Consider the following 57,671-nt stretch of genomic DNA (forward strand, 5'->3'; position numbering starts at 1 on the left):
ATCAACAATACTTGAATTTGTTACAGGATATTGTATGGAGAAAATGTTCGGCGTAAGATACTGGGATTACAGTAATCAGCCATTAAATTTAATGGGACATATATGTCTGTTCGTATCATTAGGCTGGGGTGTGTTCTCTGTTCTTCTTGTAAGAATTGTACACAGACCTATAGAGGGCATTGTATATATGCTTCCAGATACAATTACGGACATAATAGCATTTGTCTTGACAATAGCTATGGCAGTTGACTTTACACAGTCATTCAATGAAGCTATGGATTTGAAGGCTGCAATTGAAAAGCTTGCTAATAGTAATGAACAGATAAGAATTCTTGCCAAAAGACTTGAGGTTGCCTCAGCATTTGTTGAAGATGATTATAATAAAATGAAAGAAAAATTCGCTGAAGGTAAAGCAAGTGTTATGAATAAGGCAGGTTCAGTGAGTAAGCTTAAGGGTAGAATTTCATTCGAGAATGATATGAATGAAAGAAAAGGTGTTAAGCTTGCAACCTTACAGAGAATGACAGAGGCTGTTAAAGAGAGTCTTAAGAATAAGATTATGGACGAGAAGGCGGCTAACCAGCTTTTAGAAACACTTGAAAATGAAAAGGTAAATCTTAAGGCTGATACTGGAAGAAACTACAAGAGCGTATTCAGAATTATGAAACGTAATCCGGGTGCTATTTCAAGAAAGCACGAGGAAGAACTGAATGAAATTAAGAGAATGATTAAGTGATTTTAATGTGAGTTCCGGGCTGCTGGTGATTTTAGGAATTGTATTAATTAAATAAAATGTTTGGATAATGAGGATTGTATATGGAAAAGATTATAATATATAATGTAGCTGATGCCAGAAAGATTATAACAATGGCTGCTAATATGCGAATAAAAAGCATAGTTATTGACAATACTAAGCTTTCAGATACATTAGAAAATGTACTGGCATATAGTCAGGATTACAGAACTGATGATATTATGCCATTTATTAATAAAGATAAAAGCATAGTTATATTCTGTGATGTTACACAGAAACATCTGGACAAGCTTTTATTTGTTATCAGAAACAACAATCTTAATGTCGATTACAAGGCTGTTATGACTAAGACTAACAAGTTGTGGACATTGAATAAAATATTATATCATATGGAGATTGAAAAGAAAAACGAAAGGAGATAATTATGGAGATTATTCACGTTACAGAAGCAACATTTAAACAGGAGGTACTTGAGTCGGATAAGCCAGTGCTTGTAGATTTCTGGGCAACATGGTGTGGACCTTGCCAGATGCTTGCACCAGTCCTTGAGGAAGTAGCGGCAAAGCAGGACGATGTAAAGATATGTAAGATTGATACAGATAAGGAACTTAATCTTGCATTACAGTATAAGGTAGCTTCAATACCAACCCTTCTTTTATTTAAGAACGGAGAAGTTGCTGCAACTAATATAGGCTTTATAGGTGAAGAACAGGTTATGGAATTCATAGGCCAGTAAATAAATGTTAACTATTTGCGCAGCTTTTCAGCGCATCTGAAGTTTCGAAGAAACTTCTAAGTGACTACGAAGTAGTCATATTATATCATAATTTCTGCGTTGTTCTTCAACGCATACGAAGTTTCGAAGAAACTTCTAAGTGACTACGAAGTAGTCATATTATATCATAATTTCTGCGTTGTTTTTCAACGCATACGAAGTTTCGAAGAAACTTCTAAGTGACTACGAAGTAGTCATATTATATCGTAAACAAGGAAAGGGCAGGCACAGCATCAGATTTATTATCTAGATGAATGAAGCTTGCCTTTTTACTACATTTGCTAAGAAATGAGGTTATACATATATGAGAGAATTATATCTTGAATGTTATTCAGGAATAAGCGGAGATATGTCTGTTGCGGCACTTCTTGATGCCGGAGCGGATAAAGAATATTTGTTAAAAACACTTGCAACTATGCCTCTGACAGGTTATGAGGTTAAGATAACAAGAGTTAAAAAGAATGGTATAGATTCGTGTGATTTTAATGTAGTGCTGGACAGCGGACACGAAAACCACGACCACGATATGGAATATCTGTATGGACATCTTAATGGCGAAGGGCATACACACAATTTTGAAAATGTACATTCGCATACTCATTCAGCACATCACAGCCACAGGGGGCTGAAAGAAATATATTCTATTATAGAGCAGACACAGCTTACTGGGAATGCAGAAAAGCTTGCTAAGAAAATATTCAGAATATTAGCAGAAGCAGAAGCCAAGGCACACGCTACAGATATTGAAAATGTTCATTTTCACGAGGTTGGGGCAGTAGACTCGATTGTGGATATAGTGGCGTTTGCTGTATGCTTCGATAACCTGCATATAGACAGGGTGTATGTTCCAGGTATCAGCGAGGGAACTGGAACAATAAGGTGCCAGCACGGAATAATTCCAGTACCAGTGCCAGCGGTTCTTAATATAACATCAGCTTATAATATAGAATTAAGCAATACCAATATTAAAGGCGAACTTGTAACGCCAACGGGAGCGGCGATTGTAGCGGCTGTAAGAACAGATACAGCACTTCCACAGCATTTTACAATAAAGAAGACTGGATATGGTGCAGGCAAGAGAGAGTATGAGCTTCCGGGAGTATTAAGGGCAATGCTTATTGAGAGTAATAGTGAAAGCTTAGACGAAAATGCTGACTTAATATATAAGCTGGAAACGGATATTGATGACTGTTCGTCAGAGATATTAGGATACACTATGGAGCGCCTGTATAAGGCGGGTGCAAGAGAAGTGCATTTTCTTCCTATATATATGAAAAAGAACAGACCTGCATATGAGCTTGTTGTAATATGCTGCAAGGAAGATATTACGACTATGGAAAATATCATATTTGAGGAAACAACGACAATAGGAATAAGACGTTGTGCAATGAAGAGAACAATTCTTCCAAGAAAAATTGAAAAAGTCAGTACACCATATGGTGAAATTGACGTAAAGGTGTGTACGCTTCCTAATGGCAAAGTTAAGAGATATCCTGAATATGAAACTATTAAGAGCATATGTGAGGCAGAAAATGTGCCATTGAGGGATATAATTGGGAATATAGGAGAATAAAAAATAATTAAAGACTGTTACAAGAAATTATATGCTGGCATTATATAGAACATAGAAATATAAAAGTCCTGAGTAATGTCAGCATATTAAAATATAAGTTTCGTGTGACAATCTTATATTATAAACCTGGAAAAGCATTTCGATATTATACATTTGCAGAGGCAGAGTTATGGTTAATATATTTTATTGATATGGGAAAATGATATAGCCGTCACCTGTATTTTTATAGTTGTACTATATCACTAAGCATTACAGAAAAATCAATTAACACGGTTGCCATCAGTACCAATAGTTACAACTCTTACAGGAATTGTCTTGCCGCTGTCAGCTACAGCCTTTTCAACTGCATACTGCAATCCACCACAGCAAGGTACAGTCATACGTGTTACAGTTATGCTCTTTATGTTATTATTCTTGAATATCTCGGTTAATTTCTCAGAATAGTCAATCATATCAAGCTTTGGACATCCGATAAGTGTTATGTGGTTACGCATAAAATCGTGGTGGAATGTACTGTAGGCATAAGCTGTACAATCTGCTGCAATAAGAAGGTCAGCTCCATTAAAGCATGGTGCAAAAGGAGATACAAGCTTAATCTGTACAGGCCAGTTGTTAATCTGGTTTCCACTTGCCGCTTTGTTAGCAAGTACTTCAGCTTCATTATATTCAGGAGCTTCACGCTCAATAAAACGAATTGCATTCATAGGGCAGGCTGGCAGACAGTCGCCAAAACCGTCACAATAATCATCTCTTAAAAGCTTAGCCTTTCCGTCAACAATTCCAATAGCTCCCTCGTGACAGGCGTGTGCACATAAGCCACAGCCGTTGCAGAGTTCTTCATTAATTTCTATAATCTTTCTTATCATAATCAAATAAATCCTCCTATTTATAGTAGTATTTTTATTTAATAGAAAATTCTGATAAAAATTCCTGTTAAATAAAAAGCCCTCTGGGCAGATTCACCATACGGCGGTAATGTAGATGCCACTAAAGTGTTCCGCCATAGGTGGAGAATCCTGTGAAACAGGATTCTATCCTGCAGACCCGCTAAAATGTCTTAATAAGTATATGTTGTGGTTATTTTCAGCCATATTTTCATAGCTGGCTGATTAGTTTGAATTATATCTTAACTACCTGGTAAGTATAATATTAAATATTAATAAAGTATGTTGTAAATACAACAAAAATAAGATTATAATGTAATGAGTGCAAAAGAAAAGGAAGCGGCTGCGAAGCAGACATTTACTTTTCTTGCACCATTAACGAACGAATATCCTGTGAAACAGGATAAAGAGTGCGGAAGCACGAATTCGTGAGTGTAGGATATGCTAGGTTATAGTACAGGTGTGTAGTATATTAAGTTAATAGTGCGAAAAGATAGAGATTGGCAAATGAGTGCAAAAGAAAAGGAAGCGGCTGCGAATAGACACCGTAGATTTTATAGATTATTTTATGAATAATATAGAGAAGAATAGGATTGAAGAATATGGGCAGAATATTATATGACATTTCACAGGATTATATGGGAGTTATACAAAAGAGCAGGCTGTTTAGCGGTATAGAACCAGACGAGGCTAATGGAATGAGCAAATGCCTTGAGATAACATTTCGCGAGTATGACAAAGAAGAAGTTATATTTAATGAAGGCGATAAAATATCCAAAATAGGTATGGTGATTCAGGGCAATGTGAGCATAGAAAAGGCTGATTACTGGGGCAACAGGCATATTATGACATATGTGTCAGCGGGTGAAATATTCGGAGAGGCATATGCATGCAGTAACGACAAGACATCCAATGTAGAGGTTGTTGCGGCAGATAAATGTATAGTTGCATTTCTTGACACATACAAGGTTATGACGGTATGCAGTTCATCGTGCCAGTTCCACAGTAAGCTTATTCATAATCTTATATATATGCTTGCTGACAGGTGTGTGGTTATGAACGAGAAGATTACACATTTATCCAAACGAAGCACTAAGGAGAAAGTATTGTCATATTTATCAGCAAGAGCCGCCAAATGTGGGAGTGATGAGTTCGATATACCATTTAACAGGCAGCAGTTGGCTGATTATCTTTCAGTTGACAGGAGTGCAATGTCAGCAGAATTAAGCCGTATGAAGAAAAATGGAGAAATTGATTTTATGAAAAATCATTTTATTATAAAATGTCGTGATAAACAATAATCTGCCGCTGTAAAGACACATAATTTGGAAGAAAATGTTAATTTAAGCCGTCATTGTATAAAACTAAAAACAACTAAAAAATGTATTGAAATTAATTGACAAGGGTGTTAATATACCCTTGCGAGAGATAGTTAAGAAATTAACATTTCGCTTTATATTTTTGAGAGTTTTGTATACAATATACAAACTATTATACAAATTAACAGTTATTTTATTAAGGAGGAACCAATAATGGTAAATTTTGATCAGTGGAATGGTTTCAAAGGCAGACTTTGGAAAGAAGAGATCAATGTAAGAGATTTCGTTCAGAACAATTACAAGCCATATGATGGAGATGAAAGTTTCCTTGAAGGACCTACAGAAGCTACTAACAAGCTTTGGGGAAGACTTCAGGAATTACAGAAGGAAGAAAGAGCTAAGGGCGGCGTACTTGATATGGAAACAAAAGTTGTTGCTGGTCTTACAGCTTATGGTCCTGGATATATAGATGAATCTATGAAGGAGCTTGAACAGGTAGTTGGTCTTCAGACAGATAAGCCACTTAAGAGAGCATTTATGCCTTATGGTGGTATCAAGATGGCAGAAGAATCATGCAAGAACTATGGTTATGAACCAGATCCAGAACTTCATAAGATCTTCACAGAATATCATAAGACACATAACCAGGGTGTATTCGATGCTTATACACCAGAGATGAGAAAGGCTCGTCACAGCCATATCATCACAGGTCTTCCAGATACTTATGGACGTGGACGTATCGTAGGTGACTACAGAAGAGTTGCCCTTTACGGTATCGACTTCCTTATGGAAGAAAAGAAGAAGGATCACGCTAACTGTGGTTGTGGAACAATGACTGATGACGTTATCCGTTTAAGAGAAGAAATATCTGATCAGTACAAGGCACTTGCAGGTATGAAGAAGATGGCTGAAAGCTATGGTTATGATATCAGCAAGCCAGCTACTAACGCTAAGGAAGCTGTTCAGTGGTTATACTTTGGATATCTTGCAGCTATCAAGACACAGAATGGTGCTGCTATGTCTGTAGGTCGTGTATCTACATTCCTTGATATCTATATTCAGAGAGATCTTGAAGCTGGTACTCTTACAGAGAAGGAAGCTCAGGAACTTATTGATCATTTCGTTATGAAGTGTAGAATGGTTAAGTTCGCAAGAATTACATCATACAACGAATTATTCTCAGGAGATCCTACATGGGCTACTCTTGAAGTTGGTGGTACAGGTATCGATGGACGTTCAATGGTTACAAAGAACGACTTCAGATTCCTTCATACACTTGAGAATATGGGACCTTCACCAGAACCAAACCTTACAGTACTTTATTCTTCAAGACTTCCAGAAAGCTTCAAGAAGTATGCTGCTAAGATTTCTGTTGATACATCTTCAATCCAGTATGAGAACGATGATGTTATGAAGGTAACATGGGGCGATGATTATTCAATCTGCTGCTGTGTATCTGCTACACAGACAGGTAAGGAAATGCAGTTCTTCGGAGCTAGAGCAAACCTTGCTAAGTGCTTACTTTACGCTATCAATGGTGGTGTAGATGTTAAGAACAGAGAACAGGTTGGTCCTGCTTATAAGCCAGTTACTTCAGAATATCTTGATTATGATGAAGTTGTTGATAAGTTCGATGCTATGATGGATTGGTTAGCTGATCTTTATGTTAATACACTTAACCTTATCCAGTATATGCATGATAAGTATTACTATGAAGCTGCTGAGATGGCTCTTATTGATACAGATGTTAAGAGAACATTTGCTACTGGTATCGCTGGATTCTCACATGTTGTAGATTCACTTTCAGCTATTAAGTATGCAAAGGTTAAGACAGTACGTGATGAGACAGGTATCGTTGTAGATTACGAAATCGAAGGCGACTTCCCTAAGTATGGTAACGATGATGACAGAGCTGATGATATCGCTGTATGGTTACTTAAGACATTCCTTGAGAAGATTAAGAAGAGACATACTTACAGAAATTCAGAGCCAACAACATCTATCCTTACAATTACTTCTAACGTAGTATATGGTAAGTACACAGGTGCTATGCCTGATGGACGTAAGGCTGGTACTCCACTTGCTCCTGGTGCTAACCCAAGTTATGGTGCAGAGCAGAATGGTCTTCTTGCTTCACTTAACTCACTTACAAAGCTTCCTTACGAGTGGGCATTAGATGGTATTTCTAATACACAGACAATGAACCCAGACGCTTTAGGACATAACGAAGAAGAAAGAATTAACAACCTTGTTAACGTTATGGATGGATACTTCGATCAGGGCGCTCATCACCTCAATGTTAACGTATTCGGTAAGGATAAGTTACTTGATGCTATGGAACACCCAGAAAAGCCAGAATATGCTAACTTCACAATCCGTGTATCTGGTTACGCTGTTAAGTTCATCGACCTTACAAAGGAACAGCAGATGGATGTTATTTCTAGAACATTCCACGACAGAATGTAATCATACGAATAGTATAATTGCTTGAAAATTAAATGGGATAAAAGTGGCTTTAAGTTGTATGTTTACTGGTGATAAGTTACATTAAGTTATAACAAAAAATGAAAAAGCCACCTGTATTCAAAAAATGCAGTACAATCTGAGATGATTGTACTGCATTTTTGAGTTTATGTGAGCAATGAGCCAAAATCCGTGCTTGTATGAGAATTTGGTGACTGCTGTAATGATTAAATGAGGGGGAAAATCTGTCGAAGAATGGAAGTCCAGTTACTTTTCTGATAGAGAAAACGAACGATGATTACAGTCTGTTTTTCTTCATCAATCGTATAAAAGGCAAGGTAATTATTGATTATCACAAAACGAATGCCCTGACTTAATTCAAAACGAAACTCCTGTACGATATTTTTTATGAAAAAGTTGTAAAGTGGTGTTATACAGGAATGAGGCAGTAATCGCAAACACAATCCACAATACAAAATGATATTCTTTTTTTCTGGATGTTTCTGTGATATACTTATACGCAGTCGTATCAGACCGGAAAGGAAATATTATGTTACAAAAATTATATGTTTTTTTCAGGAAAGAAACCGTTTTGTCAATTGCAGTGATCCTGGCGCTTCTTTCTATGTTCTGGGTCAGACCGGATAAGGCTTATTTTACTTATATCGATTTCGGGACTCTCGGGCTCCTCTTCTGTTTGATGGCAATTGTAGCTGGTTTGAAGGCTGTTGGTGTTTTTGATATACTTGCCCAAAAATTGCTGATGGGAACATCGGGAACTGTGGGTGTGATCAGGCTGTTGGTACTCTTATGTTTCTTCCTGTCAATGGTGATCACCAATGATGTGGCATTGATTACTTTTGTTCCTCTTGCACTGATCATTGTGCATAAACTGCCAAAGGAACCTGGCAATTACTGGCTTCTTAAAATAGTAGCCATGCAGACAATCGCTGCTAATCTCGGAAGCATGCTCACACCCATCGGAAATCCGCAGAACCTTTATCTATATGCCAGAGCAGGGATGTCCGCGGTAGAATTAATAACCCTGATGCTTCCCTATTCCGCCACAGCACTTATCCTTCTTCTGATATGGATACAGGTAGCCGCTGCCAAAGCACCTCACGTATGCGGTTTAGAAAAAGATAAAACTCTTTTGGGATTCTCTGACAGAAAAGAACTTAACATGGAATACCTGGCCGCTTACCTGATCTTATTTACAATCTGCCTGCTCACTGTTGCACGTATCATTCCATACCAGATTCCTCTTGTATTGGTTCTTATATATATGCTGCTAAGAAACAGGGAAAATATAAGCAGGGTGGATTACTCCCTGCTTGCCACCTTTATCGCATTATTTATTTTTATCGGCAACCTTGGAAGGATTCCGCAATTCAGCAGTTTTCTGGAAAGAATCATGGCAGGAAGGGAAACACTTACTGCAGTTCTTGCCAGTCAGATTATGAGCAATGTTCCCGTTGCGCTTCTTTTATCCGGCTTTACAGATAATTACCGGGCTTTAATTGTCGGAACCAATATTGGAGGTCTCGGCACTCTGATTGCATCCATGGCAAGCCTGATAAGTTTCAAATATATTGCAGAAGAAAACAGGAATCTGAGAGGGAAGTATTTGGGAATATTCACAGCCTCCAATATTATATTCATGATATTCATGTTGATATTGTATTTTTTTCTTAGATAAAGGTTTTCTCGGAATTACAAAAGCTATAACAATTCTTTCTTCGCAAAAAATTCTCCGCGGCACTCTCCCATCCTGGAAGAAAAGCCGCGGAGAAATAAATATATTTTCGGTGCCAATACAAAGATCATTAATCTTTACACCACTTTACAACTTTTTCATAAAAAAATATCGTACAGGGCTTTCTGATGTATGATGAGTTTGCTCCAAAACATTTTATTTTGAAACTTTTTCTGCTCCAACAGCAGATACTTTGTTTTTACTCGTTTTATCAATACTAACATTGGAATCTGTACATTCCATTCGATTTTTATATCAGCACTTTTCGTCTGGGATTACCACAAAATCCCTCAATACCTTTTACCACGCATGTTCCTATGCAAAAGTTGATTATTCCCACTTTATGAATATCACAGCTAAAGTTGCTTTGAGAATGATACTGGATTCTTAACAACTGAAATATTTAAGTTGTTTGATTAGTTAGCTTGGCTATAAAGATGAAATTATATTAAATTAATGAATATAATTTAAGTTTCTTGTATATAATAGTTGACTCTGAAACAGGAAAATGTAAAGACCGTACAGATTATCCAATTATAGCTATTAGAGAAGCTATCCTTAATGCATTAGTGCATCGTGATTATAGTATTCATACAGAAGGCATGCCTATACAGATTATTATGTTTGAAAATAGAATAGAGATTAGAAATCCAGGTGGAATATATGGAAGAATAAGAATAGACCAATTGGGAAAAGTACAACCAGACACGAGAAATCCAATAATTGCATCAGAACTAGAGGTGTTGAAAATTACAGAAAATAGATATTCAGGTATTCCTACTATAAGAAGGGCAATGCGTGAATATAATTTACCTGAACCAGAATTCTTGGACGAAAGGGGCTGCTTTATAGTTAAATTATATAAATACAAAGAAAATGAATATAATAAAATGATTGAAAGCAGCGAAGAGAAAAATTTAATTATATTCTGTAAGACACCTAGAACAAGAAATGAAATTTGTCATTATTTAGGTATAAATTCAGTGTCATATGTTATGAAAAAATATGTTATGCCATTAGTTGAAAGAGGAATATTAAAAATGAGTATTCCTGATAAACCTAAGAGTACGAAACAGTTATTTTATTGTGAATAGGATTTATTGATGATATATGTTTGGATATGTGATGGGGATTGAGTAGATGGAAATAGGAGTTATTGGTCTGAGCAAATTTAGTTATAATTAGAGTGGTATTAAATTATATATGTGATATGATTTAGGTGATGGATAACAAAAATTATCCATTAAGAAGATCACGAAAAAAATAATTAAAAATTATATAGAAATAGAAACAGCAAAAATATTTATCTGCTGTTTCCATATAATCAAAAAAATTAAAATTTAAAATCCTTCCGCGGATGCTTATTTATCAATAGGTTCTTAGATTATATGAATGTTGAAATTATAGATATAAATTCAAAGGAATTAAAGGTGTAAAGCTGTACATAAAAATGTAGAGCTTTATTTCACGAAATACATTGACATTCATCTATGTATATGCTAATTTTATACATAGATAATTATCAATACGAGGTGAATGAAATGAGATTAGCGGATGTTTCTTTAATATGCAAGGCACTTGGAGATTCAAACAGGCTGGAAATAGTGCAGATGTTGTCAAATGGAGAAAAATGCGGATGCAGGCTTTTGGAAAGATTTAGTATTACTCAGCCTACATTATCTCATCATATGAAAATACTGGTGGAGTGTGGGTTGGTTAATGACCGGAAAGAAGGCAAATGGCACCATTATTCCTTGAATTGTGAAACTTTAATAGAATTCAAAGATTCTATTGGCAGTTTGACGTGTGAGTCATGCTGTGACAAAAAAGATAGCTGTTGTTAGAGGGGGAATCCTGTTAATACTTGTAAAGATTGTAAATAAGACGAAAGGAAGTTTTCTATGACAGTAAGAGAAAAAGCAGAACTGATTGTAAAAGATATAAAGAAAGAACAGGGAACAAATCCGGTTGTCATTTTTAAACAGATAGCAAAGAAGGAATATGTCAGTATTCATGGACCGGAACACCATATATTAGATGGTGCAAGTTTGCTTGTAGCCTACAAAAACGCAGGAGGAGAGATAGACTTAGAACAGGCATTGGACAGGCTGATGGCAGAGGGACTTCGGATGCCGGGGGCAATGTGCGGTTTATGGGGAATATGCGGAGCAATCACATCTATAGGTGCTGCACTTGCAATCATCGACGGAACAGGTCCGCTTTCAATGGATGGAACATGGGGAAATCATATGCAGTTTACCTCGAAAGCAATTGGAGAATTAGGAACCATAAACGGACCAAGATGCTGCAAGAGAGATGCAATGATAGCATTTAAGAATGGTATTGATTATGTGAATACTCATTATGGAGTAACATTGCAATACGAACAAATGCAATGTGGATTCACAGATTTTAATGAGCAATGTATAAAGGAGAGGTGTCCATTTTATGAGTAATGTAAAAGTAGCTTTTATTTGTGTTCATAATTCATGTAGAAGTCAGATTGCTGAGGCTTTTGGAAGACATCTGGCATCAGATGTGTTTCAAAGTTATTCGGCGGGTACAGAAACAAAACTACAGATTAATCAGGATGCTGTCCGTATTATGAAGGAATTATATAATATAGATATGGAAGCAGAAGGACAGTTCAGTAAGCTGGTTAGTGATATTCCAGATCCGGATATTGCAATATCAATGGGATGTAATGTAGGTTGTCCATTTACAGGCAGACCATTTGATGATAATTGGGGACTTGAAGATCCAACTGGAAAAAGCGATGAGGAATTTAAGATAGTCATTGAACAAATAAAGCATGATATTTTGGAGTTAAAAAGTAGACTGAACCATAATGAGATTAATATAAGTTATTTTAAAAGTATCATAGATCAGGATAGAGCCGCAGTCGTTATATGCAATCTTAATCATGAAATAATATATATGAATCCTGCTGCGGTTGTTAATTATGGAAAGCGTGGCGGAGACAAGCTGATTGGCAGAAGCTTGCTGGAATGTCATAATAAGGAATCACAGGAAAAGATAAGACAGGTGACAGAATGGTTTGCACAGGACGAAAGCCATAATATTGTGTATACATTTCATAATGAGAAGCAGAATAAAGATGTATATATGGTGGCACTTAGAGATAGTGGCAAGCTGATTGGATACTATGAGAAGCATGAATATCGAGATAGAGAAACAATGAAAATGTATGATTTATGGTGAGTTCCACCTAATGAGGAAGTAATAAAAAATATTGTAGACTGCTTTCTGTGCAAAACCAATGTTCATGTCAGATATCAGAGATACCTTGATGACTGCTATTGGCCAGATTCAGGCAGATACGCGCTCTGAATGATCCGGTACTGGCTGGAATCAACATTTTTGCCATGACTGCAAATGCATTTGATGAGGACAGAAAAAAGCACTGGAATACGGTATGGATGGATTCTTAACCAAACCAATTGTTATTGAGGAATTGATCAGTACATTACAGAAAAAACTGGATTAGTTAAGAAAAAATAAAGTGATGCTAAGAAAACGTACGGTGATAATTGGCAGAATAATGCGGGTGAGGCAGATCATATTGATCCGTTAGCTAATTTTGTTAAATGTCATAAGCGTAATCTATTTATATCAAAAGAAGATTTAAAAGATATAGGAAATAGAGATGATAATATTCAGATATTTTCAATTATATGCGTTATTGTGTTAAAAATATATCGACCTATATTGCAAAATATACAATAAATTGTACAAAATTACTAAAAATATTCAAAATGATTATATAAAAATAGCAATTGTACCCAATAAAATAATGTGATACAATCAAGGAAACTAAAACAGAAGAAATAGTTTCCTTGATTTTTTGTTTTATAAGCGTCACTGATACACAACATTAAAAGGAGCATTATGAATAATAAAGAGAAGATTTTACAGGCAACGATACAGGCATTTAATCAAAAAGGCCTTAAATTTACAATGGACGATATTGCATCTATTCTTGCAATGAGTAAGAAGACAATATATACAATTTTTAAAGATAAGAACACTCTGTTTATGGAGATGGTAGATTATCTGTTTGACACGATTAAAGAGAGCGAATCAGAGATAATTGAAGATAATACATTATCAACAATTGAGAAGATAAGACGTATTCTTGGAGTTATGCCTGAGAGTTATAAAGATATTGATTTAAGACAATTATATATGTTAAAGGACAAATTCCCGGAGATATACAGACACGTTGAAGAACGTCTGGAGAATGGATGGGAGACAACGATTAAGCTTTTGGAACAGGGGATTGAGGAAGAAGTGATAAGACCAGTTAATGTATTGATGTTTAAGATGATGATGGAGGCATCAATAGAACAATTTTTCCAAAGAGACATTCTTATAAGGGCAGGAATGACATATACACAGGGACTTGATGAGATTGTGGGAATATTATTAGATGGCGTGGCAGTTAAGGAAAGTCATTGAAAATAAAAAGGAGGAATATATAATGCAGGACAAATCAAAGGTTATATTTAACAATGAAATTGATAGAAAGGCATATAGAAAAGCTATTAATTCCAAAAAAAAATACGCAAGAAAATATGGTGATGACAGCAATGCCGACTATAAGGTGACAATAAAGAAGAACAAATACATAGGTGATATGCTTGGCGTGTATGATGTGAGGGTTGCAGATAAGCCTGCAAGCGTATCTAACGGTAATAAAGAAGAATTTGATACTGATAAAGGTATTATAGTTGGCAATATAAGAATGGGTTTTGGACATTACAGAATATCAATGGCGATTGCTTCAGCGGCTAATGCACTTGGATATGTTCCTTACTGGATGGATCTTAATTCTTACGATAATACAACCTGTACTAAAGTTATAAGGGCACAGAACGATCTGTATTCGCTTGGTTCAAGGTTATCACAAAAGAGCAGGCTGTTTAACAGACTGGTGTGGGAACCAATGAATTACGAGGGCTTCAGGAAGCTTCCCTATAACGCTTCAGACCAGAAGAATGCAGAGCTTATGGCACCTGTATATAAGAATGTTCCTAAGAATATTCCGGTTATTGCAACTCATGTATGGCCGGCACAGGCGGCAGTACACGCAGGTATGAAAAATGTTGTTAATGCAATACCGGATAACTGGCCAATGGCATTGCATTTGTCAGAAGGAAGTATTCATACAGTCCAGACACATTATGCTTATCAGGGTTACAGGATACTTAATGGAATGTCCGGCATTAAGGTGTTAAATGAAATGCCAGCAGATAGTCTTGTATACACAGGACATTATATCGACCACGAGCTTGTAACTAATATTGAGGCTGACTGCAATGCAAGAATAGCAAGAAAACAGAACGGAAAGCCTATGAGATTTCTGCTTACAATTGGTGGTGCAGGTGCACAGAAAGAGATATTTGCCCATATAATTAAATACCTTATTCCTTATATTAAGAAGAATAAGGCAGTGTTATACGTTAATGTTGGTGATTATAAAAATGTATGGGACGAACTTATAAGAGATATCCCACAGATGAGAGAACTGGCAACTGAGCATTTTGACAACTGGAAAGATACGAAGGCATTTGCCACGAAGGCATTATCAGCCAGCCAGATAAACAATTCTGATGTAGTGACAGATAACAATAGAGATGATAATTCTAAGAATATTACAGCAGATAATTCAAGTGAAGACACATCTGATAATATAACAGGTATCCACGGCTTTTATCACAAGAATATATTCGAGGCAGTGTATTGTACTAACCTTTTGATGAGAAGTGCAGATGTGCTTGTTACCAAACCAAGTGAATTAGCATTCTATCCAGTGCCAAAGTTATTTATAAAGCGAGTTGGTGGACACGAACAGTGGGGTGCAGTCCATTCAGCAGAGATAGGTGACGGAACACTTGAGTGCAGGGATATACCTCATACTTTACAGATGATAAAGCTGTTTATGGAAGATGATACATACATTATAGATATGTGTAAGAACATAAAGAAGAATAAACAGATGGGTATATATAATGGTGCATATGAGGCTGTCAAATTAGCAGTGAATATGAAGAAATCAGACATTTAATACGGCGTGCAGTAATCAGACACTTAAAAAATATGAAGAAATCAGACATATAGAAAGAAAAGAGGTAGCGTATGGGGCTTAATAAGAAAGAAATGGCATCTTATGGCATAGGTGCAGTTGGCAAAGATATGGTTTATATGTTTTGTGCAAGTTATATTCTGTATTATTATCAGGATATACTTGGGGTTAGTGCGATAGCAATGGGGATTATACTTCTTGCGGCACGAGTATTTGACGCATTTAACGACCCTATAATGGGTGTAGTTGTTGCAAAGACAAGAACCAGATGGGGAAAGTTCAGACCATGGCTGTTTATTGGAACATTGCTTAATGCTGTTGTATTGTTTCTGATGTTCTCTGCACCACCAACACTTGATGGCGGCGGACTTGTTGCTTATGCCGCAGTAACTTACGTTTTGTGGGGCGTTACTTATACAATGATGGATATTCCTTATTGGTCAATGATACCTGCATTTACAGAGGGCGGCAAGGAAAGAGAGAATATGTCAACAATGGCACGTTCCTGTGCAGGTGTAGGTTCAGCACTTGTTACAATTATTACAATGCAGTGTGTATATATGCTTGGAAAGGGCAATGAATATGCAGGTTTTAAATGGTTTGCACTTATAATATCAATACTGTTCTTTGCTGCAATACTTATTACCTGCTTTAATATTAGGGAAAAATCAACAGTTGATGTTGAAACAGTATCAGTAAAGCAGATGTTCAAGGCACTTTTTCAGAATGATCAGGCTGTTACAGTAGTTATAACAATTGTTCTTATTAATACATCTGTGTACATAACTTCTAACCTTGTCATATATTTCTTTAAATATGATTTTGGCGGTGCAGACTGGTACAACGGCTATACACTATTTAATACATTTGGTGGTGCAATACAGATATTATCAATGATGGTATTGTTTCCGCTTCTTAGAAAGTTTTTGAACACAATAAAGATATTTTATGTAAGCTTTGTTATGGCTATTGCTGGTTATATAGTTTTATTTATTCTTATATTCACATCAATGTCGAGTGTGTTTATTTTGTTTATTCCAGCATTTTTCATATTTGCAGCAAATGGAATGTTATTAGTCTTAACGACTATATTTCTGGCGAATACGGTTGACTATGGCGAATTTAAGAATAAGCGAAGAGATGAGAGCGTTATATTTTCAATGCAGACATTTGTTGTAAAGCTTGCTTCAGGTATAGCCGCATTAGTTGTGTCAATATGCCTTTCAGTATGCAGGTTAAGCAGTAATACAGATGTGGTGACAGATGCTGTGGCTGGTGGTTCGGTAGTAGGACTTAGAATGACAATGACAGTAATTCCGGTAATAGGTCTGCTTATTGCAGTATTTTACTTCCACAGAAAGTACATTTTAACAGAGCAGAAAATGGAAGAGATATCGGAAAGAATTAAGGAGAGCCATTAATGATAACGATTAATAATAATATGTATGTGCTTGATACTGACAATACATCTTATGCGTTTGCCGTGCTTGGAAGCGGGCAGTTAGAGCATTTGTATTATGGAAGAAAGTTACACGCCAATGAGGCTGTGATGACAGAGAAGCATACATTTATTCCGGGTAATACTAATGTATACAATAAAGATTATTCGTCTTATTCGCTGGAAGATGTGTGCCTTGAAATGTCATCATTGGGAAAAGGCGATATAAGAGAGCCTTTTATCGAAGTCACATATCCTAATGGAAGCAGTACAACGGATATGGTGTTTGACAGGGCAGAGATTATACAGGGCAAGGAAGAATACGATACGCTTCCGGGGTCTTATGATGATAATGGAGAGGTTGAACAGCTCGTCATCTATCTTAAGGACAGGAATTATAATCTCACATTGGAGCTTCATTATTATGTATATGAAAAATGTGACATTATAACAAGAAGTGCCAAGCTTGTTAATTCAGGAAATGAGAGCGTAAGGCTTGAAAGATTAATGAGTATGCAGCTTGATTTAAACGAGAGTGATTATGAATTGTCTTTTTTTAATGGTGCGTGGGCAAGGGAGATGAATAGAAGCAGAATACCCATTCGTGCCGGTAAGTATGTAAATGAGTCGGTCACAGGAACATCATCAAACAGAGCTAATCCTTTTTTTATGATAGGAAGAAGTTCAACGACAGAAGATTATGGTGAATGTTATGGATTTAATCTTATATACAGCGGCAATCATTATGAAGCGGCACAGGTTAATTCATATGGTAAATTAAGGCTTGTATCGGGAATTAATCCAGCTACATTTTCTTATATTATTGAAGCAGGAAAATGCTTTGAAGCTCCAGAGGCAGTGCTTACCTATTCATACAAAGGCTATAACAGGATGAGTCATAATATGCACGAGTTTGTAAGAAAGCATATTGTGCGTGGAATCTGGCGCGACAAGGAAAGACCAGTTCTTATTAATAGCTGGGAAGCGGCATATTTTAATATTAATGAAAGAAAGCTTGTGAAGCTTGCAAAGGCGGCTAAGGATACAGGTGTTGAACTGTTCGTTATGGATGATGGCTGGTTTGGTGAGAGAAATGACGACACAAGTTCATTAGGTGACTGGACACCGAATAGCAGAAAGCTTCCAAATGGAATAGCTGGCATTGCGGATAAGATAAAAGAATCCGGGCTTAAATTTGGAATATGGGTTGAGCCTGAGATGGTGAGTGTGAACAGCAGATTATATGAGGCACACCCTGAATGGGTAATTGAAATACCAGATGTAGAACATTCAGAGGGACGGAACCAGAGAATTCTTGATTTAACCTATGAAGCTGTTCAGGACTATATAATTGAGGAGATGAGTGAGGTGTTCTCATCAGCAGATATATCTTATGTAAAATGGGATATGAACAGAATATTCAGTGATTATTATTCTAAAAATCTGCCACCTGAAAGGCAGAAGGAAGTATCGCATAGATATGTGTGCGGCTTGTACAGATGTATGAAGGAGCTTACTAATAGATTTCCTGACATATTATTTGAGGGCTGTGCGGCAGGCGGCAACAGGTTTGATCTGGGAATGTTATGCTATTTTCCGCAGATATGGGCAAGTGATAATACAGATGCACTTTGCAGGGCACAGATTCAGTATAATTACAGCTATGGTTATCCGTTATCGTGTATTTCAGCCCATGTATCGGCAAGCCCTAATCATCAGACATTAAGAAATATGCCGTTAGAGAGCAGATTTGCAGTTGCGGCATTTGGGCTTCTTGGATATGAATGTAATATGTGTGATATGAATAAAGAGGAATTAAATGCTGTGAAATGTCAGATTGAACTGTACAAGAAGTTAAGAAATGTATTCTTTACTGGTACATTTTACAGGACAGAAAGCTTTGAAGAAGAAAATGCAGGTAATGCCAGTGTATTAAATAATGGTAAAGGCAACAGGGCAGAATGGACAGTAGTATCAACGGATAAGAAGAAAGCTGTCGGATTAATTATGCAAAAACACGTTATACCTAACACACAGTATGCCTGTTACAGGGCTAAAGGTCTTGATGAAGCTAAGAAATACCATTTTTACAACAGAAAGCTTCAATATGATATTAAAGAATTCGGTGAGCTTGTTAATATGGTATCGCCAATACATATTAAGCAGGGTTCTATGTTACAGGATATACTATCGAAGCTTAAGAAAATGGATGGTGAAACAGAAGATTACATAGCTTATGGAGATACACTTATGTATTCGGGTGTCAGGTTAAAGCAGGCATTCAGTGCAACAGGCTACAATGAGAATGTCCGATTTTTTCAAGATTTTGCAGCGAGATTATACTTTATGGAAGAGGTAGAAGATGATAAGCAGTGACATAATTAGTTCGGGCGGTATTGATAATATATTAAAGGATCTATATATTGATGAAAGCCAGCTTGAATACCAGAGGAAAAGATATATTAATGCTCTGAACCGCTTCACACAGTTATATGGTGAAGGAGATGTGCTTATATTCAGTGCACCGGGAAGAAGTGAGATTGGCGGTAACCACACAGACCACCAGAATGGAAAAGTTCTTGCGGCTTCTGTTAATCTGGATATTATCGCAGTGGTAAGACCAGTGAATTCCAAGGAGAGTGTGTCAGAGGAAGGCAGTTTATCTGGGCATAGTGGTGTTAATGCCGGAATTATAAGAATTGTGTCGGACGATTATCCAATGCTAGAAGTGTCATTATCAGATACGGATATTAATAAGGATGAATATTCAACCACTAAGGCACTTGTTAAAGGTGTGATTGCCGGCTTTAAGAAAAAAGGTTTCAAGACAGGAGCATTTGATGCGTTTATAACAAGTGATGTGCCTATGGGAGCAGGACTTTCATCATCTGCGGCATTTGAAACACTTATAGGAACAATACAGTCACATATATATAATGCTGGAAAAATATCAGCAGAAGATATTGCAGTTATCGGACAGATGGCAGAGAATGAGTATTTTGGCAAGCCTTGTGGACTTATGGATCAGATGGCATGTTCGGTTGGCAATATGGTCTATATTGATTTTAATAATAAGGAAAATCCAGTTGTTAATAAGCTTGATGTGGATATTAAAAAATTCGGATACAGCCTGTGCATAACTGACACTAAAGGTTCACATAAGGATTTGACAGATGATTATGCAGATATCCGCCGTGAGATGAATGCAGTTGCAAGTTACTTCGGACAGGAGGTTCTTCGTGGCATTACATTAAAGGATATACTTGATAATTTTAAAGAGCTACAGGAGAAGTTCGGTGACAGGAGCATACTAAGAGCAGTTCATTTTATAGCGGAAAATGAGAGAGTAGAAAATGAAGTAAATGCTCTTATATCTGGAAATATTGATGAATTCTTAAGGCTGGTATCAAAGTCTGGTGATTCATCTTACAAATATCTTCAAAATATATATTCAACCAAAGATACTGCCAATCAGGGCGTTTCACTTGGACTTATGATGAGTGAAATATTCTTAGGTGATAATGGTGCATGCAGAGTTCACGGAGGTGGCTTCGCAGGTACAATACTTGCAATTGTCAAGGATACTGCTATAGATGAATACAGAAGAAATATGGATAAAATATTTGGTGATGGTGCAAGTATGATATTACAAATCAGACATTGCGGAGGTGTCAGAATAATATGAGAAATTTAGAAGATATGAAGAAATCAGACAATATAATGAGTAGTGATGCCAAGGAAGGTACGGAAAATATTCCAGATATAGACAAGGTTATATCAGAGCTTGTCAATTATGCTTCAGAGAATGAACTGATAGAAGCTGATGATAAGATATTTATAGTAAACAGGTTGCTGGATATTTTTGAAAAAAACGGACTTGCAGAAGATAGTGAGATAATTAAGAATTCAGGTGTGCAGGAGCTGAATAACACAAGACCAATAGCAGATATCCTGTCGGACTGCCTTAAAATAGCAGTTGATAATGGACTTATAGAAGATACGCAGCTTAACAGGGATTTGTTTGATACAAAGGTAATGGGTGCTGTCACACCAATGCCTTCAGTTGTAAGAAAGCATTTTAAGGAGCTTTATAATAATAATCCAAAGCTTGCGACAGACTATTTCTATGAACTTAATAAAGCCTGCAATTATATAAGGTGTGACAGGATTGAGAAAGACCAGAAATGGAAGTACAATTCAGAATATGGAATTATAGATATAACGATTAATCTGTCAAAGCCAGAGAAAGACCCTAAGGATATAATAAAACAAGGAAAGTTTGCAGCAAGCGGATATCCTAAATGCCTTTTGTGTAAGGAAAATGAGGGATATGCGGGAAATCTATCACATCCTGCAAGGCAGAATCTAAGAGTTATACCGCTTGAATTAAGTGGTGAGAAATACTATATGCAATATTCACCCTATGTATATTATAACGAGCATTGCATAGTGTTTAATGATAAGCATATTCCTATGAAGATTAATAAAAGCACATTTAAAAAGCTTATTGAATTCACAGATATGTTTCCGCATTATACATTAGGTTCTAATGCGGATTTACCAATTGTAGGAGGTTCTATATTAAGTCACGACCATTTTCAGGGCGGTGCTTATGAATTTCCTATGGCAAGAGCAGAATATGTGTATACATTCAAGCTGGATAGATTCAGTGATGTTAATGCAGGAATTCTTAACTGGCCTATGTCAGTAATAAGGCTTAGCAGTAATAATAAAGACAGCCTTGTTAATACCTGTGATTATATATTAGATAAATGGAAGAATTACACTGATGAAAAAGCATTTATATATTGCAATACAGATGGTGAACAGCATAATACGATAACTCCGATATGCAGGCAGAAAGGTGATAATTATGAGATGGATCTGGTATTAAGAAACAATATTACTACAAATGAGTGTCCATGGGGAGTGTATCATCCATCAGCAAATCTTCATCATATAAAGAAAGAGAATATTGGTCTTATTGAGGTTATGGGAATGGCTATACTTCCAGCAAGACTTGATAAGGAAATGGGCATTTTAAAAAACGCTCTGTTAAATAATGAAGATGTCCGCTTAATCAGCGAAATTGAAAAGCACGCACAATGGGTTGATAGCTGGAAAGACAATTATAATATAAGTAAAGATAATATTGATGAGATAATCAGATTGGAAATTGGCAAGGTATTTGTGCAGGTGCTTGAATGTGCCGGTGTATACAAGACAGACGATAATGGAAGAGAGGCATTTGTAAGATTTATAAAATATTGTCAATAATATTTACTTTCTTTGATTGATTAATGTAATGGGTAGATTTTAAAAATTCTGAATCAGAATTCATAGATAGTAAATTTATATTTTAATGATTTTATAAAAGTGGTGGTCAATAATAACCCGACCACCACAGATAATCAAAATTAACATAAGTTACCAGACAAATTCTAAAATGTTATGAATTATTCTTGATAGCATTAACAGCTTCTTCTTTAGAAAGTTTATAGTTTTTCATAAGCTTATAAATTGTATCTTCATCGGAAAGATTAACTTCTTTACATAATTTAATAAAAACTTTAATGCCATTGGAGCGTTCCTTGATTTTGCCCTCTGCAAGTCCTAACTGTCGTCCTTCTTCTTTGACTACTTCAAGATGACCTTCCTCATCATACTCATAAATACTCACAGTAATCACTTCCTCTCTGTGATTTCTAAAAAATTCCGACAATACATTCTCAGCGATACATTCATCTACAGCCTCTGTAACAGCAGTGCGGATATCAATTTTTCAATATCAGTCTTTATACGCACCTTATTAACAAATGTCATATAGTCCTTAAGTGTCTCACATTTAGAAAGAAATTCAGAGCTATATGTATACATATTTGTCCTGTTGAAATTATTATTATCCTTTGAATTCCTGCCAGAACCATTACTATACTTTGAATTAATAGTACGAGCCTTATTACCAGCATAATTATCAGTATTGATATTGATAACTCTTACAGTAAGTTCAAGCTCAGGATTGTCGACATTTTTCTCATACATATCTGATAGTCGGAGAGTGCTTTCCGCCTCAAGTGGCTGTTGTCCTGAATTAATATCATCAATAGTATGCTGACTTGTATTCGTTGTTGATGACTTTATGTCAGTTACTGCATTTATAGTGCTGTCTGCTGAATGTCCAGCCTGCCTTGTATTGTCTGTAATATTAGTATTTTCCATAAGTTCTCCAATCTGTGGTAATGATGCCTGACAGCATAGCAGTTATATAAAATAATGACATAGCATTTAAACAGATGTTTGTTGTGATACTGTCATATACATTATCTGACAATATTGGAGAAATAAAAAATATATATCTTTATTACATTCTATCATTGGGAAAATGTTATGACAAGAAGAAAAATGCTGTTAATCCACAGATGATAAATTTCATACAAATCTGTTATTACTGACATTATAAATAAAGCTATGCGTTAAATAAATATAGTTATAAAATGAATTATTACGCGTAAATATATATTATATATAACATATATTAAATAGAAATGCAATAGCAAATGTGCTTAAAAAGTTATAAAGTATATGAAATCAATAAATCCACCGTAATTATATTTCGTGCAAATATTTTATGGGCTTTTATTATACCTGAAATATATATTAATTTACATCAATTTTATCAATTTATACTACAATATTTACAGTCCTGTAATAAACTTCAATGACATAAAGAACAGATATAAAAATGTTCTATAACATATTTTAATTGAAAAATGGGAGGAAAATATGCCATCAACATATGCACATTATAGAATGGGGCAGCAGGTACGTTCTATGCTTGACGGTAATGAGAAAAAGATAGTTGAGAAATATCCTCAATTATATCTTATTGGATTACATGGACCAGATATTTTGTTTTATTATAAGCCATTAAAGTCTAATTCAATTAACAGTATTGGGTATGAATTGCACAAACATTCAGGTAAGGAATTTTTTGAAAGAGCAAGAAAAGTAATATCAGAAAAGAAAGACAGAGAGCCATATCTGGCTTACACATACGGTGTTCTTAATCATTTTGCACTTGATGTAAGCAGTCATGGTTATATTGAACAAAAAATAAATGAAAGCGGAATATCGCATGCAGAGATAGAAGTGGAATTTGACAGAGAACTTATGATTATGGATAAGAAAAATCCAATAACACAGTCGCTGGTAAGGCATATTATTCCGTCAGAGGAGAATGCAAAGGTAATAAGTGAATTTTATCCAGGTACAACTATGCAGGACGTGAAAAAGGCACTTGAAGGAATGATTTCCTACAACAATCTGCTTGTTGCACCATCGCATATAAAACGCTGGTTTATATATCTTTTACTTAAGGTATCAGGCAATTATAAGGAAATGCACGGCTTGATTGTGAATTACCATAAGAATAAGGCGTGCAATGACAGCACGGTGAAATTGTTATCGTTATACAGACACGCGAAGAACACGGCATATCAGTCAATTATTAAATTCGACGGATTTTTAAATAATGATTGTGAGCTGGATAAAGCATTTAATTATAGCTTTGGTTCGGTTCTTATAGAAGGTTGTGATAATAATCAGAAACAGTGTATATCGGATAATATTCAGAATGTGGAAAGCTTTATAAGGAAAGAGGTGCAGTATGAGGGGTAAAAGCAATAACAGATTTAAGCTTACAACTAATGAAAAAGGCTGGATATTATATGATGTTGGTAATTCGGCATTTATTCTTATGGTGTCTACGATATTACCTATATATTTTAATTATCTTGCAGAAAATGCAGGAATATCATCAGTAGATTATCTTGCATACTGGGGATATGCAGCTTCTATTGTGACACTGATTGTAGCAGTGTTAGGACCGGTGCTTGGAACGCTCGCAGATACGAAAGGTTTTAAAAAGCCTATATTCTCAGGTTGTGTAATAGCTGGCTGTCTTGCGTGTGTGGCAATGGGCATTACAGGTTCGTGGATATCATTTCTTGTTGTATTCGTAATTGCGAAGGTATGTTTTTCTGCAAGTCTTGTATTTTATGACTCTATGTTATCAGATGTCACGACAGACGAGAGAATGGATATTGTATCGTCAAATGGATACGCTTACGGATATGCTGGAAGCTGTATTCCATTTATTATAAGCCTTATCTTTGTATTAGGATACAATAAAATAGGAATTTCTCTGAGTGCGGCAATGCTCATATCATTTGTAATAGTAGCTTTATGGTGGTTCTTAATGACAGTTCCGCTTATTAAGAATTATAAGCAGATTAATTATGTTGAAAGAAAGCCACACGCAGTAAAGGAAAGCTTTGTAAGAATTAAGGATACACTCTGTGGAGTTGTAAAGCAGAAGAAAATATTCTTGTTCCTTGTAGCATTTTTCTTCTATATTGACGGCGTGTATACAATAATAGATATGGCGACAGCTTATGGTTCAGCACTTGGACTTAATTCAACGGGGCTGCTTCTGGCACTTCTTGTTACACAGCTTGTAGCATTTCCATTTGCTATTATATTCGGAAGGCTTGCCTCAAAATACAGCACAGGACGTCTTATAACTGCCTGCATAATAGCGTACATAGGAATTACAGTATTTGCAGTATTTATGAAAAGCCAGTGGCAGTTCTGGGTATTAGCTATATTTGTTGGTATGTTTCAGGGCGGCATACAGGCGTTGTCACGTTCTTATTTTGCAAAGATAATACCGGCTGAAAGGTCAGGAGAATATTTCGGACTTATGGATATATGCGGAAAAGGAGCTTCTTTTTTGGGAACATTGGTTGTAGGTGCAGCTTCTCAGATATTTGGAAGCATTAATATCGGTGTGTCTATGATAGTGTTATTGTTTACGGCAGGGCTTGTGTTATTTATAATGACAGATAAGCTTGACAGCAAAGAGGCAGATTTGGATATAGAAAATGGTATGATTGCCAATAACAGCTTTGCAGAAGGTAAGGCAGTTAATAATTAACAGTTCAATATATCAAATAATGTATTACTGTTTACAGTGAGTATGTTAAAAGTTATACTGTGGTTATAAGGTTAAATATTTAATCTGACAACGCAGAATACTATTAATAATATGAACTGTAAACAGTTTTTTTAAATTAACAACAGATACATTGATTAAATAAAGAGGGAGGAAAGTTATGCAGAGCAGAAAAGAAGCACTGGACTATGGTTTGACATTTCCTGATACATATGTAGAAACACCTTTTCGCGATACTAACTGGCAGTTAGTGAGGGTTAAAGGCAGCAAGAAGGCTTTTTTATGGATATATGAGAAAGACGGATACGTTAATCTGAATGTGAAGGCAGATAAAGAATGGAGAGATTACTGGAGAAGTGCTTTCAAATCGGTGATTCCCGGATGGCACCAGAACAAGGAGAACTGGAACACAATAATTCTCGATGGTTCAGTGCCAGATGATGCTATTAAGACAATGATTAAGGAAAGCTACGAGCTTGTTACTGATAATCCAACAAAAAGGATATATGAAGCGGTAAAGAAAATACCTAAGGGCTGTGTTGCGACCTATGGACAGATAGCGGAGCTTGCTGGTAATAAAGGAATGGCAAGAGCAGTAGGTAATGCACTTCATAGAAATCCTGATCCAGATAATATACCATGTTACAGGGTTGTTAATTCCAAGGGAGAACTGTCGGGTGCATTTGCATTTGGCGGTGCAGGACAACAGGGGCAGCTGCTTAAGGCAGATGGGATTGAAGTAGTTAATGGGAAAGTTGACCTTAAAGTGTATAGTATGAAATTCTAAACAATATGTCAGATTATATGCAGAAGCACAGAAGTAATTATACATTATTGATATAAAAAATAGTGTATAACTGCACAATAATGCACACAATCCAGGTAATATACTATTAACATATGATAAAAGTATGTTATACTGATAAGGCAGTACAATATATGTTTGTTACTGTGGAAAGATTAAATATCCGGTAATTGGAAGAAAGAGCAGATTATGAAAGAATTAAGCGAGAGAACGAAAGATTTTACAGATTCTGTTATAAGAAGAATGACAAGAATAGCCAATAAATATGGTGCAGTGAATTTATCACAGGGCTTTCCAGATTTTGACCCACCTAAGCAGATAACAGACAGACTGTCAGAGGTTGCAAGTGAAGGACCTCATCAGTATGCTTTGACTTGGGGAGCTAAGAATTTCAGAGATGCAATAGCTGCCAAATATGAACATTTTTCAGGAATTAAGGTTGACCCTGAATCAGAGATTGTAGTTACATGTGGAAGTACAGAGGCTATGATGGCGACAATGTTAAGCATTACCAATCCTAAGGATAAGGTAGTAATCTTCTCACCATTTTACGAGAATTATGGTGCAGATACTATTCTTTCAGGAGCAGAACCGATATATGTTCCACTTGTTCCACCAGATTTTACATTTAGCATTGAGCAGTTAGAAAATGCTTTTAAACAGGGAGCGAAAGCACTTATCCTGTGCAATCCGTCAAATCCTTGTGGAAAGGTATTTACATTCGAGGAATTAACTGCAATAGCAGATGTCGTAAAGAAATATGATGCCTATGTTGTGACAGATGAAGTGTATGAGCATATTGTGTACGCACCTAACAAACATATATATATGCAGGCACTTGACGGAATGAGAGAAAGAACTATCGTATGTAATTCATTGTCAAAGACATATTCTATTACAGGCTGGAGACTTGGATATGTAATTGCTAATCCTGAAATAATCGACAGGGTTAAGAAGGTACACGATTTTCTTACAGTAGGTGCGGCCGCACCACTTATGGAGGCCGCAACAGTTGGATTGAAATTCGATGACAAGTATTATGATGAACTTGCGGCACATTATGCACATATGAAAGAGGTATTTGTCGGCGGTTTAGAAAAGCTTGGTTTAAAATATACAGACCCACAGGGTGCTTATTATGTGCTTGTTGATGTGAGTGAATTTGGAGTAAAAGATGATGTGAAGTTCTGTGAATGGCTGGCACAGTATGTAGGGGTTGCGGCAGTACCGGGTTCAAGCTTCTTTAGGGAAGATGTACATAATCTTATAAGATTTCATTTTGCCAAGCAGGACGATACACTTAATGAAGCAATTAATCGTCTTGCTGGCTTAAGAAAGGCTGTAGCTGAAGCTGGAGATGTTGAGTGGAGATAATCAATCGTGAGGGATATCGTGAAAACGTCCATCTAGTTCTTCGGTTTTAACTATATTTATAAAGGCGTGAGGATCAGCACTTCGTATAAGCGGTATAAGCTGTCTTGTTGCCTCTGAATGAATTACAGAGTAAAGAAGTGTCTTTTCCCTGCCTTCATAACAGCCAACTCCCTTGAATAGAGTAGCATCGTGATGAGTAGTTTCTTTAATAATCTGGTATATTTCATCAGACTTGTCTGAGATAATAAAAAGAGTTTCCTTCTTGTAACGCTTATATAACCACTGGATAACCTGAGTACTACAGAACTGGTATATGATTGAGTAAAGAGCGATTGACCAGCCAAACATAGCACCGGCAATAGCAAGCATTACAACATTTCCAAGCAGAATATAGTTCCAGGCATCTATTCCTTTTTCGTGTGATAAGAATATGCTTATAAAATCTGTACCACCGGTTGTTGCACCAGCGTTAAGGCATAAGCTTATTGCAAATCCATTGATAATTCCACCAAACACGCTTATCAAAAGCACGTCATTAGTGAATACATAAGGTGGAAGAATATCCACAAATATACTTGATAAAAATATAACTATAATTGAGTAAATGGTAAATTTCTTTCCGATGTATTTGAATGCAATATAAGTAGGAAAAAGATTAAGTGCAATATTAAATATACTGAAAGGTATAGTTATATGTAAGAACTTAATGATTATTTCCTGTAAAAGCAGGGAAAGTCCTGAAAATCCTCCAGGGAAAAGTCCTGCGGTCTTAGCAAAACAGCGCAAATTCCACGCATATAATATTGATGCAAATGTAATAATAAAAAGCCTGAACACCTGATAGAACTTAGGGTGTTTAGCTTCGAATGACTGAAACATAGAACCTCCTTATAAATAATTAGTATTATGAAAAACAGGCTATATAATAGCACATTATAATTAAAGCTTCCATAGTAATTATTAATCTTTTAGCGCATTTTATTGAATTATATAAATAATAGAGTTATCATAATTATATTAATCAAAATAATTGTAATGGTTAAAATAATTTAATTGATTAATATAGTTAAAATAATTGTATTGATTAAAGTAATTATATTAATCAGATAGTAAGTAAAGATACAGACGAGGCAGGTAAAAGATATTGAAGATAAGAGATATTATAGACAGGGAACAGGAAACATTATCAATGGAGGTATTCCCACCAAAGAAAGACACGGATTTTGAGATGGTTAAGGAGGCAGCTTTACATATAGCCTCATTGAAACCAAGCTTTATGAGCGTTACATATGGAGCGGGAGGAAGCACTAAGGGCAATACAATTAAACTTGCAAGTGAAATCCAGAAGCAGTATCAGGTTCCAGCAATGGCACATCTTACTTGTGTATGTGCAACTAAAGAAAGCATTAATACAGCTTTAACAGAGATGAAGCAGGCTGGAATTGAAAATATTCTTGCACTCCGCGGAGATATTCCTAAAGATTATGACGGAGAAGTATTTACAGAATTTCAACACGCTTCACAGCTTGTAGAACTGATTAAAAAGACTGGTGATTTCTGTGTTGGTGGTGCGTGTTATCCAGAAGTACACCCAGATTCCAAGAATAAGTTTGATGATATTAATGGTCTTAAGGAAAAGGTTAAGGCAGGCTGTGAATTTCTTACAACACAGATGTTCTTTGATAATAACATTTTCTTTAACTTTATGTACAGGGTAAGGGAAGCTGGCATACATATTCCAATAATACCGGGAATTATGCCTATTACCAAGAGAGCACAGGTTAAGAATGCTGTTAAATTATCAGGCTGCAATGTGCCGGAAAGATTTAAGAATATTATTGATAAATATGGTGATACAGAAAATGCTATGAAACAGGCGGGGGTTATATATGCCTCAGACCAGATTATAGACCTGCTGGCTAATGGTGTTAAGAATATTCATATATATTCAATGAATAAGCCTGAGATTGCAAAAGGAATTCAGGATAATCTTAAAGGAATAATTCTGTAATATGAATTCACAAGTTGTTGAAAAAGTATCATTAGTCAGGGAAGATGAGAATATAAGTTATATTACGCCGACAAGAAATCCGTTGTCGTGTACAGTTGTAATTGTAGAAACCGGACATAATATATGGCTTTATGATACAGGAAGCCATTCTGATATACCGGCAATGATTAATTCTTATAATCAGGCTGAAAAAAATATTAATATAGTTCTGTCTCATTTTCACCCGGACCATATAAAAAATGTGTCTGATATACATTTTAAGAATATGTATCAGGGAAAGAATACATTAAGATATACAGGAATGGGTGATATTGTTACAGATGATATGTATATTGATGATGATATAAGGCTTCATATATTTCCAATAGCTTCAAGCCACGCAAAGGGGTGTCTTGCGTTGGTGGTTAAAGACATATGTTATGTTGGTGATGCACTTTATCCGGCAACAGGTCCGCAATTCAGAAGATACAACGCAGGACTTCTGCTTGAACAGTTAAGGCAGATAGAAAGCTGTAATGCTAAGTATATTTCACTCAGTCATAGAACACATTTTAAATATTCCAAAAGAGCGGTTGTAAGATGGTTGAAAGCAATATATAAGCTTCGGGGAGCGAATGAGGCTTATATATATCTGTAAAAAGTTGTCAGATAATGTTTACAAATAGATAATATAATTGTACAATATTATACATAAAGAGCATATATATGCAAAATGATATGTGCAAATTGTATATATAGTAGAATATTCGTGAACAGAATGGAGGATTATTATGGGACGTTTAGACGGTAAAGTTGCAGTTATTACAGGTGGTAACTCTGGTGTTGGAGCAGCTACAGCGAAGTTATTTGCAAAAGAGGGAGCTACAGTTGTTATCACAGCAAGAAGAGAGGCGGCATTAAAGGAAGTTGCTGATGAGATTACAGCGGCAGGTGGTGAAGTATATGCTATATCAACAGATATATCAAAGCCTGAAGACCCAGAGGCACTTATGCAGAAGGTAATGGATAAGTATGGAAAGATAGATATACTTGTTAATAATGCAGGTATTCTTGAGCAGGGACTTAAGCCAATCGACAGATTTCTTGATGAAGATATGGATAGAATTATTGAAACTAATGAAAAAGGAACTATGCGTTGTATGAAAGCTGCTTCCAAGAGAATGAAGAGCGGTGCATCAATTGTAAATGTAGCTTCTGTAGCAGGTGAGAAGGGCTGTGGAGGAGCTGCATATGTAGCTTCTAAGGCGGCAGTTATAGGACTTACCAAGCATACAGCATTAAGATTTCAGAAAGACGGAATTCGTTGTAATGCCATATGTCCAGGCAATATAATTACACCTATGACTATGGGAACAGACCCAGCGGCACTTGACCCGGATATGATAGGTGCTATGATGAACCATAGTGATATTAAAGCACCATCTTGTACAGCAGAGGATGTTGCTAATGTTATTATATTCTTTGCAAGCGATGAAGCCAAAGCAATAACAGGCCAGATTATAGTAACAGATTATGGTGCAATGCTTTAATTATTAAGAACAGGATTTTTAAGCCTGATAAGAGAAATTAATTAAAATAATATTTTATATGCATAATAAGAGATATTGATTAGCGTATCAATATCTCTTTTTTAATGAAATATTATAAAATATCTCAACTGGATAATTTAGTTTTGACATATTATCCGTCATAATTTATGCTATAATGTGCGTAAGCAATGAGCCGTGCAGGATAAAAGAATAAAAAAGAACTGTGCTTGCACAAAGTACTTTTTTATTTTTTTATCCTATAGGGCGAACGCCCGACAGTGTAAGAAAGCATAGATTTCTTACACTTGCACGGTGGAGTATATAATTTATAATATTATATGCTTAAAAAATAAGAAATTAAGAAATATTAGAAACAGGAGTTTCACAGAATGAGTAAAATAAAATTAGGCTGTCACGTTGGAATGGCAGGAAAAGAAATGTTCTTAGCATCAGCTAAGGAAGCCGCTTCATATGGAGCTAATGTATTTATGTTATACACAGGTGCACCACAGAACACCAGACGTAAAGATATATCAGAGCTTAACATAGAAGCTGGCTGGGAATATGCAAGACAGCACGGAATTGAGGAAATCGTGGTACACGCTCCTTATATAATTAACCTTGCGAATACTGTTAAGCCAGAGACATATGAGCTCGCAGTTGAATTCCTTGAAAAAGAGATAATCCGTACAGCGGCAATGAGAAGCCGCATTATGGTGCTCCATCCGGGAAGTCACGTTAATGCAGGGGTGGAAGCAGGAATTGCACAGGTTATAAAAGGTCTTAATACAGTGCTTAACCAGAATGATGACGATGTTTATATTGCCCTTGAAACTATGGCAGGAAAAGGCAGCGAAGTTGGGCGTACATTTGAAGAACTAAAAGCAATATATGATGGTGTTGATAAGAAAGACAGATTAAGAGTATGCTTTGATACTTGTCACGTTAATGATGCAGGATATGATATTGTCAATCATTATGATGAAGTATTTGAAGAATTTGATAAGGTAATCGGTCTTGACCAGATAGCGGTATTTCATATTAATGACAGTATGAATCCATTGGGAGCACACAAGGACAGACACGCCAATATTGATAAAGGAAGTATCGGGTATGAAACACTTCACAGACTTGTACACGATGAAAGATTTATTGATGTGCCAAAGATATTAGAGACACCTTGGCTTGCCGAGGAAGGTACAGACAAGAAGACAAAGCCACCATATAAAGAAGAAATAGAGTGGCTTCTTAAATAGTACCTCTTATAATAATTGTAGGGATAATGCAGAAAATAGTATTTGAAATAATAATATAGAAATGAGGCACAGTATGTTTATACAGGATGATAATACATATAATAACCTGAGAGAAAAGTCATTCTTGCAGTGGCTTGATGATTGCAGTAAGCACGAGGATATAGCTGTAAGAGGCGGCGTTAAGCTTGCTTATGAGTATGTAGAGATGCTTAACAATGAGATTAAAAGGCTCAAGGAACAGAATGAGTTAAAGAATGAATATTTAAAGAAAATATCAGGAAAGAAATAAAGAATTATGATAGCAATTGTAACAATTGATGATAATAACGGAATGATGTTTAATAAACGCAGACAGAGCAAGGATATCAGGCTTATTGAGAGGATTCTTGATATTGCAGGAACTAATAGAATATGGGTGTCTGAGTACAGCAGTCAGTTATTTGATACTTCTAAAGATAATATTATCGTGGATAATTCATATACAGAGGCACAGGCGCAAGATTACTGTTTTGTGGAAAATGTTGATATAAATGAGTTACAGGATAACATAAGTAAGATTTATGTGTATAAGTGGAATAGAAAATATCCGTCAGACGTTACATTTCCGGCAGCAATGCTTGATAATTACCAATTGGAAAATGTATCGGAATTTGAGGGTAATTCCCACGATAAAATAACAGAAGAAATATATATAAGGAGTAAGGTGTAATTATTGTGAAGTTATGTTAAATAGAATATTGTCAAGTAAAGAAAAAATTAATACGTCAAATAAGCGTCTATGTAAGGTACTGTCTGCATTAATTCTTGTCTTATCATTAGTATTAAGCTTAGCAGGCTGTTCAGGTGCTGATATTGCAGACAGCATTAACCCGTCACAGAATGAGAGTACAACTGTACAGACTGATAAGGCAGGTGGCAGTAATTCCTCCAATAAGAATAATTCCGCAGATAAGAATGATACATTAGCGGCGGGAACGGATAGTGCGGACTGGCGTGCTACATTACCAGAATACAGTGACAGTCCATATGTTATAGTTAATAATAATGAACCATTTTTTACAGAAAATGATATGACAGCGGACTCTTTTGAGTATTATGGTGAGTTAGACGAGCTTGGAAGATGTACAGTAGCTTATGCAAGCATAGGAAAAGACTTAATGCCAACAGAGAAACGTGGCTCAATAGGTTCTGTAAAACCTACAGGCTGGCATACAGTAAAATATGATATAGTAGACGGAAAATATCTTTATAACAGATGTCATCTTATAGGTTACCAGCTTACAGCAGAGAATGCCAACAAGAATAATCTTATAACAGGAACGAGATATCTTAATGTTGATGGTATGCTTTTATTTGAAAATATGGTAGCAGACTATATTAAAGAAACTAATAATCACGTTCTGTACAGGGTTACACCGATATTTACAGGAGATAACCTGCTTGCAGATGGAGTACTTATGGAGGCTGAGTCTGTTGAGGATAATGGAGAGGGAATTTCATATAATGTATTCTGCTATAATGTCCAGCCTGGTGTAAAGATTGATTACGTTACAGGTGACAGTTCACTTGAATAAATTAGTATAAGAAATCAGTGGTAAGAAAAATCAGTGGTAAGAGAAATCTTATCACTGATTTTTTTGTAAATATTTTCCTGTGTGACTTTCGTGTGACCAGAATGGGTAATAATACCGCAGTAAAGTAAATAAAGAAAGGAAGCACTGTATGAAAGGTAAGCAAAAGATACTGTTGTTAGTGTGTTCTGTTATTGTAGTTGTGTCAGTCAGTGGTATGGCTGCATACGCTTTGTTAAAGACGGTAACAGAAACTAAGACCAATGTATTTGCGTCGGATAAATCCATAAGTATTGACCTGACAGAACCGCAATGGGAGAGATATGGAAAAGAAGCAGCTAAGGTATATGTGCCGGGGCAGACAATTGATAAAGACCCAACCGTAAGCCTTAATGATGAAAGTATCAGTGCATATGTGGCATTAAAGGTTCAGTTCTTTGATGAGAAGAATAACGAACTCACATTCAGGGAATTTGCTGACAGATATCTTTATGGAGGTTCAGAGCTTGCTAATGCAGGAATTGACTGGTCTAAAGATTGGACATTTATTGGAAATGCCAATTCAGATTTAGAAAATGATGAATATGCAAGCCGGCTTATGTATATGTATAATAAGCCGCTTGATAAAGATAATGCCAACACAGATATTAAAGAAAATGTTTCAAAGCCTTTATTTACTAAAGTGCATTTAAGCAATGAGATTACAGCAGATAACACAACTAAGAGATTACCTGAGTTTAATATCAAGGTTACGGCATATGCAGTTCAGGCAGAGGGCGTATCAGTAGAGGAAGCGAAGAATTCGTTATTGGAAATGAGTATTGTTAGGGAGGATTAATTATTATGACAACTTGTAAGAAGATTACATTAACAGCAGCAGCTATGGTACTTTCAGCAGGTCTTGCAGTAGGAGGTACATTAGCATATCTTAATGCAGTAACAGAAACTAAGACCAATACATTTACTTCAAGCCGTAATATTACAACAACACTTACAGAAACAGAATGGACCAGTGATTCAGGAAAGAATTATCTTCCAGGAGATGTAATAAAGAAAAATCCTGTTATGAATAACGAATCAGATCAGCCTGTCTATATGGCAGTTAAGGTTGATTATTTAGATGATAAGGGCAATCTTATGAGTGCAGAAGAATTCAAAAAATATGCCACAATCACAGATTACGACAATGATAACTGGAAAATGGCGACAGTCAATTCAGACGGAAGTGAAGTGTGGATATATATGACAGCCGTTGAAGCAGGAGAGTCAACAGAAGCATTATTTAACAATGTTACAGTTAATGCTGGAATAACAGAAGAATGGTCAAGTGCAGCTAAGACAACAACTATCTATAAGTGTGATGCAGACGGCAATAAGTTATCAATAATTGATACAACTAAGGAACAGTACGACCCAACTGTTATATACAAGGATGCAGATGGTAACATTGTAAGTGCAGGTACACTTCCTACATTCAATATCAAGGTTACAGGTTTTGCAGTTCAGGCATCAACATTTGCTGATTACAACGAGGCACAGCCAGAACTTATCAAGCTTGTAAACAGCAAGACATCTGCTGATGCACAGTTCTAATAAAATGTATTATATTGAATAAATCGGACAGTGCTTTTTGCGTTATATTATTGAAATTGTATTATATCATTGGAATTGAACAATAACAGTATAATATTTATTTATTCAGGAAAGAGGTTATATGGTTAATAAGAAGAAATTAACTGCCGGTGTAGCAGCTTTGATACTTTGCATTACAGGGGTGACTTACGGAACACTTGCATATTTTACAGATAAGGATACAAGAGCAAATGTAATAACTATAGGACACGTTACAGGAACTTTGACAGAAACAGATGAGCATATGCGAGATGATAATACGACAGGTAAAGATTATACGAATGTAAAGCCGGGTGATGTGCTTGATAAAGATCCGACAGTGACACTTGATAAAGAGTCAGAAGATGCTTATGTAAGAGTGAGCATTAATTATGAGGGACTTACTAAGGAGCAGGCATTAGCTATTGAGAATAATCTTGATATTAGTGCTGGCTGGACTAAGTCAGAGGATGGTTATTATTACTATAATGAGATACTTTCTAATAAAACAGGAGCAATCAATTCATCAAAAGTATTCTCTAAAGTTACTATTCCAACAGAATGGGGCAATGAGATTGCAGGAATAACATTTAATATTAACGTTAAGGCAGAATTTATCCAGTCTGATAATTTTACACCTGTAACTGATGAAGCTGGTAATATTACAGGATGGGGCAATGTGGCTATTGAAAAAAGCTTAAAGTAATTCAAGCGTTATTAATATGCAGCAAAAGTTGTCATATATATTACACCAGCCCAATATAATAATAAATGTAATGATGTCAGGGGCAGATTAATAATTTGCCCCTTAATTAAATGAAATGAGAGGAAGTATATGAAAAGATTCATATTAGTTGGTACGGCAATACTTGTTATTGCTGGTTTATACACGGGAAAGACAATGGCAAAAAATCGTGTGTCAGCATACGTTGATAAGACAGTTACGACATCTTCGTTAGACTTAAGCTTGTGTGTAAGTGGTGCGGGAATTGATGATAAGGGCAATATGCAGACTAACGGAATTAACACAATAGATGACACTATTGAACAGAGAGTATCTGTGCTTAATAGTGGAGAGAAGGCACAATATGTCCGTGTAAAGATTAGCAAGGATAACTGGGTTAATATCAATATGATTAATAAAGATGATTGGATAGTACCCGATAATCATACAGATAGTGAAAATGTATATGTATATTATAATAAGGTATTAAATCCAGGTGAGAGAACACCAGAGCTTATGGATTCAATAATACTCTTTGATTCGAAATCTGAGAACACTAATAAATACAGCGGAAAGACTATTAATATTAATTGGGATGCAGAAGCAGTCCAGACAGTTGCGGCCGGTGATGCTATGCTGACAGAATGGGGAGTTGAAGCTGAATTAGGTGATGATGGCAGCCTTAAAGCTGTATCTGACAGGTAGGAGGAGATATGCTTTTAAAGAAATTAGTGGCGGTAGTATCTGCCGTAGTTGTTATTGCAGTGCCATATGTTAAAGTCTTGGCAGATGATACGGTTATAACACTTGATGAAACAGCTAAGAAATTCGTAGTGATTGATAAAAATCTTGAGTACAGGGATATGCTTCCAGGAGAGGAGAGAAGTTCAGTTATTAAGATATCCAACAGTTCAGCAGAGAATATGGAATTCTATATTAATGGAAAAGTTCTTGATAACCTTGCAGATAAAGGAACTGGAGATCAGACGGCAGTATATGGAATTAAGCTTTATAAAAATGCAGATACAGAGCCTTTTTATAATGAACTTATAGGTAACAGCAGTAAGACACAGTCTGACAAGTCGTTTTTTGATGAAGATGTCAGGATTGCACAATTAAGTAAGGGTGAGAGCTGTGATATAAAGCTTGTATTGTATATAGATGGTCGTTCTATGGACAATTCTTATATGAATAAGCAGGGACAGTTGGAGATTACGGTTAATGCAGAACAGCCAGATTTGCAGGATACAGTAAGCAATAATGTGATTACAGCGGTAAAGACAGGTGATAGTAATAATATATTATTATATATAATTGTGGCACTTGCAGGCATAGCAGGAATAGCTGGTGTTGTTGTAATGAGGCAGAGGAACAGGCAGTAATAATGTATAAATCAGAAACTGATACGCAGGAGTTGAAAGTTACGTTTTTAGATGATTTTAAAATCACTTATAAAGATAAAGAGCTTTCACAAAAGAGTATCAATTCTGATAAGGTGACAAGACTTCTGGCATATCTTATATGTCATAAGGAAAATGTTGTGAGTGTCGGGGAGTTATCTGATGTCCTTTGGACAGAGGGTGAATGTGACGACCCTGCCAATGCACTTAAAAATCTTGTATACAGGGCAAGAAGCGTATTAAAAAGCCAGCTTGGAATCAACCCTATAAAGACATTAATGGGAAGCTACTGCTGGAATGATAATGTTAATACAGTTATAGATACTGAGCAGTTCGAGAAGCTGTGCAACAGGGCAGAATGTGAGCCGGATATTAAAGAGCGTATATCATACAGTGCTTATGCAATAGACATTTATAAAAAGAAATTCTTTAATAAATATTCATATGAATACTGGGTTGTCACATTCAGCGTGTATTATCATTCAAGGTATCTAGAGGTTGTTAAAAATGTATTGCAGGATTTATATGGTGAGGGTGATTATGACAGGATTGAACAAATCGGACATAGAGCCATAATGATAGATGGATTAGATGAAGATATACAATTCTATTATATTAAGTCACTGATTGCTAAGAATAAAATAGCAGAAGCGGCAGGGCATTATGAGAAGGTGAAGGATTTGTTAAAAGAACAGCTTAATGTAAGCCCTGGAAGAAAGTTAATGGAACTATATAACCAGCTTCTTATAATGACACATTCAGCCAGATCGGATATAAGGACTGTAAGAAGAGAGCTTTATGCAGGCAGGACAGCTTTAAAGGGGGCTTTATTCTGCGATTATAATAGTTTTAAGAAAAGCTTTGAATTGGAACTTAGAAGAAGACAGAGAAGTAATTGTTTTTTTACAATTGTGCTTGTCACTGTAAATGGCAGGAACAGCGCACATATAAAGAATACATTGCTGGCTTCATTAAGGGAAGGAGATCTGATTTCACAGTACAATAAATGGCAGTATGTGATTATGCTTACGCAGTGTGATTATAACAATGCGTTAGTTGTTGTCAGAAGGATTAAAGGAAATCTTAGAGTAAAAAAGCTTGATGAGAGTATAGAGTACGCAATAGAAAGAATACAGTAGTAATGGAAAGGTGAAAGGAGCTGACATGGGAATTAACTGGAAGCACAGGAAGGTTATTGTTTCTATTGTGATGTGTGTGTTATTGTGTGTGACAGCTATAACAGCAATGATGTATACAGCATTTGGAGCAGGCAGCAGTAATATAAAAAATGTTAATGCAATACAGGTGTATTCTAATGATAAGGCAGGAAGTGCAGATACATCAGAAGGTACAGACACTACAGGAAATATAGATAAGGCAGGTAGTACAGATACTACGGGAAATGCGGATACACCAGGTGTTAGTAAATTGGCGGCATCAGATAACGTGCTTGAGGGATATTGCACATTTTATGATTATGTAGTTGCACCATATAAAGGAAATGTGTATGGCTGGGGTTATAAGGAATATCCAAAGAGAAGTATTAATACTTCATCTAATTACGCTGACAATGGAAAGCCAAAGCTTACTGTTGGAACCATAGACCAGAACTTCAGGGCTAACCAGCACAATTGTTATGTTAATGGACTTAATGTCAACACCTGTATATATTACAATGGTGGAATTAAGACAACAGGCTCATTCAGCGGAGTAAAAAAAGATTATATGAATGCTTCGCAGGGAATTATTTATGGGCTTGATAAGGAAAATTATAAAAATGTATTGTTCAATGTTGATGAGCCGGGATTATTTTCTGATGCTAAGAAGACAGGAAAGACAATATATAACAATTATAAATTGACATTTGATAAACAGGATAATGGTAATGACAGCAGCACTTACACATTAAAAAGCGTAACTTCGCCATCAGGCGATGTGACATTGGCGGGAGATAATTTCTTCCCATTAAATAATGCGGACTCCAATGTGTTAGACTGCGGTTATAATGCAGCTAATGGACAGAAGGGTACTAACTATTATTTCGGAATGAGATATGATATTTCATTCTCGCTTAATGGTTATACAGGCGACCTTTTATATAAGTTCACAGGTGATGATGATTTGTGGGTATTTGTCGATGGTGAGCTTGTTCTTGATCTTGGTGGAATACATCCTGAATGTGGTGGTGATGTAGACCTCTGGCAGACAGGGCCTATAGCGAGGGAATTACAGACTGTTGCAAGCAGGGATAAAGTAAATATGTCAACTAACCACACAATAACAGTTCTTTATATGGAGAGAGGTGGTAATGCCTCTAACTGTAATATGAAGTTTATTGTTCCTAATTCAGCAAGAATTGATATTGCGGATAGTGGCAATCTTAATTTTAAAAAGATTGATGATAGGGGTAATGGGCTTGCTAATGCAGTGTTTGGAATTACAAGTAAAGATAATAAGGAAAATGCTTTAACTAAAACAAGTGTATCTGATAAGAATGGTATAGTAAGCTTTGATAATCTTCCAGTTGGAAAATACATTTTAAAAGAAATAACAGCACCAGACGGCTACACAGGTTCAGGTGAGGAATACAATGTCGAGGTTGTACTTGATGAGAATGACAGTTCAACAGCTATAGCCACGCTCACTGACAACAGTGGAAATGTAATTGCTGTTACAAGAACTAAAGTACAGTATATAGACGGCAAGAAGAGTTATGCGGTTGAAAATGTATTTAACAGCAGTATTGTCAATACAAGAAATGTAAGCATAGAGGATTTTATCGTTGATAAGCAGGTAAGGGTAGAGGATTGGGATAACCGCACATATAAGATTAATCTTATGACAGGTATCAGCAATAATAATGGAAGCTATGCAGAAGGTGATGTGATTAATAATGTAATAATAAGAGATTACATTGATTCGAGATTTGACATTATAGCTGATAATAACGAGATAGTTACGGCTGATAAAGCGGCTGACCAGCCATACAGTGTGAATGGCGGTAATATAAAGTATGATAAGGAAAGAAATCTTCTGTATGTAGAATGGGATAACCAGTCAGTACAGTATTCTGATAGTAAGCTGTATACCTGGGAGAAAAGCATATTCGTAAAGGCAAAGGACAATTATATAGGTGGTAATAATGTCACGACTAATGCTTCGGCTTCTGGTGTAATTATCAATGGAGGTATTAAGGAATTCGATACACCGACGGTTAATGTAAAAGTCAACGGAACTCTTAAGTGCAGGGAAAATGTAATATTTTACGGAGAAAATATTACCTCAGCAGATTATGAAATGTCCGAAATGTTCAAACTTAACGGCAATATCCGTGAAGACGGAAATGCATTAACAGAGCAGGATTATTATACGGAGTGGTATGAGGATAATAATGGAACATTAGGAAGTGTTATAACTAAGGCAGATGTTATTAACAGAATTAATAGTAATGCCAGCACAGGAAGTGACAGCGTATATTATGTGAAAGGATTTTATAATGTAACACCTGTAAGTAATAGCGATGAGTGTACTATTAATACAGATGGACATATAGCAAGCAGCATAATATACAACAATGACGAGCCAGGTGATCATTATGGCAGTGATTGTGCGTGCTATAGAATAAAGGTTGTTAAGGGGCAGCTTGATATAACTAAATATATTGATGAGCAGTATATTGATAACAAAGTTATAAGAGCTAACCAGACATTTATATTCAGAATAGAGCAGTATGGTGTTGTGAATGAAGATAATACAGAGAACAAGGGTGCATTAGAGGCGGTATTCTATGCCACAGCTTCATTTGATGCCAATGGTGATGTATTGTCAGCGACAAGTACAGTGACTGGTTTAAAGAAAGGCTTTTATAGTGTTATAGAGGAAGAAAGCTGGACACCGGAATATACCTTAATTAAAAAGAGTGATAACTATTCTGGCAATGACTCCTATAAGGAATGTGAGGATATATTTATAGGAAAGAGAATAGATGGCACAAAACCGGAATTCTTCGGGCTTGATAAACTGCATTATGGAAATACTGCTGATGGAGATAAGGCACAGGCAGATTTTAGCAATGTTATTAAGAAGAATTATAACTGGTTAAGAGATGCAGCATCAGCAGTTAATAAGTTTATAAGATAATGCACGAGAGGGGAATATGAAAAAGTTTATAAAAATTGTCACGGATATTCTGTTGGTGATTGTGTTGGTTATGGCGGCAGTTCTATATATTCCAAGGCTTATGGGACTTAAGACTTATAAGGTGCTGTCGGGAAGCATGGAGCCTGAATATCACGTTGGAAGTGTTGTATATGTGGAAAAATCATTAATTGATGATATTGAGGTTGGTGATGTTATTACATTTTATATTAATGATAATACAGTCGTCACACACAGGGTTGTTGATAAAGATGATGACACTGAGAGCTTTCGAACCAAAGGAGATGCGAATGAGATAGAAGATGGCGGAAGTGTAGCTTATGATAAGGTTGTGGGGAAAGTGGTGCTAAACGTGCCATATCTTGGATACATTTTAAGATAGAGAGAGCCTTATAGGTATTAAGCTTCTCAATAGTTATACTGTATATTATGAATGGTTTACAGGTTATAAAATTTATAAAGTTCATAAGAGGTAATAATTAGAAAAAATAACTGGAAGGAAGTCAGAAGTATATGGGAAAGTTAAAAAAGACTGCACTGGTGGCTGGAATAACTGTATTACTTATGAGTGCTGCTGCCGGGACTGCTTATGCACTGCTTAATGCAAGGACAGTGACAGTGGCTAACCAGTTCGCAGGTGCGGTGGTTAATATAGGTGTAGTTGAGCAATTCACCGATGATAATACAATAATATATGAAGATATGGGTGAACAGCTTACGGATAATATTAATGACGTTTATGATAGAATCAAAGACGACAATACTACGAGAACCAAAGAAATAGCTGTAAAGAATATTAATTCAGAGGAGTATCCTACAACTGATACTTATGTGAGAGTAAGGTTAGTACCTATGATTATATACGATGACAGCAAGGAAAATATTAAGGCGGGAATTGCAGGAAATATAGCCGCTGTTGATATGAGGGGCAAGGTCAGTTATTCTTATGCCAATGAGTTAAAGAGTAAAGATGATGTCAATAAAGATATTCAGGATAATGAAGATTTAACCGGAAGCTGGTTCTATATGGATAATTCTTCATCTGATGATAATGAGAGATATTATTATTATAGTGTGCCGGTTGCACCGGGGGATATGACCTCACGTTTGATTAATAATGTCACATATGCAGGTGATATTCCAGAAAATGCACATTTTGAATTAAAGGTACTTGCAGAGGGGGTGTCTTCTAAGCAGGAAGACAGCAGGGCAGACTGGGGCTTATAGTTATGCAGTTTAATGCTGTTATTATTGATTATATTATAGCAATGTAATATTATTCTATATTTGAAATATAAATATATAGTAAATACTACAGGGACTAAGGTACAGATATAGTACTTTAGTCCCTAATTATTCATACTTTTTTCATAAACTTCTATTGCCCTGTATAAAGGTATATTGTATAATGCAGTTTATGTTTAGAACTTATAATATTTAATTGAGAGCTAATAAAGATTAAGAAGGTAGTATAATGGTTAATAAAGAGCTTAAGAAAAACAGTAAGATAAGAACAGTAAATATGATGATACAGAGTGCATTGATTATTATACTTATTGTATTGGTTGCTAATATGATGGTAGAGATTAAAAATCTTCAGGGAACTGCAAGAGTAATTAATTATGCAGGACTTGTGAGAGGTGCAACACAGAGGGCAGTTAAGCTTGAGGTTATCGGTAATTCCGATGATGAGCTAATAGAATATCTTGATGATGTCCTTGCAGATTTGAAGTATGAAGATGGTGAGTATAATCTTGTAAGCTTACGCGATACAGACTACCAGAAGAAGCTTGATATACAGATTGATTACTGGGGTAAGCTTAAGAATGAGATTAATAATGTAAGGGAAAACGGAGTTGATAATTCAGATATTGTTGATATGAGTGAGATGTATTTTTCGCTTGCAGACCAGACAGTATCTGCGGCAGAAAGATATTCAGAGGGCATAGCCGACAATATCCATTTTATAGAGACAATTACAGTTATTGATATGGCAGGGCTGCTTTTACTTATAATTATTCAGATGATACAGGCAATTATAATTGTAAGAAAGAATAAAGTGCTTGAACAGAAAGCATATCTGGATGCTCATACAGGACTTCCTAATAAGAGCAGATGTGAAGAGGTATTCCACGATTTAAGATTTCTTGACAGGAATGTTGCTTGTATAATGTTTGACCTTAATAATCTGAAGATTGCAAATGACACATTAGGACATTCTGTTGGTGACCAGTTGATTGTTAATTTTGCCAATATATTAAGAAATGTCATACCGTCAAAGGAATTTGTTGGAAGATATGGCGGAGATGAGTTTGTTGCAGTTATCAGGGATATGCCTAAGGAAGATGTTATTGGCTTGCTTGAAAAGTTAAAGGAAGAGGTTGACGATTTTAACGACCACGGAAAGAATATTAAGATAAGTTATGCGTATGGCTGGGCATTTTCTGATGATTATACAGAATGTACGCTTAGAACATTGTTTGACAGGGCGGATAAGCATATGTACGAGAATAAACGCCTTGTAAAATTAGCACAACAATAAAATATTAATTTATACAAAATTAATAAAAATGTAATAAAATATTATAAATAATAGAAATATGTCGAATAATGTGATAATATATACAAGTATTATACAATTTTATATTATATTGAATGGGAGATGGATGTAATATGGGTGCTGAGATGAGAAAAGCAAGGAGAACAGATATAGATGTAACGGTATCACTTAATCAGCTAGGGGTAAATGCCGCAGATCGTATTCAAAATAAAGCTGATGTTCACGTTGTAGACATATCTAAAGGTGGGATAGCATTTAAGTCTGGCTATGATTTTAAAGTTAATTCTTTTTATGACACGGTTATAACTCTTGCTAATGGCGAAAAGCTTTACGTTGTAGTTGAAATCCTACACAGAGATTCTTGTGAGAATGACGAGTATATGTATGGCTGTAGATTTGTTGGAATAGGTGCAGAAGACCAGTTCAAGATTGAAGCCTACCAGATAGTAGATACAGGTAGTGCGATATAGATATTATTATGTAACTACATATAACTGGACATAATTTTATATTTATAGTAGTGACATATAATTATCTATGACAAATTAATATTTAACATATAAATCCCCATTGAAATGTTTGCTTTCAATGGGGATTTATATGTGTTTATTTTAAATATTATTTAATAAAGCTTATTAGTTATCTGAATTAAGGTATGTGTCAACATCGAAGGTTTCACCAGCGATAACCTTATTCATAAGCTTGGTTGCTGTGCTTATATCTTCTTCGTATGGAAGTACGATAGAAGCACCATATACATTAGATACCTCAAGATGACGATATTCATCAGTCTTACCAGATATACTGTATGTCTGTATATTCCAAGGTGTGCTGTTGCTTAACTGTAACTTTACAAGGTCAGATATTGCACTTGAAGGTATATTTGTTAAGAACATATCACTAACTGTATCCATAACTGCTGAGTAGCGTGTAAGTATTGCAGGTGATGTGGCCTTTTGAATAATACCTTTAATAACGGCTGTCTGATTACGTCCACGCTGGAAATCACCAGCTGCAAAGGCTTTACGTTCTCTTGCGAAAGCAATAGCCTTTTCTCCATCACATTCATTAGCACCCTGAACAAAATGGTAAGAAACAGGAGCAGCTTCCCATCCATTGGTAAATTCTATCTCTGATTCAATTGTAATACCACCGAGGGCATCAATAACTGCCTGTGAACCAGCAAAATTAATCTTTACATAATAGTCAATATTAATTCCGTACAGATTTTCAAGGGCTTCGATAGATTTATCGACACCATAAGAACCTGCATGTGCAAGCTTGTCATAACCGGTTATACCTGATGAATTACTGATTTTAATATAGGAATCACGAGGTGTAGTAACAAGTAATACCTGCTTGGTTTCTGGATTGATAACTGCAAGAATATTAACATCACTTAATGCCTTGCTTGCAAGCTTGGTATCTTCGCCATCATCACTTGATATACCTGAAACATATATAATGAAAGGATCACGTTTTACATTTACATTAGAGGCATCAAGTTCAACCTTTTCTTTGTATTCGTAAGTCTTAATTATCTTTATGCTATCCTCAAAATCAGGAAATTCCTGAGATATAATACTCATCATAGAGTGATTGATAACGATAGCCTGAACATTTTTATTATCATAAAGTGCATTAACAAGATTAGACCAGTTAGTATATTCAGTTGGCTTGATTGTCTTGCCGGTTTCTGAACTAATGCTTTCAATGGAGGTATTGATATTGGCATTGCTTGCAGTTGAATTAATGGCAAATTTGTAATTAGCTGCATCATTTAAGTTCTGTGCCTTGTCATTTGAAAGCACGCACACATCAACAATGTCTATCTCAACATTGGCAGCACCAAGTTTGTCCAGTACGGAGTCAAATTTGGCGGCAAACAGATATGTGAATAATATAAGGCAGGACAGCATAACCGATATAAGCTTTCCTAGTATGTGTGATTTCGTGAATTGTGATGTAAAATCATACAGTACTAATAATATAAGTATGATATTAATCATAAATAAATATTTAAACGGAAGAATATCAAGTTTAAACATTTTTAGTAAAAATAACACTGTCAGGACAAGCTGTATAAGAACCAGCACAGAGCCAATAGCGAAAGCCCATGCACGGCGTTTCTTTTTACGTTCGATTTTTGAGAGTGATACCTTAGGTTTGAAAAGGTACTGCATATCATTCTTTACAGAAAATGTATTTTTAGCCATAACTTTTTTCCTCATAGATTTATAATATAGTTTAAATACAAACATAAGACAGTTTAGCACAATATGCTGTAAAAATAAAGAAAAATATGGCAGGTGGAAAATACCTTTTGACCCTGATACTGCATATATGGTATTATATAAAATAATGAAACAAAATGCGTACGGCGCACAGGCAAGGAGAATGATATGGATTTAAGAAACGAAGAGAATATTACAGTGTTTGAACACCCTCTTATTCAGCACAAGATTTCATTACTTCGCGATAAGAAGACAGGAACTAATGAATTCAGAAAGCTTGTAGAAGAGATAGCAATGCTTGAAGGGTTTGAGGCTATGGGTGACCTTGAACTTGAAGATATTGAAGTTGAGACACCAATTGAAACTTGTATGACACCAATGATAGCAGGAAGAAAGCTTGCTATTGTACCAATATTAAGAGCTGGTCTTGGTATGGTATCTGGTATACTTGCACTTGTTCCAACAGCTAAGGTTGGTCATATTGGTATGTACAGAGATGAGGAAACACACGAGCCACACGAATATTACTGCAAGCTTCCAGATCCAATTGAGGAAAGGCTTATTGTAGTTACAGATCCAATGCTTGCAACAGGTGGTTCTGCTGTTGATGCAATCGACCAGATTAAAAAGCATGGTGGTAAGAAGATTAAATTTATGTGTATCATAGCTGCTCCAGAAGGTTTAGAGAAGCTTCACAAGGCACATCCGGATGTACAGATATATGTAGGACATCTGGACAGACAGCTTAATGAGCAGGCTTATATCTGCCCAGGTCTTGGAGATGCTGGCGATAGAATATTTGGTACTAAATAATAATATTCAATATAAAACAGCTTGCCATAATGTATCTTAACCTGATTAAGATACATTATGGCGGGCTGTTTTTAATTCTTGTAGTATTAATGGCACAGAAAAAGCAAATGTATATTTATGGTTCATTGCTTTCCTGTGCCAATTATTATATAGATATTTATTTATTGTCTGTATTGCTTACATATACTCCACGGCTCTGGTCACCTTCTGGATTAACACCAAAGTTGTAGTCATTGCCAGGAAGAATTGCATTAAGGATAATACCAGCAATAGCGGCGATAGCGAGTGCTGTAAGTGTGATATGTGTTTCTCCGATAGTGAATGTAAGACCATCAGAAAATCCAAGTCCACATACGAATATAACACCTGCGATTATAAGATTACGTGACTTAGTAAGGTCAACTCTGTTTTCAACAACATTTCTTACACCGATAGCAGATATCATACCATATAGCATAAATGATACACCGCCGATGATAGCAGTTGGCATTGTTGATATAATAGCTGAGAACTTAGGGATGAATGAAAGTATAACAGCTAATACAGCAGCAATTCTTATAACTGCTGGGTCATAAACCTTTGAAAGTTCAAGTACACCAGTATTTTCTCCATAAGTTGTGTTAGCAGGACCGCCAAGAAAACCTGCAAATGCTGTGGCAAGACCATCACCCATAAGTGTGCGGTGAAGACCTGGCTCTGCGATGAAGTTCTCATCAACAGTTGCAGATATAGCTGACATATCACCAACGTGTTCCATCATAGTAGCAATTGCGATAGGAGCCATAACAAGTATAGCAGTTATATCGAATTTACATATCTGGAACTTAGGTATTCCAACCCAGCTTGCAGATGATACTGAAGCAAAGTTAAGTATTGCAGAACCATCAGGGTTAGTAACACCAAAGGCATTAAGTATTAATGCGAATACATAGGAAATAACTACACCCATAAGAATAGGTATAATCTTAAACATTCCTTTGCCCCATATATTAAATATAACGATTACAGCTAATGCAACAAAGGCTAAAAGCCAGTTAGTAGAAGCATTGTTAATAGCTGATGAAGCAAGTGATAAACCTATACATATAATGATAGGACCGGTAACAACAGGTGGAAGAAATCTCATAACTCTGTTGACACCAACAATCTTAAAGATGAGGGCAACAATAAGATAGAATAAACCTGCGATAACTATTCCACCACATGCATAAGCGGCTTTATCGTTGGCACTCATATCTGCATATATTCCTGTATTTAAGTTGGCAACTGTGTAGAAGCCACCTAAGAATGCAAATGATGAGCCTAAAAATGCAGGTACTTTAAATTTGGAACATACATGGAATATAAGTGTACCAATACCAGCACAGAATAAAGTTACAGAAACTGTAAGACCTCTTGTTAAAGGTTCATTGCACGCACTCTGGAAGTATCCTGCTACAAGTATTGGAACAAGTATAGTTGCCCCAAACATTGCGAACATATGCTGTATACCAAGTATAAGCATTTTAGGAATACCGAGCTGGCGGGCATCACGAACAGCTTCCTGATTTTGAGTCTTTTCGTTCATTTGAGTCTCCTTTTTATTAAATTTTTTCTATGATACCATAACAATTTATCCTTGAAAAGAAAATATTAAAAATAATTATGGATAATATTTATGACTAATATCTGAATGTATGTTAATATTAAGTATATTTATTTTTTAGTATTTTAATATAATGTTAATATGTTTTTAATATAGTGGTGCGAGATATAAATAAAATAATTAAGATATGAATAATATAATCAAATATAATAAGATGACAGGATAAAGGAAGAAGTAAGATGAATAAGCAGAATATATATGAAAATGTGCGTTATTATATAGGAAAGATTACCGTGATACTTATGATGGTGTTATTCCCATTTGTTATGACAGATAAGCTTAATAATGTTACGAAGACAAGATATGTATTCTTTGTTATTATTGCACTTGTGGGCTGGATTGCAATGCTTATTAATGAGGTTGTATTCAGAATAATTATATCTGGTGATTATCCGGGGGCAAAGAAGTCTTTAGATATAAAGAAAAACTTCAATATAAAGATAATTTACAATATAAAGAATAGGAAGCATATTATATATTCGGTATTATTGATAGCCAGTTCAATAATATCTTATCTTGTATCTCCGTATAAGAATATAGCCTTATATGGTGCAGGTTCAAGATATATAGGTATGATATTTTTTATTGCAGTGGCATTGCTTTATTGGACAGTTTCGGAGTGTTATGAGTTTAAAGAGATAGATGTAATATTAATTCTGGCGGCTTCGATTATGGTACATATTGTTGCTGTGTTTAATTATATGAATATTGATATATTGCATTTGTTCAGTAATCTTACTATAAAAGAGCAGACAGTGTATATGTCAACGCTTGGAAATATTAATGTATATGGAATGTATACAGGACTTACATTGTCTATTGCAATTGCTGCATATTACAAGGCAGAAACAGCAGCTAAAGAAATATTCTATTATATTGCAGTAATATCTGGAATAATTGGAATTATAATATGCGACAGTGATATGGCACTTGTGGCTGTTGTAATTCCGCTGGTTATTCTGTTTCCATATTCAATTAAATCGGTGGCTTTAATAAAAAAATACATAGTGACGCTTACGGCAGTTCTGCTTGCAGGACGTGTTGCAGGGTGTATTAAGCTTATTATTCCGGATAGAGTAAGGAAGCTCAGCAATATAATGTCAGGGCTTATATCAACTAATAATATATTTAATATCATAATTATAGTGTTATTGCTTCTATATGTATTGATAGTACTTAGTGATAACAGAATGCAGAAGCTGCTTGACAATATTAAAATCCGCATAGTCCAGATAATATATTGTGTAATGGCAGGTGGATTTGGAATATATGCCATAGTCCGTGTGATTAGTGATAATATTAATAAAATTGGAGCATTTTATATAACAGATAACTGGGGTTCAGGACGAGGTTACATATGGAGTAATCTTATCAATGGCTATAAGAATTATCCATTTATATATAAAATATTCGGATTGGGTGAGGGAACGGTTAGAAAGAATCTGAGCTATTATTCAGACAGCCACTGGGATATTTTATATGGAAATGTAGTTGATAACGCACACAGCATATGGCTGCAAATGCTTGTTACGATGGGTTGTGTCGGCGTAATTATTTTATTAGTTATTTTCATTCATACATTGGTCAATTCAGCAAAGCATGGTGTGCCAGATATAATTGCAGGCTTTGGAATGGCGGCTTTAGTGTATGCTGTGCAGGGTGCAGGTAACATTTTGGAAGTGATAACATTTCCAATGTTTATATGTGCAATGGCAATAGTGAATTGTAATAAAAAGATTGTTAAATAATTGTAAAGTGATATAATAAATATAGTGTATTTGCGTGAAAATTATATACAATTGAATACATAAGAAAGGGGTTTTCAACTATGAAGAAACAAAGGAAAATATCAATCAAAGCCAGGCTTTTGGGAAGCATAATGCCAGTCGTTATTGCTATCGTAGCAGTACTTGTGCTTATTGCTTATCAGGCATCAGCGGGCATAATTGAAGATTATTCACAGAATTTGCTGGAGTCATCGGTAAGTAACCAGTCATCTAAGATAGAAGCCTGGTTAAGTGAGAACCTTGCTTCTTTCCAGATGGCAAAGACCACAATAGAAAATCTTCACCCAGATGATACACAGCTAAAGGCTATTCTTGATGGATATTATAACTATAATGATAATTATCCAGATGGTTTATATGTATCTGACTCTAATGGTAATCTTATAAAGGCGGATAAGTCAACTAAGAAGGAGAGCAATCCTGTACAGAGCATATGGTATAAGGAAGGCCTTACAAGGGTTAATATGGCTGTTGGTTCGGCATATAAGAACGCTGAGGGGGTTAATGTAATTAGTGCTTCAGGTATTCTTAATGACGGAACTGATAATATAAGGGTAATATCAGCAGATATGACACTTGACCGAATTACTATAATTGTCAATTCTTTCATTGATATGGATAATGCAGAGGCATTTCTTGTTGATAAGAATACAGGAGTTATACTTGCTGACAGAGAATCTTCATTAATATCACAGAAGCTTGGTGCTTCCGGACAGAGTGAATATTATCAGAAGGTAGCAGCCCAATTTAATTCTAATGATTATGATTTTACAACTATTGACGGTAACATGACGGTATTTAAAGAGGTCGATGGCACTGACTGGGTATTAGTATCATATATTCCTAAGAATATTGTACTTGCAGAGCTTATACGTTTAAGAACTATTATGATAATTGTAGGAATTATATGTATAATGGTTCTTTGTGTTCTTGTTGAAAGAATGACTAATGTGGTAGTTAAGCCAGTAAAGAATATGACTAAAGCTATCACACAGATGGCTTCTGGTGATTTTACTGTATCAGTTAATGTTAAGGGCAATGATGAGATTGCGGTTATGGGACAGAGCATACAGAAGTTTATTCAGGCTATGCGCCAGATGATAGCCCAGATTGGAGATGTATCAGTACGATTAAAGGAGCAGGCAGTCTCAAGCAAGAATGTATCAGGCGAGATGAATACTGCGGCAGATATACAGTCTAAGTCGATGCGTGAACTTAACGACACAGTTGACCAGTTATCAGTGTCAGTTAATGAGATAGCAGAAAATGTTACACAGCTTGCAGGTGTTGCCGCAGAAACTAAGAACGATGGCGACTCAGTTGATATTAAAATGCGTGAGACAGTTGAAGTGTCCGAAAAAGGACGAATGGATATGGAACACGTCAGCGAAGCACTTAACAATATTGAGTTATCAATAAGAAGTCTTGAGGAAGCTGTTAATAAAGTTGGCTCGGCTTCTAAGGAAATAGTCGATATTATTAAGCTTATAGGTGATATAGCTGATGAAACTAACCTCTTATCACTTAATGCATCTATTGAAGCAGCAAGAGCAGGAGAAGCAGGAAGAGGCTTTGCAGTTGTTGCTTCTGAGATAGGTTCACTTGCAAAGAACAGTACAGAGTCTGTAGGACACATTACACAGCTTATCACAGAGATTAACAAGCTTGTTGAAGATGCTGTAAGTCAGGCGGGGGACAGTGTTGGAGAGATTGGTGACAGTGCAGTATTAATTCATACAGCAGTAGATACATTTAATACAATATTCAATAATATTAAGGCAACCAATGAACTTATGGCAAATGTTGTTGAGAAGATTGGACGTGTTGATGAGGTTGCTACTAATGTTGCTGCTATATGTGAGGAACAGGCTGCAAGCTCAGATGAGATTATGGCAACATCTGAGTCAATGTTAGGACAGGCTAATAATATTTCTAAAAATAGTGGACAGGTGGAAACCTCAGCAGAAGAATTAGCAGCTTCGGCAGAACAACTTTCTAATCAGGTACAGCAGTTTCATATATAGAGAAGATAAAATATCTGGAAAAGAGGTTATAGAATGAAGAAAAGGTTATGTTTATTAATATGTCTGGTAATGCTTGTATTAGGTGTTGCCGGCTGTGGCACTGGTACTAATACATCTTCAACAGGCAGTAAGAGCAGTGTAAAAATGTTAATGACACTGGCACAGGCTGATACATTTAGAACACAGTTAGTTAATAAAGCAAAGGAAACAGCACAGGAGAATAATGCACAGCTTGATATATTAGATGCCAATAATTCAATTGAAAAGCAGGTTGAACATATTAAGAAAGCCGTTTCAGAGAATTATGATGTAATTCTTTGTAATATGGTAGATAAGGATACTTCATTAGAGCTTGAAGCTCTCGCAGGAGATATTCCTATTGTATTCTTTAATGTATCACCAGATGAATCAAGACTTAAAGCTGGCAAGTATATGTATGTTGGCTCAGATGAGTACACAGCAGGACAGTTTCAGGCAGAATATGTGCTTGATAAGTTAAAATCATCATCAGAGATTAATGTTGCTATAATTAAAGGACCATCAAGCCATTCAGCAACTAAGGGAAGAACTAAAGCTGTTAAAGAGATACTTAACGCTTCTGGAAAGAAGATTAATTATGTATTTGAAGACCACGCTGACTGGGAGCAGTCAAAAGCAGAGGAAATGTTTAATATATTCTTAAAGACTAACCAGAAATGTGATGTTGTTATATGTAACAATGATACTATGGCACTTGGTATAGTAGATGCGTGTCGTAAAGCAGGAAAGAGTAATATATTAATTCTTGGTATTGATGCGACAAGCGATGGCTGTAAGGCAATAGAAGCAGGAACAATGTCATTTACAGTATACCAGTCTGCTGACGGACAGGGAAAGAGGCTTATAGAAGCAGCTATAGCACTCGGAACAGGAAGCAGTACGAGTGGCATTGAAGGAATATCAGATGACGGATTATATGTATGGGTACCATTTGAAAAGGTAGATTCAACTAATGTATCAAAGTATAAATGATAAAAAATAAAAATAATAAAAGTTATAAGTGATAAAAAATAAAAGTAAAAAAATACAAGTGATAAACTAGTGGATTTACTGGTTATAATTTATAGTTGATATAATAAAATGCGTGGCATAGTTAATATCTATGTCACGCATTTCATAACAGCAGTTTATTAGTGGTGTGTAGAGAATAATTCCTTAACCATATCTGCGTTGTATACAACCTCTTTAACGTGGTCAACTTCTATTAAATAGAGTGCGTGTGCGGCAAGGTGTTCAGCAGCCTGTTCAAGGTCACGGATACCTGTTGTGTCTTTGAATATATCAAGTACAACATCAAGTCCTTCATCAAGTATAGTACATTCATTCTCGTGAAGACCAATCTTCTTTAATACCTTAGGAAGAGAGAACTGCTTAAATATAGTCTTCTTTTCTTCTCTGGAGTAATCTGGAATATCAATAACTGCAAATCTTGAAAGCAATGGAGCACTAATCTGTTCCTTGTAGTTAGCAGTTGCAATTGGATATACACCAGATGTAGGAATAAGACATTCCATATAATTATCTGTAAATCCAAGGTTATCAAGCAGTGTAAGTAATACATCGGCAGGGTTCGCATTGCCGTTGCTTGAAGTTGCCTTATCAAGCTCGTTGATTATGAATACAAGATTAGATTCACCAGCGTTGTTAAATGCTTCCATAATAATACCAGGCTTGGCATTAGAGTATATTCTTGAACTTCCTGTAAGCTGTTCGGCATCATTGATAGAACTCATATCAAGAGTTGTCCAAGGCATTTTAAGGATTTTTGCAACAAGGTAAGCAATCTGCGATTTACCAGTACCAGCAGGACCTACAAGAAGAATTCCATATGAAGGAAGTGTATGTGTACGGTTAATCTGAATTACAGTTTCAATAATTCTCTGCTTAACAGATTCCATACCAAAGAGTTCTTCATCAAGAATACGTCTTGCCTCAACAGGATCGATTGATTCAAAATAGTTGCTTTTCCACTGTATGTTAAGCATTATTGAAAGAGCTCTCTGTGCGTGACGTTTCTCCTCAGGAGTTACCTCGCTTGAACGAGCAACTGCAAGATTTCTTCTAGCCCATAATCTTATGTTATCAGGAAGAGTTATTCCGGCACAGTTAAGGAAATCAGAAATGCTTGTAATACTTGTAAGCTTCATACTGTCGCCTGACTCGTCTAATTCGTCATCAGGAATATCCTGAGCCACGATACTACTGTCTAAAAGACGTTCTATCATATACTGTAAAAATCCGTCTTCAGATGATAATTTCTGGCTGTTGTTAAAAGCAATCTCTCTTATTCTGTATACAGCATAACCATCTTCTACATTCTTACCTGAAAGCTTAACCTTAATGCGGTTCTCACCAAGCCATTTGATAAGGCTTGTAAATCTTGCATCTACCTTAATAATATTGCTTAAGATATTGCCGTCATCTGTCTGGAATTCAAATGCAGTCTTTTTGTATGGATTGGCAAACATTCCGATAGTTTCTGCAGCCCAGTTATGTTCACTGTTATCAAGAACGAATATGGGGTGTTCTGGTGAAGCTGTCTTATTGTCAGATGAAAATGTTGTATAGGTACATTCAAAAGATGATTCTTTTGAAGCATTCTTAAAATCAAATACTGGCATATTGTAATCTCCTGTGTAATTATATATTTATAATATGGACAGTTATAATTGATAGTCACATATGTTTTATAATAACACATTTTAAATAATTAGGAACAATAAATTATGGAATTGTAACAGATGTTGTATTGACTTGGAGTGAGCTTCAAGGATTAATATTCAATTGGATACAAAATGTAATGCAGCAGATATAGTAATAATTACAATTAAATTAAGAGGTTATGGCAAGAATATGACAATTAATGAGGCAGGAGAACGCTATAATATTCCTATACATATTCTTAAGCTGTATGAAAGCTGGGCGTGGTGCAGAGGTTCTGTTAAAGCAGAATTATTATTAATATTTATTGAGGTTAAAAGGAGAGTAAGAAATGTCAAAAAAACTGGGTGGAAAAAAGTTACTTATTATAACAACCTGTGTGAGTGTAATTGCGGCAGTTAGTCTTTTTAGAGATGAGCCACAGAATTTGCTGGCTGGTACAAAGACAGCATTATATAATGGACAGAATGTTGTGTATGACAGTCAGAAAGCTGGCGGAAGTCAGGTGGCATATAAGACTTATTGCACAGATAGTAATTGTACATTTCAGTATGCAGGTGAAGGTTCAGATAAAAAGATTGCTGTGATTAATATGGACAAGGAAAGTACAGTTATGAGCGAGCTTGCTGAAATTGTTGATGCTGACCTTATTGATATGCCAGATGATGTTAGCAATATTAATATCAGCCAGTACAATACTTTATTTGTTAATCCGACATCTGATGATTACAGAGTATCGGATGATATAAAGGAATTTGCCGGCAAAGCTAATCTTGATGGTAAGACAATCGTTGTAATATATGATGTGGCACAGGATATTATTAACGGTGTATCAAGTGCGGACGAGCTTATGGATAATACGGTATGGCTTACTGGTGGTAAGCTTTCTGATAATGCTGGTGATGAAGAAATTAAGAACTGGGTTAATGGGCTTGGAATGGAGCTGATAGCTGATGATGAGGAATAGTAAGTCAGGACGGGATTCCAAGTTGTTCAATGGATTTACACAGGTATATTCTTATAATTTTATTATAATTTAATAAACATATCAGACTGGTTGGTAAATATATGTGTTAAAATATAATATATATTCAACTTAAGTTAAAAAGATAGGAATTGGAGTAAATTATGAAAGAGATAAATAATGGTTATTTCACTGGGGAACGCTCATTGTTTAATAGTGAAGATATTAAAATTAATAATACAATATTTGGCGAGGGCGAATCACCATTGAAAGAATCGGACAATATTGAACTTAATAACAGCAGCTTCCAATGGAAATACCCATTATGGTACTGCAAAGATGTAGTTGCTAATAACTGTTCGTGGGCAGAGATGGCAAGGGCTGGAGTATGGTATACAGATAATCTGCTGATTAAAGATACCTT

Annotated in this window: 53 protein-coding genes (2 of these 53 cut by a window edge); 46 read left to right on the forward strand and 7 right to left on the reverse strand. The window is 35.7% G+C overall.

Translation table 11 applies throughout. From position 1 onward, the window contains the following. From C7390_RS03110 to larC, 4 genes are all read left to right on the forward strand, one after another. Window positions 1–736, forward strand: the 3' portion of a protein-coding gene (locus C7390_RS03110; protein WP_116443589.1) for a putative ABC transporter permease. 230 nt of this gene lie to the left of the window's left edge; 736 of the gene's 966 nt are visible here — the last part of the coding sequence; its start codon lies beyond the left edge, outside the window; it ends in the stop codon at window positions 734–736. An 80-nt stretch (window positions 737–816) separates the two neighbouring features. After that, window positions 817–1,176: a DUF3783 domain-containing protein gene (locus C7390_RS03115; protein WP_116443590.1), complete on the forward strand. Its 360-nt coding sequence runs from the start codon at window positions 817–819 to the stop codon at window positions 1,174–1,176. A gap of 2 nt (window positions 1,177–1,178) precedes the next feature. Then, the gene (gene trxA / locus C7390_RS03120) at window positions 1,179–1,490 is read left to right on the forward strand and encodes a thioredoxin (RefSeq protein ID WP_055175797.1); all 312 of its coding nucleotides are present in this window, start codon (window positions 1,179–1,181) and stop codon (window positions 1,488–1,490) included. A gap of 343 nt (window positions 1,491–1,833) precedes the next feature. Next, window positions 1,834–3,102 carry a nickel pincer cofactor biosynthesis protein LarC gene (larC, locus tag C7390_RS03125; protein WP_116443591.1) on the forward strand — a complete coding sequence of 423 codons (1,269 nt, stop codon included), beginning with the start codon at window positions 1,834–1,836 and terminating at the stop codon, window positions 3,100–3,102. A gap of 260 nt (window positions 3,103–3,362) precedes the next feature. On the opposite strand, the gene C7390_RS03130 is transcribed toward larC, so the two are convergent. Continuing rightward, window positions 3,363–3,968, reverse strand: coding sequence for an ATP-binding protein (locus C7390_RS03130; protein ID WP_055175791.1), 606 nt, complete (start codon window positions 3,966–3,968; stop codon window positions 3,363–3,365). Between the two features lie 620 nt (window positions 3,969–4,588). Between C7390_RS03130 and C7390_RS03135 the strand changes: the two genes are divergently transcribed. The 13 genes from C7390_RS03135 to C7390_RS03210 all read left to right on the forward strand — a co-directional run bounded on the left by C7390_RS03135 (window position 4,589) and on the right by C7390_RS03210 (window position 22,345). Continuing rightward, a complete protein-coding gene (locus C7390_RS03135; RefSeq protein WP_318295544.1) occupies window positions 4,589–5,287 on the forward strand; it encodes a Crp/Fnr family transcriptional regulator in 699 nt (232 codons plus the stop codon). Window positions 5,288–5,518: 231 nt separating this feature from the next. Beyond that, window positions 5,519–7,771: a formate C-acetyltransferase gene (gene pflB, locus C7390_RS03140; protein WP_055175785.1), complete on the forward strand. Its 2,253-nt coding sequence runs from the start codon at window positions 5,519–5,521 to the stop codon at window positions 7,769–7,771. Between the two features lie 547 nt (window positions 7,772–8,318). After that, the gene (locus tag C7390_RS03150) at window positions 8,319–9,467 is read left to right on the forward strand and encodes an SLC13 family permease (RefSeq protein WP_116443593.1); all 1,149 of its coding nucleotides are present in this window, start codon (window positions 8,319–8,321) and stop codon (window positions 9,465–9,467) included. A gap of 659 nt (window positions 9,468–10,126) precedes the next feature. Further along, window positions 10,127–10,618, forward strand: a complete 492-nt coding sequence (locus tag C7390_RS03160; protein WP_318295570.1) for an ATP-binding protein — start codon at window positions 10,127–10,129, stop codon at window positions 10,616–10,618. Between the two features lie 447 nt (window positions 10,619–11,065). After that, window positions 11,066–11,368 (forward strand): ArsR/SmtB family transcription factor, encoded by a 303-nt coding sequence (locus C7390_RS03165; protein ID WP_082437091.1) that lies wholly within the window; start codon window positions 11,066–11,068, stop codon window positions 11,366–11,368. A gap of 57 nt (window positions 11,369–11,425) precedes the next feature. After that, a complete protein-coding gene (locus C7390_RS03170) occupies window positions 11,426–11,980 on the forward strand; it encodes a DUF5714 domain-containing protein (protein ID WP_090139625.1) in 555 nt (184 codons plus the stop codon). Continuing rightward, window positions 11,973–12,746, forward strand: coding sequence for an arsenate reductase/protein-tyrosine-phosphatase family protein (locus C7390_RS03175; protein WP_116443595.1), 774 nt, complete (start codon window positions 11,973–11,975; stop codon window positions 12,744–12,746). The genes C7390_RS03170 and C7390_RS03175 overlap by 8 nt, the downstream gene beginning before the upstream one ends. A 687-nt stretch (window positions 12,747–13,433) precedes the next feature. After that, window positions 13,434–14,003: a TetR/AcrR family transcriptional regulator gene (locus C7390_RS03185; RefSeq protein WP_022503028.1), complete on the forward strand. Its 570-nt coding sequence runs from the start codon at window positions 13,434–13,436 to the stop codon at window positions 14,001–14,003. Window positions 14,004–14,025: 22 nt separating this feature from the next. Continuing rightward, on the forward strand, window positions 14,026–15,612 hold the full coding sequence (locus tag C7390_RS03190) for a DUF6937 domain-containing protein (protein WP_116443596.1): 1,587 nt from the start codon (window positions 14,026–14,028) through the stop codon (window positions 15,610–15,612). Window positions 15,613–15,683: 71 nt separating this feature from the next. Beyond that, window positions 15,684–17,051: a glycoside-pentoside-hexuronide (GPH):cation symporter gene (locus C7390_RS03195; RefSeq protein ID WP_116443597.1), complete on the forward strand. Its 1,368-nt coding sequence runs from the start codon at window positions 15,684–15,686 to the stop codon at window positions 17,049–17,051. Further along, the gene (locus tag C7390_RS03200; protein ID WP_116443598.1) at window positions 17,051–19,444 is read left to right on the forward strand and encodes an alpha-galactosidase; all 2,394 of its coding nucleotides are present in this window, start codon (window positions 17,051–17,053) and stop codon (window positions 19,442–19,444) included. The genes C7390_RS03195 and C7390_RS03200 overlap by 1 nt, the downstream gene beginning before the upstream one ends. After that, the gene (locus tag C7390_RS03205) at window positions 19,431–20,753 is read left to right on the forward strand and encodes a galactokinase (protein ID WP_116443599.1); all 1,323 of its coding nucleotides are present in this window, start codon (window positions 19,431–19,433) and stop codon (window positions 20,751–20,753) included. Before C7390_RS03200 ends, C7390_RS03205 begins: the two co-directional genes overlap by 14 nt. Beyond that, window positions 20,750–22,345: a UDP-glucose--hexose-1-phosphate uridylyltransferase gene (locus C7390_RS03210; RefSeq protein WP_318295545.1), complete on the forward strand. Its 1,596-nt coding sequence runs from the start codon at window positions 20,750–20,752 to the stop codon at window positions 22,343–22,345. Before C7390_RS03205 ends, C7390_RS03210 begins: the two co-directional genes overlap by 4 nt. A 172-nt stretch (window positions 22,346–22,517) precedes the next feature. On the opposite strand, the gene C7390_RS03215 is transcribed toward C7390_RS03210, so the two are convergent. Next, on the reverse strand, window positions 22,518–22,748 hold the full coding sequence (locus C7390_RS03215; RefSeq protein WP_055306369.1) for a hypothetical protein: 231 nt from the start codon (window positions 22,746–22,748) through the stop codon (window positions 22,518–22,520). A 65-nt stretch (window positions 22,749–22,813) separates the two neighbouring features. Then, the gene (locus tag C7390_RS03220) at window positions 22,814–23,287 is read right to left on the reverse strand and encodes a hypothetical protein (RefSeq protein WP_116443600.1); all 474 of its coding nucleotides are present in this window, start codon (window positions 23,285–23,287) and stop codon (window positions 22,814–22,816) included. Window positions 23,288–23,851: 564 nt separating this feature from the next. Here C7390_RS03220 and C7390_RS03225 point away from each other — a divergent pair. The 4 genes from C7390_RS03225 (at window position 23,852) to C7390_RS03240 (ending at window position 28,260) form a co-directional block, all read left to right on the forward strand. After that, window positions 23,852–24,745 carry a zinc dependent phospholipase C family protein gene (locus C7390_RS03225; RefSeq protein WP_070101459.1) on the forward strand — a complete coding sequence of 298 codons (894 nt, stop codon included), beginning with the start codon at window positions 23,852–23,854 and terminating at the stop codon, window positions 24,743–24,745. After that, window positions 24,735–26,063, forward strand: coding sequence for an MFS transporter (locus tag C7390_RS03230; protein ID WP_116443601.1), 1,329 nt, complete (start codon window positions 24,735–24,737; stop codon window positions 26,061–26,063). Before C7390_RS03225 ends, C7390_RS03230 begins: the two co-directional genes overlap by 11 nt. Before the next feature lie 178 nt (window positions 26,064–26,241). After that, window positions 26,242–26,868 (forward strand): methylated-DNA--[protein]-cysteine S-methyltransferase, encoded by a 627-nt coding sequence (locus tag C7390_RS03235; RefSeq protein ID WP_116443602.1) that lies wholly within the window; start codon window positions 26,242–26,244, stop codon window positions 26,866–26,868. A 207-nt stretch (window positions 26,869–27,075) separates the two neighbouring features. Further along, window positions 27,076–28,260: a pyridoxal phosphate-dependent aminotransferase gene (locus tag C7390_RS03240; protein WP_116443603.1), complete on the forward strand. Its 1,185-nt coding sequence runs from the start codon at window positions 27,076–27,078 to the stop codon at window positions 28,258–28,260. On the opposite strand, the gene C7390_RS03245 is transcribed toward C7390_RS03240, so the two are convergent. After that, the gene (locus C7390_RS03245) at window positions 28,261–29,139 is read right to left on the reverse strand and encodes a YitT family protein (RefSeq protein WP_022503018.1); all 879 of its coding nucleotides are present in this window, start codon (window positions 29,137–29,139) and stop codon (window positions 28,261–28,263) included. It abuts the gene before it with no gap. Between the two features lie 265 nt (window positions 29,140–29,404). Between C7390_RS03245 and metF the strand changes: the two genes are divergently transcribed. From metF to C7390_RS03335, 18 genes are all read left to right on the forward strand, one after another. Continuing rightward, window positions 29,405–30,271 (forward strand): methylenetetrahydrofolate reductase [NAD(P)H], encoded by an 867-nt coding sequence (gene metF, locus C7390_RS03250; protein WP_022503017.1) that lies wholly within the window; start codon window positions 29,405–29,407, stop codon window positions 30,269–30,271. A 1-nt stretch (window position 30,272) separates the two neighbouring features. After that, window positions 30,273–30,908, forward strand: a complete 636-nt coding sequence (locus tag C7390_RS03255; protein WP_116443604.1) for an MBL fold metallo-hydrolase — start codon at window positions 30,273–30,275, stop codon at window positions 30,906–30,908. Between the two features lie 133 nt (window positions 30,909–31,041). Next, complete coding sequence (locus C7390_RS03260) at window positions 31,042–31,800, forward strand: SDR family NAD(P)-dependent oxidoreductase (protein ID WP_090139599.1); 759 nt, start codon at window positions 31,042–31,044, stop codon at window positions 31,798–31,800. 389 nt (window positions 31,801–32,189) lie between these two features. Further along, window positions 32,190–33,056 (forward strand): deoxyribonuclease IV, encoded by an 867-nt coding sequence (locus C7390_RS03265; protein ID WP_116443605.1) that lies wholly within the window; start codon window positions 32,190–32,192, stop codon window positions 33,054–33,056. A gap of 73 nt (window positions 33,057–33,129) precedes the next feature. Beyond that, a complete protein-coding gene (locus tag C7390_RS03270; RefSeq protein WP_022503013.1) occupies window positions 33,130–33,345 on the forward strand; it encodes a hypothetical protein in 216 nt (71 codons plus the stop codon). A gap of 6 nt (window positions 33,346–33,351) precedes the next feature. After that, window positions 33,352–33,765, forward strand: a complete 414-nt coding sequence (locus tag C7390_RS03275) for a hypothetical protein (protein ID WP_022503012.1) — start codon at window positions 33,352–33,354, stop codon at window positions 33,763–33,765. A gap of 13 nt (window positions 33,766–33,778) precedes the next feature. Next, the gene (locus C7390_RS03280; RefSeq protein ID WP_116443606.1) at window positions 33,779–34,630 is read left to right on the forward strand and encodes a DNA/RNA non-specific endonuclease; all 852 of its coding nucleotides are present in this window, start codon (window positions 33,779–33,781) and stop codon (window positions 34,628–34,630) included. A 148-nt stretch (window positions 34,631–34,778) separates the two neighbouring features. After that, window positions 34,779–35,465 carry a hypothetical protein gene (locus C7390_RS03285; protein WP_116443607.1) on the forward strand — a complete coding sequence of 229 codons (687 nt, stop codon included), beginning with the start codon at window positions 34,779–34,781 and terminating at the stop codon, window positions 35,463–35,465. Between the two features lie 5 nt (window positions 35,466–35,470). After that, window positions 35,471–36,220, forward strand: a complete 750-nt coding sequence (locus C7390_RS03290; RefSeq protein ID WP_022503009.1) for a SipW-dependent-type signal peptide-containing protein — start codon at window positions 35,471–35,473, stop codon at window positions 36,218–36,220. A gap of 121 nt (window positions 36,221–36,341) precedes the next feature. After that, window positions 36,342–36,944: a TasA family protein gene (locus C7390_RS03295; protein ID WP_022503008.1), complete on the forward strand. Its 603-nt coding sequence runs from the start codon at window positions 36,342–36,344 to the stop codon at window positions 36,942–36,944. A 129-nt stretch (window positions 36,945–37,073) separates the two neighbouring features. Continuing rightward, window positions 37,074–37,667 (forward strand): hypothetical protein, encoded by a 594-nt coding sequence (locus C7390_RS03300; protein WP_055306380.1) that lies wholly within the window; start codon window positions 37,074–37,076, stop codon window positions 37,665–37,667. A gap of 8 nt (window positions 37,668–37,675) precedes the next feature. Beyond that, window positions 37,676–38,344 carry an LPXTG cell wall anchor domain-containing protein gene (locus C7390_RS03305; RefSeq protein ID WP_055306381.1) on the forward strand — a complete coding sequence of 223 codons (669 nt, stop codon included), beginning with the start codon at window positions 37,676–37,678 and terminating at the stop codon, window positions 38,342–38,344. 2 nt (window positions 38,345–38,346) lie between these two features. Continuing rightward, entirely contained in the window at window positions 38,347–39,501 is a 1,155-nt protein-coding gene (locus C7390_RS03310; RefSeq protein ID WP_055175735.1) for an AfsR/SARP family transcriptional regulator, read from the forward strand. 25 nt (window positions 39,502–39,526) lie between these two features. Then, the gene (locus C7390_RS03315) at window positions 39,527–42,502 is read left to right on the forward strand and encodes a SpaA isopeptide-forming pilin-related protein (RefSeq protein WP_116443608.1); all 2,976 of its coding nucleotides are present in this window, start codon (window positions 39,527–39,529) and stop codon (window positions 42,500–42,502) included. Between the two features lie 16 nt (window positions 42,503–42,518). Continuing rightward, window positions 42,519–42,902 (forward strand): signal peptidase I, encoded by a 384-nt coding sequence (locus C7390_RS03320; RefSeq protein WP_055175728.1) that lies wholly within the window; start codon window positions 42,519–42,521, stop codon window positions 42,900–42,902. A gap of 131 nt (window positions 42,903–43,033) precedes the next feature. Then, on the forward strand, window positions 43,034–43,747 hold the full coding sequence (locus C7390_RS03325) for a hypothetical protein (protein ID WP_055175724.1): 714 nt from the start codon (window positions 43,034–43,036) through the stop codon (window positions 43,745–43,747). A gap of 247 nt (window positions 43,748–43,994) precedes the next feature. Further along, window positions 43,995–45,062, forward strand: coding sequence for a GGDEF domain-containing protein (locus tag C7390_RS03330; RefSeq protein ID WP_116443609.1), 1,068 nt, complete (start codon window positions 43,995–43,997; stop codon window positions 45,060–45,062). A 131-nt stretch (window positions 45,063–45,193) separates the two neighbouring features. Beyond that, window positions 45,194–45,550 (forward strand): PilZ domain-containing protein, encoded by a 357-nt coding sequence (locus C7390_RS03335; RefSeq protein WP_022503000.1) that lies wholly within the window; start codon window positions 45,194–45,196, stop codon window positions 45,548–45,550. Between the two features lie 165 nt (window positions 45,551–45,715). Here the strand turns inward: C7390_RS03335 and C7390_RS03340 are convergent, their stop codons facing one another. Further along, entirely contained in the window at window positions 45,716–47,296 is a 1,581-nt protein-coding gene (locus C7390_RS03340) for an LCP family protein (RefSeq protein WP_318295546.1), read from the reverse strand. A gap of 186 nt (window positions 47,297–47,482) precedes the next feature. On the opposite strand from C7390_RS03340, the gene upp reads away from it, so the two are divergent. Then, on the forward strand, window positions 47,483–48,127 hold the full coding sequence (upp, locus tag C7390_RS03345; protein WP_022502998.1) for a uracil phosphoribosyltransferase: 645 nt from the start codon (window positions 47,483–47,485) through the stop codon (window positions 48,125–48,127). Between the two features lie 157 nt (window positions 48,128–48,284). On the opposite strand, the gene C7390_RS03350 is transcribed toward upp, so the two are convergent. Next, a complete protein-coding gene (locus tag C7390_RS03350; protein ID WP_116443611.1) occupies window positions 48,285–49,694 on the reverse strand; it encodes a uracil-xanthine permease family protein in 1,410 nt (469 codons plus the stop codon). A gap of 257 nt (window positions 49,695–49,951) precedes the next feature. Here C7390_RS03350 and C7390_RS03355 point away from each other — a divergent pair, with 257 nt between their 5' ends. From C7390_RS03355 to C7390_RS03365, 3 genes are all read left to right on the forward strand, one after another. Beyond that, window positions 49,952–51,520, forward strand: coding sequence for an O-antigen ligase family protein (locus tag C7390_RS03355; protein ID WP_116443612.1), 1,569 nt, complete (start codon window positions 49,952–49,954; stop codon window positions 51,518–51,520). A gap of 80 nt (window positions 51,521–51,600) precedes the next feature. Then, window positions 51,601–53,583 (forward strand): methyl-accepting chemotaxis protein, encoded by a 1,983-nt coding sequence (locus C7390_RS03360; protein WP_090139588.1) that lies wholly within the window; start codon window positions 51,601–51,603, stop codon window positions 53,581–53,583. A gap of 33 nt (window positions 53,584–53,616) precedes the next feature. Continuing rightward, entirely contained in the window at window positions 53,617–54,594 is a 978-nt protein-coding gene (locus tag C7390_RS03365; protein ID WP_090139587.1) for a sugar ABC transporter substrate-binding protein, read from the forward strand. Window positions 54,595–54,752: 158 nt separating this feature from the next. Here C7390_RS03365 and C7390_RS03370 read toward each other — a convergent pair whose 3' ends face one another. Further along, the gene (locus tag C7390_RS03370; protein ID WP_055175703.1) at window positions 54,753–56,243 is read right to left on the reverse strand and encodes an AAA family ATPase; all 1,491 of its coding nucleotides are present in this window, start codon (window positions 56,241–56,243) and stop codon (window positions 54,753–54,755) included. A gap of 163 nt (window positions 56,244–56,406) precedes the next feature. Between C7390_RS03370 and C7390_RS13565 the strand changes: the two genes are divergently transcribed. The 3 genes from C7390_RS13565 to C7390_RS03385 form a co-directional block, all read left to right on the forward strand. After that, on the forward strand, window positions 56,407–56,685 hold the full coding sequence (locus C7390_RS13565) for a hypothetical protein (RefSeq protein WP_055175700.1): 279 nt from the start codon (window positions 56,407–56,409) through the stop codon (window positions 56,683–56,685). Next, complete coding sequence (locus tag C7390_RS03380; protein ID WP_022502992.1) at window positions 56,615–57,250, forward strand: hypothetical protein; 636 nt, start codon at window positions 56,615–56,617, stop codon at window positions 57,248–57,250. Before C7390_RS13565 ends, C7390_RS03380 begins: the two co-directional genes overlap by 71 nt. Window positions 57,251–57,411: 161 nt before the next feature. Then, on the forward strand, window positions 57,412–57,671 hold the start of the coding sequence (locus C7390_RS03385; protein ID WP_116443613.1) for a DUF3737 family protein. 601 nt of this gene lie beyond the right edge of the window; only the first 260 of its 861 coding nucleotides appear in the window; the start codon lies at window positions 57,412–57,414; its stop codon lies off the right edge, out of view.

Source organism: Bacteroides galacturonicus (genome assembly GCF_003096855.1).
Classification (GTDB): Bacteria; Bacillota; Clostridia; order Lachnospirales; family Lachnospiraceae; genus Lachnospira; species Lachnospira rogosae.

What these genes read in the sequence shown, in the direction of transcription:
- C7390_RS03150 (WP_116443593.1), top strand. Translation starts at nt 8,319, where the DNA reads ATGTTACAAAAATTATATGTTTTTTTCAGGAAAGAAACCGTTTTGTCA.
- C7390_RS03220 (WP_116443600.1), bottom strand. Translation starts at nt 23,287, where the DNA reads ATGGAAAATACTAATATTACAGACAATACAAGGCAGGCTGGACATTCA.
- C7390_RS03185 (WP_022503028.1), top strand. Translation starts at nt 13,434, where the DNA reads ATGAATAATAAAGAGAAGATTTTACAGGCAACGATACAGGCATTTAAT.
- C7390_RS03360 (WP_090139588.1), top strand. Translation starts at nt 51,601, where the DNA reads ATGAAGAAACAAAGGAAAATATCAATCAAAGCCAGGCTTTTGGGAAGC.
- C7390_RS03365 (WP_090139587.1), top strand. Translation starts at nt 53,617, where the DNA reads ATGAAGAAAAGGTTATGTTTATTAATATGTCTGGTAATGCTTGTATTA.
- C7390_RS03200 (WP_116443598.1), top strand. Translation starts at nt 17,051, where the DNA reads ATGATAACGATTAATAATAATATGTATGTGCTTGATACTGACAATACA.
- C7390_RS03350 (WP_116443611.1), bottom strand. Translation starts at nt 49,694, where the DNA reads ATGAACGAAAAGACTCAAAATCAGGAAGCTGTTCGTGATGCCCGCCAG.
- C7390_RS03325 (WP_055175724.1), top strand. Translation starts at nt 43,034, where the DNA reads ATGGGAAAGTTAAAAAAGACTGCACTGGTGGCTGGAATAACTGTATTA.
- C7390_RS03240 (WP_116443603.1), top strand. Translation starts at nt 27,076, where the DNA reads ATGAAAGAATTAAGCGAGAGAACGAAAGATTTTACAGATTCTGTTATA.
- C7390_RS03320 (WP_055175728.1), top strand. Translation starts at nt 42,519, where the DNA reads ATGAAAAAGTTTATAAAAATTGTCACGGATATTCTGTTGGTGATTGTG.
- C7390_RS03310 (WP_055175735.1), top strand. Translation starts at nt 38,347, where the DNA reads ATGTATAAATCAGAAACTGATACGCAGGAGTTGAAAGTTACGTTTTTA.
- larC (WP_116443591.1), top strand. Translation starts at nt 1,834, where the DNA reads ATGAGAGAATTATATCTTGAATGTTATTCAGGAATAAGCGGAGATATG.
- C7390_RS03175 (WP_116443595.1), top strand. Translation starts at nt 11,973, where the DNA reads ATGAGTAATGTAAAAGTAGCTTTTATTTGTGTTCATAATTCATGTAGA.
- C7390_RS03195 (WP_116443597.1), top strand. Translation starts at nt 15,684, where the DNA reads ATGGGGCTTAATAAGAAAGAAATGGCATCTTATGGCATAGGTGCAGTT.
- C7390_RS03305 (WP_055306381.1), top strand. Translation starts at nt 37,676, where the DNA reads ATGCTTTTAAAGAAATTAGTGGCGGTAGTATCTGCCGTAGTTGTTATT.
- C7390_RS03260 (WP_090139599.1), top strand. Translation starts at nt 31,042, where the DNA reads ATGGGACGTTTAGACGGTAAAGTTGCAGTTATTACAGGTGGTAACTCT.
- C7390_RS03160 (WP_318295570.1), top strand. Translation starts at nt 10,127, where the DNA reads ATGCCTATACAGATTATTATGTTTGAAAATAGAATAGAGATTAGAAAT.
- C7390_RS03300 (WP_055306380.1), top strand. Translation starts at nt 37,074, where the DNA reads ATGAAAAGATTCATATTAGTTGGTACGGCAATACTTGTTATTGCTGGT.
- upp (WP_022502998.1), top strand. Translation starts at nt 47,483, where the DNA reads ATGGATTTAAGAAACGAAGAGAATATTACAGTGTTTGAACACCCTCTT.
- C7390_RS03270 (WP_022503013.1), top strand. Translation starts at nt 33,130, where the DNA reads ATGTTTATACAGGATGATAATACATATAATAACCTGAGAGAAAAGTCA.
- C7390_RS03245 (WP_022503018.1), bottom strand. Translation starts at nt 29,139, where the DNA reads ATGTTTCAGTCATTCGAAGCTAAACACCCTAAGTTCTATCAGGTGTTC.
- C7390_RS03265 (WP_116443605.1), top strand. Translation starts at nt 32,190, where the DNA reads ATGAGTAAAATAAAATTAGGCTGTCACGTTGGAATGGCAGGAAAAGAA.
- pflB (WP_055175785.1), top strand. Translation starts at nt 5,519, where the DNA reads ATGGTAAATTTTGATCAGTGGAATGGTTTCAAAGGCAGACTTTGGAAA.
- C7390_RS03315 (WP_116443608.1), top strand. Translation starts at nt 39,527, where the DNA reads ATGGGAATTAACTGGAAGCACAGGAAGGTTATTGTTTCTATTGTGATG.
- C7390_RS03295 (WP_022503008.1), top strand. Translation starts at nt 36,342, where the DNA reads ATGGTTAATAAGAAGAAATTAACTGCCGGTGTAGCAGCTTTGATACTT.
- C7390_RS03170 (WP_090139625.1), top strand. Translation starts at nt 11,426, where the DNA reads ATGACAGTAAGAGAAAAAGCAGAACTGATTGTAAAAGATATAAAGAAA.
- C7390_RS03340 (WP_318295546.1), bottom strand. Translation starts at nt 47,296, where the DNA reads ATGGCTAAAAATACATTTTCTGTAAAGAATGATATGCAGTACCTTTTC.
- C7390_RS03165 (WP_082437091.1), top strand. Translation starts at nt 11,066, where the DNA reads ATGAGATTAGCGGATGTTTCTTTAATATGCAAGGCACTTGGAGATTCA.
- C7390_RS03130 (WP_055175791.1), bottom strand. Translation starts at nt 3,968, where the DNA reads ATGATAAGAAAGATTATAGAAATTAATGAAGAACTCTGCAACGGCTGT.
- C7390_RS03355 (WP_116443612.1), top strand. Translation starts at nt 49,952, where the DNA reads ATGAATAAGCAGAATATATATGAAAATGTGCGTTATTATATAGGAAAG.
- C7390_RS03135 (WP_318295544.1), top strand. Translation starts at nt 4,589, where the DNA reads ATGGGCAGAATATTATATGACATTTCACAGGATTATATGGGAGTTATA.
- C7390_RS03210 (WP_318295545.1), top strand. Translation starts at nt 20,750, where the DNA reads ATGAGAAATTTAGAAGATATGAAGAAATCAGACAATATAATGAGTAGT.
- trxA (WP_055175797.1), top strand. Translation starts at nt 1,179, where the DNA reads ATGGAGATTATTCACGTTACAGAAGCAACATTTAAACAGGAGGTACTT.
- C7390_RS03190 (WP_116443596.1), top strand. Translation starts at nt 14,026, where the DNA reads ATGCAGGACAAATCAAAGGTTATATTTAACAATGAAATTGATAGAAAG.
- C7390_RS03230 (WP_116443601.1), top strand. Translation starts at nt 24,735, where the DNA reads ATGAGGGGTAAAAGCAATAACAGATTTAAGCTTACAACTAATGAAAAA.
- C7390_RS03275 (WP_022503012.1), top strand. Translation starts at nt 33,352, where the DNA reads ATGATAGCAATTGTAACAATTGATGATAATAACGGAATGATGTTTAAT.
- C7390_RS03330 (WP_116443609.1), top strand. Translation starts at nt 43,995, where the DNA reads ATGGTTAATAAAGAGCTTAAGAAAAACAGTAAGATAAGAACAGTAAAT.
- C7390_RS03205 (WP_116443599.1), top strand. Translation starts at nt 19,431, where the DNA reads ATGATAAGCAGTGACATAATTAGTTCGGGCGGTATTGATAATATATTA.
- C7390_RS03225 (WP_070101459.1), top strand. Translation starts at nt 23,852, where the DNA reads ATGCCATCAACATATGCACATTATAGAATGGGGCAGCAGGTACGTTCT.
- C7390_RS03290 (WP_022503009.1), top strand. Translation starts at nt 35,471, where the DNA reads ATGACAACTTGTAAGAAGATTACATTAACAGCAGCAGCTATGGTACTT.
- C7390_RS03335 (WP_022503000.1), top strand. Translation starts at nt 45,194, where the DNA reads ATGGGTGCTGAGATGAGAAAAGCAAGGAGAACAGATATAGATGTAACG.
- C7390_RS03380 (WP_022502992.1), top strand. Translation starts at nt 56,615, where the DNA reads ATGTCAAAAAAACTGGGTGGAAAAAAGTTACTTATTATAACAACCTGT.
- C7390_RS03280 (WP_116443606.1), top strand. Translation starts at nt 33,779, where the DNA reads ATGTTAAATAGAATATTGTCAAGTAAAGAAAAAATTAATACGTCAAAT.
- C7390_RS03370 (WP_055175703.1), bottom strand. Translation starts at nt 56,243, where the DNA reads ATGCCAGTATTTGATTTTAAGAATGCTTCAAAAGAATCATCTTTTGAA.
- C7390_RS03115 (WP_116443590.1), top strand. Translation starts at nt 817, where the DNA reads ATGGAAAAGATTATAATATATAATGTAGCTGATGCCAGAAAGATTATA.
- C7390_RS03255 (WP_116443604.1), top strand. Translation starts at nt 30,273, where the DNA reads ATGAATTCACAAGTTGTTGAAAAAGTATCATTAGTCAGGGAAGATGAG.
- C7390_RS03285 (WP_116443607.1), top strand. Translation starts at nt 34,779, where the DNA reads ATGAAAGGTAAGCAAAAGATACTGTTGTTAGTGTGTTCTGTTATTGTA.
- C7390_RS03235 (WP_116443602.1), top strand. Translation starts at nt 26,242, where the DNA reads ATGCAGAGCAGAAAAGAAGCACTGGACTATGGTTTGACATTTCCTGAT.